At 62.0% G+C, this 54829-nt stretch carries 52 protein-coding genes and 2 tRNA genes (1 of these 54 only partly in view); 28 read left to right on the forward strand and 26 right to left on the reverse strand.

The genetic code is table 11. The annotated features are described in order from the left end of the window. Nucleotides 1-280: 280 nt before the first annotated feature. A complete protein-coding gene (locus JL2886_RS16225; protein WP_065272951.1) occupies nucleotides 281-799 on the forward strand; it encodes a YHS domain-containing (seleno)protein in 519 nt (172 codons plus the stop codon). Between the two features lie 134 nt (nucleotides 800-933). Here the strand turns inward: JL2886_RS16225 and JL2886_RS16230 are convergent, their stop codons facing one another. Then, nucleotides 934-1530, reverse strand: coding sequence for a GcrA family cell cycle regulator (locus tag JL2886_RS16230; RefSeq protein WP_065272952.1), 597 nt, complete (start codon nucleotides 1528-1530; stop codon nucleotides 934-936). A 188-nt stretch (nucleotides 1531-1718) separates the two neighbouring features. Here JL2886_RS16230 and JL2886_RS16235 point away from each other — a divergent pair, with 188 nt between their 5' ends. Continuing rightward, on the forward strand, nucleotides 1719-2537 hold the full coding sequence (locus JL2886_RS16235) for an ABC transporter permease (protein ID WP_065272953.1): 819 nt from the start codon (nucleotides 1719-1721) through the stop codon (nucleotides 2535-2537). 9 nt (nucleotides 2538-2546) lie between these two features. Here the strand turns inward: JL2886_RS16235 and JL2886_RS16240 are convergent, their stop codons facing one another. Further along, complete coding sequence (locus JL2886_RS16240; protein WP_065272954.1) at nucleotides 2547-3434, reverse strand: DMT family transporter; 888 nt, start codon at nucleotides 3432-3434, stop codon at nucleotides 2547-2549. Nucleotides 3435-3796: 362 nt separating this feature from the next. On the opposite strand from JL2886_RS16240, the gene JL2886_RS16245 reads away from it, so the two are divergent. Continuing rightward, a complete protein-coding gene (locus tag JL2886_RS16245; RefSeq protein ID WP_065273768.1) occupies nucleotides 3797-4972 on the forward strand; it encodes an aspartate aminotransferase family protein in 1176 nt (391 codons plus the stop codon). Between the two features lie 72 nt (nucleotides 4973-5044). Then, a complete protein-coding gene (argF, locus tag JL2886_RS16250) occupies nucleotides 5045-5971 on the forward strand; it encodes an ornithine carbamoyltransferase (protein ID WP_065272955.1) in 927 nt (308 codons plus the stop codon). 88 nt (nucleotides 5972-6059) lie between these two features. Here the strand turns inward: argF and JL2886_RS16255 are convergent, their stop codons facing one another. Together JL2886_RS16255 and JL2886_RS16260 are read right to left on the reverse strand one after the other, a co-directional pair. After that, a complete protein-coding gene (locus JL2886_RS16255; protein ID WP_065273769.1) occupies nucleotides 6060-7541 on the reverse strand; it encodes an inorganic phosphate transporter in 1482 nt (493 codons plus the stop codon). Nucleotides 7542-7659: 118 nt separating this feature from the next. Next, entirely contained in the window at nucleotides 7660-8118 is a 459-nt protein-coding gene (locus JL2886_RS16260) for an NUDIX hydrolase (protein ID WP_065272956.1), read from the reverse strand. Nucleotides 8119-8362: 244 nt separating this feature from the next. On the opposite strand from JL2886_RS16260, the gene JL2886_RS16265 reads away from it, so the two are divergent. After that, on the forward strand, nucleotides 8363-9127 hold the full coding sequence (locus tag JL2886_RS16265; protein ID WP_065272957.1) for an SDR family NAD(P)-dependent oxidoreductase: 765 nt from the start codon (nucleotides 8363-8365) through the stop codon (nucleotides 9125-9127). A gap of 134 nt (nucleotides 9128-9261) precedes the next feature. Here the strand turns inward: JL2886_RS16265 and hrpB are convergent, their stop codons facing one another. After that, nucleotides 9262-11742, reverse strand: a complete 2481-nt coding sequence (gene hrpB, locus JL2886_RS16270; RefSeq protein ID WP_065273770.1) for an ATP-dependent helicase HrpB — start codon at nucleotides 11740-11742, stop codon at nucleotides 9262-9264. Nucleotides 11743-11900: 158 nt separating this feature from the next. On the opposite strand from hrpB, the gene meaB reads away from it, so the two are divergent. From meaB to JL2886_RS16290, 4 genes are all read left to right on the forward strand, one after another. Further along, nucleotides 11901-12878, forward strand: a complete 978-nt coding sequence (meaB, locus tag JL2886_RS16275; RefSeq protein ID WP_065272958.1) for a methylmalonyl Co-A mutase-associated GTPase MeaB — start codon at nucleotides 11901-11903, stop codon at nucleotides 12876-12878. A 254-nt stretch (nucleotides 12879-13132) separates the two neighbouring features. Next, nucleotides 13133-13423, forward strand: coding sequence for a 50S ribosomal protein L28 (gene rpmB, locus JL2886_RS16280; protein WP_065272959.1), 291 nt, complete (start codon nucleotides 13133-13135; stop codon nucleotides 13421-13423). Nucleotides 13424-13548: 125 nt separating this feature from the next. Beyond that, nucleotides 13549-13902 carry a hypothetical protein gene (locus tag JL2886_RS19750; protein ID WP_237028387.1) on the forward strand — a complete coding sequence of 118 codons (354 nt, stop codon included), beginning with the start codon at nucleotides 13549-13551 and terminating at the stop codon, nucleotides 13900-13902. Between the two features lie 55 nt (nucleotides 13903-13957). After that, the gene (locus tag JL2886_RS16290) at nucleotides 13958-14434 is read left to right on the forward strand and encodes a copper chaperone PCu(A)C (RefSeq protein ID WP_065272960.1); all 477 of its coding nucleotides are present in this window, start codon (nucleotides 13958-13960) and stop codon (nucleotides 14432-14434) included. Nucleotides 14435-14503: 69 nt separating this feature from the next. Here JL2886_RS16290 and JL2886_RS16295 read toward each other — a convergent pair whose 3' ends face one another. After that, entirely contained in the window at nucleotides 14504-15211 is a 708-nt protein-coding gene (locus JL2886_RS16295) for an NAD-dependent deacylase (RefSeq protein ID WP_065272961.1), read from the reverse strand. A 47-nt stretch (nucleotides 15212-15258) separates the two neighbouring features. Between JL2886_RS16295 and JL2886_RS16300 the strand changes: the two genes are divergently transcribed. Beyond that, on the forward strand, nucleotides 15259-15714 hold the full coding sequence (locus JL2886_RS16300) for a low molecular weight protein-tyrosine-phosphatase (protein WP_065272962.1): 456 nt from the start codon (nucleotides 15259-15261) through the stop codon (nucleotides 15712-15714). 8 nt (nucleotides 15715-15722) lie between these two features. Here the strand turns inward: JL2886_RS16300 and JL2886_RS16305 are convergent, their stop codons facing one another. Then, complete coding sequence (locus JL2886_RS16305; protein ID WP_065272963.1) at nucleotides 15723-16703, reverse strand: LysR family transcriptional regulator; 981 nt, start codon at nucleotides 16701-16703, stop codon at nucleotides 15723-15725. A 206-nt stretch (nucleotides 16704-16909) separates the two neighbouring features. After that, a complete protein-coding gene (locus JL2886_RS16310) occupies nucleotides 16910-17221 on the reverse strand; it encodes a hypothetical protein (RefSeq protein ID WP_065273772.1) in 312 nt (103 codons plus the stop codon). A gap of 390 nt (nucleotides 17222-17611) precedes the next feature. On the opposite strand from JL2886_RS16310, the gene lepA reads away from it, so the two are divergent. Continuing rightward, the gene (gene lepA / locus JL2886_RS16315; protein WP_065272964.1) at nucleotides 17612-19411 is read left to right on the forward strand and encodes a translation elongation factor 4; all 1800 of its coding nucleotides are present in this window, start codon (nucleotides 17612-17614) and stop codon (nucleotides 19409-19411) included. A 490-nt stretch (nucleotides 19412-19901) separates the two neighbouring features. Continuing rightward, a complete protein-coding gene (locus tag JL2886_RS16320) occupies nucleotides 19902-20348 on the forward strand; it encodes an MmcB family DNA repair protein (protein ID WP_065273773.1) in 447 nt (148 codons plus the stop codon). 12 nt (nucleotides 20349-20360) lie between these two features. Here the strand turns inward: JL2886_RS16320 and JL2886_RS16325 are convergent, their stop codons facing one another. Both JL2886_RS16325 and JL2886_RS16330 read right to left on the reverse strand, forming a co-directional pair. Then, the gene (locus JL2886_RS16325; RefSeq protein WP_065272965.1) at nucleotides 20361-21662 is read right to left on the reverse strand and encodes a hypothetical protein; all 1302 of its coding nucleotides are present in this window, start codon (nucleotides 21660-21662) and stop codon (nucleotides 20361-20363) included. A gap of 256 nt (nucleotides 21663-21918) precedes the next feature. Next, entirely contained in the window at nucleotides 21919-22107 is a 189-nt protein-coding gene (locus JL2886_RS16330; protein WP_065272966.1) for a DUF6324 family protein, read from the reverse strand. Between the two features lie 104 nt (nucleotides 22108-22211). On the opposite strand from JL2886_RS16330, the gene JL2886_RS16335 reads away from it, so the two are divergent. Beyond that, nucleotides 22212-22694 carry a GNAT family N-acetyltransferase gene (locus tag JL2886_RS16335; protein ID WP_065272967.1) on the forward strand — a complete coding sequence of 161 codons (483 nt, stop codon included), beginning with the start codon at nucleotides 22212-22214 and terminating at the stop codon, nucleotides 22692-22694. 44 nt (nucleotides 22695-22738) lie between these two features. Continuing rightward, a tRNA-His gene (locus JL2886_RS16340) sits at nucleotides 22739-22815 on the forward strand. A 194-nt stretch (nucleotides 22816-23009) separates the two neighbouring features. Here the strand turns inward: JL2886_RS16340 and JL2886_RS16345 are convergent. Further along, nucleotides 23010-23366: a hypothetical protein gene (locus JL2886_RS16345; protein WP_065272968.1), complete on the reverse strand. Its 357-nt coding sequence runs from the start codon at nucleotides 23364-23366 to the stop codon at nucleotides 23010-23012. A 225-nt stretch (nucleotides 23367-23591) separates the two neighbouring features. Between JL2886_RS16345 and JL2886_RS16350 the strand changes: the two genes are divergently transcribed. Further along, on the forward strand, nucleotides 23592-24125 hold the full coding sequence (locus JL2886_RS16350) for a hypothetical protein (RefSeq protein WP_237028388.1): 534 nt from the start codon (nucleotides 23592-23594) through the stop codon (nucleotides 24123-24125). A 33-nt stretch (nucleotides 24126-24158) separates the two neighbouring features. On the opposite strand, the gene JL2886_RS16355 is transcribed toward JL2886_RS16350, so the two are convergent. Continuing rightward, on the reverse strand, nucleotides 24159-24461 hold the full coding sequence (locus JL2886_RS16355; protein ID WP_065272970.1) for a DUF6476 family protein: 303 nt from the start codon (nucleotides 24459-24461) through the stop codon (nucleotides 24159-24161). Here JL2886_RS16355 and JL2886_RS16360 point away from each other — a divergent pair. Together JL2886_RS16360 and rpoH are read left to right on the forward strand one after the other, a co-directional pair. After that, nucleotides 24460-25494 carry an RluA family pseudouridine synthase gene (locus JL2886_RS16360; protein WP_065272971.1) on the forward strand — a complete coding sequence of 345 codons (1035 nt, stop codon included), beginning with the start codon at nucleotides 24460-24462 and terminating at the stop codon, nucleotides 25492-25494. The two genes, JL2886_RS16355 and JL2886_RS16360, sit on opposite strands and share 2 nt — an antisense overlap. A 167-nt stretch (nucleotides 25495-25661) precedes the next feature. Continuing rightward, the gene (gene rpoH / locus JL2886_RS16365) at nucleotides 25662-26558 is read left to right on the forward strand and encodes an RNA polymerase sigma factor RpoH (protein WP_065272972.1); all 897 of its coding nucleotides are present in this window, start codon (nucleotides 25662-25664) and stop codon (nucleotides 26556-26558) included. A gap of 136 nt (nucleotides 26559-26694) precedes the next feature. On the opposite strand, the gene JL2886_RS16370 is transcribed toward rpoH, so the two are convergent. Together JL2886_RS16370 and JL2886_RS16375 are read right to left on the reverse strand one after the other, a co-directional pair. After that, nucleotides 26695-27285 (reverse strand): hemerythrin domain-containing protein, encoded by a 591-nt coding sequence (locus JL2886_RS16370; protein WP_065272973.1) that lies wholly within the window; start codon nucleotides 27283-27285, stop codon nucleotides 26695-26697. Between the two features lie 594 nt (nucleotides 27286-27879). Further along, a complete protein-coding gene (locus JL2886_RS16375; protein WP_065272974.1) occupies nucleotides 27880-29052 on the reverse strand; it encodes a dipeptidase in 1173 nt (390 codons plus the stop codon). A 158-nt stretch (nucleotides 29053-29210) separates the two neighbouring features. On the opposite strand from JL2886_RS16375, the gene JL2886_RS16380 reads away from it, so the two are divergent. Then, nucleotides 29211-29480 (forward strand): DksA/TraR family C4-type zinc finger protein, encoded by a 270-nt coding sequence (locus tag JL2886_RS16380; protein ID WP_065272975.1) that lies wholly within the window; start codon nucleotides 29211-29213, stop codon nucleotides 29478-29480. Nucleotides 29481-29604: 124 nt separating this feature from the next. Here the strand turns inward: JL2886_RS16380 and JL2886_RS16385 are convergent, their stop codons facing one another. From JL2886_RS16385 to JL2886_RS16395, 3 genes are all read right to left on the reverse strand, one after another. Further along, entirely contained in the window at nucleotides 29605-31425 is a 1821-nt protein-coding gene (locus JL2886_RS16385; protein ID WP_065272976.1) for a M3 family oligoendopeptidase, read from the reverse strand. Between the two features lie 125 nt (nucleotides 31426-31550). Next, on the reverse strand, nucleotides 31551-32525 hold the full coding sequence (locus JL2886_RS16390) for an alpha/beta fold hydrolase (RefSeq protein ID WP_065273774.1): 975 nt from the start codon (nucleotides 32523-32525) through the stop codon (nucleotides 31551-31553). 17 nt (nucleotides 32526-32542) lie between these two features. Further along, complete coding sequence (locus tag JL2886_RS16395) at nucleotides 32543-32833, reverse strand: SCP2 sterol-binding domain-containing protein (RefSeq protein ID WP_065273775.1); 291 nt, start codon at nucleotides 32831-32833, stop codon at nucleotides 32543-32545. A gap of 101 nt (nucleotides 32834-32934) precedes the next feature. On the opposite strand from JL2886_RS16395, the gene JL2886_RS16400 reads away from it, so the two are divergent. From JL2886_RS16400 to JL2886_RS16425, 6 genes are all read left to right on the forward strand, one after another. Then, a complete protein-coding gene (locus tag JL2886_RS16400) occupies nucleotides 32935-33513 on the forward strand; it encodes a tetratricopeptide repeat protein (protein ID WP_065272977.1) in 579 nt (192 codons plus the stop codon). Nucleotides 33514-33539: 26 nt separating this feature from the next. Then, entirely contained in the window at nucleotides 33540-36494 is a 2955-nt protein-coding gene (locus JL2886_RS16405; protein WP_065272978.1) for a helicase-related protein, read from the forward strand. A 7-nt stretch (nucleotides 36495-36501) separates the two neighbouring features. After that, nucleotides 36502-36876, forward strand: a complete 375-nt coding sequence (locus tag JL2886_RS16410; RefSeq protein WP_065272979.1) for an RNA-binding S4 domain-containing protein — start codon at nucleotides 36502-36504, stop codon at nucleotides 36874-36876. 63 nt (nucleotides 36877-36939) lie between these two features. Continuing rightward, on the forward strand, nucleotides 36940-37278 hold the full coding sequence (fdxA, locus tag JL2886_RS16415) for a ferredoxin FdxA (RefSeq protein ID WP_065272980.1): 339 nt from the start codon (nucleotides 36940-36942) through the stop codon (nucleotides 37276-37278). 357 nt (nucleotides 37279-37635) lie between these two features. Further along, nucleotides 37636-38151: a CarD family transcriptional regulator gene (locus tag JL2886_RS16420; RefSeq protein ID WP_065272981.1), complete on the forward strand. Its 516-nt coding sequence runs from the start codon at nucleotides 37636-37638 to the stop codon at nucleotides 38149-38151. Between the two features lie 129 nt (nucleotides 38152-38280). Beyond that, the gene (locus JL2886_RS16425) at nucleotides 38281-39054 is read left to right on the forward strand and encodes an ion channel (protein WP_065272982.1); all 774 of its coding nucleotides are present in this window, start codon (nucleotides 38281-38283) and stop codon (nucleotides 39052-39054) included. Nucleotides 39055-39058: 4 nt separating this feature from the next. Here JL2886_RS16425 and JL2886_RS16430 read toward each other — a convergent pair whose 3' ends face one another. Next, on the reverse strand, nucleotides 39059-39814 hold the full coding sequence (locus JL2886_RS16430; RefSeq protein ID WP_065272983.1) for an adenosylcobinamide-GDP ribazoletransferase: 756 nt from the start codon (nucleotides 39812-39814) through the stop codon (nucleotides 39059-39061). A gap of 101 nt (nucleotides 39815-39915) precedes the next feature. On the opposite strand from JL2886_RS16430, the gene cobT reads away from it, so the two are divergent. Beyond that, nucleotides 39916-40932, forward strand: a complete 1017-nt coding sequence (cobT, locus tag JL2886_RS16435; RefSeq protein WP_065272984.1) for a nicotinate-nucleotide--dimethylbenzimidazole phosphoribosyltransferase — start codon at nucleotides 39916-39918, stop codon at nucleotides 40930-40932. Nucleotides 40933-40962: 30 nt separating this feature from the next. Here the strand turns inward: cobT and JL2886_RS16440 are convergent, their stop codons facing one another. The 3 genes from JL2886_RS16440 to JL2886_RS16450 form a co-directional block, all read right to left on the reverse strand. Then, nucleotides 40963-42843 (reverse strand): monovalent cation:proton antiporter-2 (CPA2) family protein, encoded by a 1881-nt coding sequence (locus tag JL2886_RS16440; RefSeq protein ID WP_065272985.1) that lies wholly within the window; start codon nucleotides 42841-42843, stop codon nucleotides 40963-40965. Between the two features lie 105 nt (nucleotides 42844-42948). Continuing rightward, the gene (locus JL2886_RS16445; RefSeq protein WP_065272986.1) at nucleotides 42949-44169 is read right to left on the reverse strand and encodes a PAS domain-containing protein; all 1221 of its coding nucleotides are present in this window, start codon (nucleotides 44167-44169) and stop codon (nucleotides 42949-42951) included. A 61-nt stretch (nucleotides 44170-44230) separates the two neighbouring features. Then, nucleotides 44231-44686, reverse strand: a complete 456-nt coding sequence (locus JL2886_RS16450; RefSeq protein ID WP_065272987.1) for an Lrp/AsnC family transcriptional regulator — start codon at nucleotides 44684-44686, stop codon at nucleotides 44231-44233. Nucleotides 44687-44830: 144 nt separating this feature from the next. On the opposite strand from JL2886_RS16450, the gene hppD reads away from it, so the two are divergent. Continuing rightward, nucleotides 44831-45931, forward strand: a complete 1101-nt coding sequence (hppD, locus tag JL2886_RS16455; protein WP_065272988.1) for a 4-hydroxyphenylpyruvate dioxygenase — start codon at nucleotides 44831-44833, stop codon at nucleotides 45929-45931. Nucleotides 45932-46166: 235 nt separating this feature from the next. On the opposite strand, the gene JL2886_RS16460 is transcribed toward hppD, so the two are convergent. Then, entirely contained in the window at nucleotides 46167-48938 is a 2772-nt protein-coding gene (locus tag JL2886_RS16460) for a hypothetical protein (RefSeq protein ID WP_237028389.1), read from the reverse strand. A 144-nt stretch (nucleotides 48939-49082) separates the two neighbouring features. Here JL2886_RS16460 and JL2886_RS16465 point away from each other — a divergent pair, with 144 nt between their 5' ends. Continuing rightward, nucleotides 49083-49802: an SIMPL domain-containing protein gene (locus tag JL2886_RS16465; protein ID WP_065272990.1), complete on the forward strand. Its 720-nt coding sequence runs from the start codon at nucleotides 49083-49085 to the stop codon at nucleotides 49800-49802. Nucleotides 49803-49890: 88 nt separating this feature from the next. On the opposite strand, the gene JL2886_RS16470 is transcribed toward JL2886_RS16465, so the two are convergent. The 3 genes from JL2886_RS16470 to JL2886_RS16480 form a co-directional block, all read right to left on the reverse strand. After that, nucleotides 49891-51183: an O-acetylhomoserine aminocarboxypropyltransferase/cysteine synthase family protein gene (locus JL2886_RS16470; RefSeq protein ID WP_065272991.1), complete on the reverse strand. Its 1293-nt coding sequence runs from the start codon at nucleotides 51181-51183 to the stop codon at nucleotides 49891-49893. Nucleotides 51184-51463: 280 nt separating this feature from the next. Continuing rightward, nucleotides 51464-52696, reverse strand: coding sequence for a 50S ribosomal protein L11 methyltransferase (locus JL2886_RS16475; protein WP_420480631.1), 1233 nt, complete (start codon nucleotides 52694-52696; stop codon nucleotides 51464-51466). 708 nt (nucleotides 52697-53404) lie between these two features. Next, a tRNA-Thr gene (locus JL2886_RS16480) sits at nucleotides 53405-53480 on the reverse strand. A 197-nt stretch (nucleotides 53481-53677) separates the two neighbouring features. On the opposite strand from JL2886_RS16480, the gene JL2886_RS16485 reads away from it, so the two are divergent. Further along, a complete protein-coding gene (locus JL2886_RS16485) occupies nucleotides 53678-54553 on the forward strand; it encodes a hypothetical protein (RefSeq protein WP_065272992.1) in 876 nt (291 codons plus the stop codon). A 30-nt stretch (nucleotides 54554-54583) separates the two neighbouring features. On the opposite strand, the gene JL2886_RS16490 is transcribed toward JL2886_RS16485, so the two are convergent. Next, on the reverse strand, nucleotides 54584-54829 hold the 3' portion of the coding sequence (locus tag JL2886_RS16490; RefSeq protein WP_237028390.1) for a hypothetical protein. It continues 192 nt past the right edge of the window; only the last 246 of its 438 coding nucleotides appear in the window; its start codon lies beyond the right edge, outside the window — the gene reads right to left on this strand; its stop codon occupies nucleotides 54584-54586.

Below are 54829 nucleotides of genomic sequence, written 5' to 3' on the forward strand. Positions count from 1 at the left end.
GGGCGGCGCGGGGCGCGGCCCGGTTCGGATTGACGTCTCTGACGTAGGATACTCGTCAAAAATTCCAATGACTGGAAGGTGTGGGTGCGATCTTTTTCGTGCAACCGTGCAGGGGGCGGCCTGCGGTCACGCAGAGACACAGCTGTGTGAGCGCCCCTTCGCAAAGGGTCTGCGCCGGATATTGTAGATGCAGTTTTAGTGGATCGGCAGACCGGTGGAGCAGGACCCCCTGTGACACGTCATGTCCCGGATCGGTGCCGAATGAGGAAAGGATCAAGACATGAAACGTTTTGCACTGGCTGCCATCGCGGCTCTGACGATTGGAAGCTCTGCTTTTGCAGGGGAGCAATATATTGATGGCACCGGTTTTGCGGTCTCTGGCTATGACGTGGTTGCCTATCGCAGCCTCACCCAGGTGCCGGTGGGCGAGGTGCAGCCTGCCGCAGTGCCGGGCCGTGCGGATATCGTGGCCGAGTACAACGGTGCCCGCTTTGCCTTTGCCAGCGAAGAGAACCGCGATATGTTCCTTAAGAACCCGGAATACTACGCGCCGCAGTATGACGGGCACTGCGCCTATGGGGTGTCCAAGGGCGGCAAGGTGCCGGCCAACCCGAACCTGTGGCGGATCGTGGATGACAAGCTGTACCTCAACATCACCAAGAACGTGGTGGGCTTCTGGGAAGAGGACATCCCCGGCAATATCAATATCGCCGAAGGTAACTGGCCGGGTATCGAGCCGGATGAAGCCTCGGAACGGGTTATCCCTAATTTCGAGTCCTCTGCGCCTGAGGGGCACTGAGCAGCAGCGGGGCTGCCCCTTTGCAGGCACCTAGCGAAATTACATGTGACAATAAAAAAGCCCCGCACGGCAACGGCGGGGCTTTTTTGATTGGGGAAAATGGTCCGAACCGCGAGCAGTGGGCCCGGAGCCGATTACCGTTTGCGGTCGCGGCGGGCGCTCATCGGTTGGAAGGCGACGCCGACGTGGGCTTCGCAATAGGGTTTGCCTTGCTGAACGGGCAGACCGCAGAACCAGAAATCCTCGGTCGCGGGGTCGCCCACGGGCCATTTGCAGGTGCGTTCGGTCAGCTCCATCAGCGTCAGCTTCTTGGCCTTCTTTTCGATCTCGTTGACCTTGGCCAGGGCTTCGGGGCTGATTTCATTGGCAGAAGGCTGCGGCGGCAGCGGCTGACCAGCCGGAATGATCTGCTTGCGGGCCGGAATGGCGGCCTTGGTTTCAGGCGCGCTGGCAGCGGCCGCAGGCGGCGGAGTTGCCGGACGGGCCGGTTCCGTCTTTGGCTGTGGCTTTGGCTTTGGCGCCGGTTTGGCAGCGGCAGCAGCTGCCGGTTTTTCCTTGGGCTCGGCGGCTTTTGCGCCACCGGCTGCGCGGTTGGACAGGCCGAGGCGGTGCACCTTGCCAATCACGGCGTTGCGGGTGACCCCGCCCAGCTCCTTGGCGATCTGGCTGGCCGACTGACCTTCGCCCCACATTTTCTTGAGCAATTCGACGCGCTCGTCTGTCCAGGACATATGTTGCCTTTCCAAGCTGAAAGCGGCCCCAGAATCCTGCGGCCGCCATCGAGTTCCGATATAAACGCCTATTTTAATCACTGCGGCCCGAGTTACAAGGCGTCTTGCACCTGCGGATGCAGCAGGTATGCAGATGGGGCACGGGCGGCACGCCGGAGCACGCATAAGACTGGAACGAGGAAAGCACCATGGCAGAGACGGAAACAGAATACCGGGTCGGAATGGGAGAGCGCCGGTTCGGTCGCGTGAACTGGCTGGGGCTGCAGACGCTGGCGATGCGCGAGATCAAGCGCTTCTCGGTGGTCTGGACCCAGACGCTGCTGGCGCCGCTGATGACGGCGGCGCTGTTCCTGATGATCTTCAACATCGCGATCGGTCCGAAGCGTGGCGATGTGATGGGGGTGCCTTTCCTGACCTTCCTGGCGCCGGGGATCATGATGATGACTGTGATCCAGAACGCTTTTGCCAATACCTCTTCCTCGATCGTGATTTCCAAGGTGCAGGGCAATATCGTCGATACGCTGATGCCGCCGTTGTCGGGGCTTGAGATGCTGCTGGGCTACCTTGCTGGGGCCATCGCGCGCGGTGTGGTGGTGGCGCTGGCCATCGGGCTGGGTCTGATGCTGGCGCTTCAGATCGTGCCCGCGCATCCGCTGGTCGCGCTGTTCTTCATCGTGATGGGCGCGGCGTTCCTGGGCGGGCTGGGCATCGTCGCCGGTGTTTTCGCGGACAAGTTCGACCAGATGGCCGCGATCACCAACTTCATCGTGACGCCGCTGGCCTTTCTGTCGGGCACTTTCTATTCGGTCGAGTCGCTGCCGCCGGTGCTGCAGGCGATTTCCCATGCCAACCCGGTGTTCTACCTGATTGATGGCGTGCGCTACGGGGTGATCGGCACCTCCGACAGCTCGCCGCTGCTGGGCGCGACGGTTTGCATTGGCGCCACGGTCGCCATCAGCCTGCTGGCTTGGTCGATGCTGCGCCGGGGTTATCGCCTGAAGGCATAAGGGACGGCCTCAGGCCGGTTTTGCCTGGCGTCCCTCGCGCCAGGCCAGAATGGCGGCGCCTGTCAGGATGACGCAGGCGCCAAGAACGGTTACCCCGTCCGGTACCACGCCAAAGCCGAGGAAGTCGTAACACGCGGCAAAAATCAGCGTGGCATAGCTGAAGGGCGCCACGAAAGAGGCATCCCCGCGCGCCATGCCGTTGATGAAACAGGCCTGCGCGCAGGCCATCAGCGCGCCCAGTGCCGCCAGCGCGCCCCATTGCATCGGCGTCGGCATCTGCCAGACCGGCAGCACAGCCAGACTGGCGATCAGAACACCAATGCCGTTGTTGAACCACAGGATCTGCAAGGGCGCCTCGCGCCCCGACAGTTTCTTGATGAAAATCAGCTCCAGCCCCATCACCGCTGCCGCGCCAAGTGCCAGAAGGGCCGCTGGCTGAAAGCTCTCGGGTGCCGGGCGGAGCAGGATCATCGCGCCGATAAAGGCGATCCCCGCCGCGCCCCAGCGCCAGGGGCCGACGCGCTCGCCCAGAAGGGGGATCGCCAGCAGCATGCAGAACACCGGGTTGAGAAAGGTGATCGCCGTGGCATCGGCCAGCGGGATATAGGCAACAGCGGCAAACATCAGCGTCACACCGCCCCAGCCAAAGGCGGTACGTCCGATATGCAGCCCCCAGTGCGGCCGGGTCAGCCGGGGGCGCACCAGCGCCAACACCGATGAGATCACCACGAAGGCAAAGATAAACCGCCCGTGCGAGATCTGCAGCGGGTGCAGCGCAGGCCCGAGAGCGTCGGTGCCCAGCGATTTCGCCATCAGCGTTGTCGCCGCGATAAAGGCGGTTGCTAATAGGATCAGCGCGGCGGCCAGCATCGGATTTTGCGGTGTCGGAGTTTTCATGCGCAATCGGTGCGCCCGTGCCCGCAGAGATGCAAGGATAAAAAGCGCGGTCAACGGTGAAGTTACCGCGGGGCCCGAAGGCCGAATACTGGCGGCGCCGCCGAATTGTTCAGGCGGGCTGCACAAAAGGGGTTCCTTTTTGCGCAAAGCTCCCTTATGGACCCATTCCATGATCAAACGTGCACATAACTCTGCGCTTCGACGCCGACGCCGGACTGCGTAAACCGCAGCCTCAGTGCCCCTGTGGCGCCTTTGATCCATTGTGCCGCGATGATGGTACAAACCCCCTCCGACTACAGTATTGACCCTCCGGCCCGGCTATGCACAGCTTTGGCCTCAATGTTTCAAAAAGGATGATCCTGATGATCCCGTCCGTTCTGCCGACCTACAATCGTGCTCCGCTTCAGTTCGTCAAAGGCGAAGGCGCCTGGCTGATCGAGGCCGACGGGCGCCGATTCCTAGATCTGGGCGCCGGGATCGCGGTGAATGCGCTGGGCCATGCCCATCCGGCCCTGGTCGAGGCGCTGACCTCCCAGGCGCAGAACCTGTGGCATGTGTCCAACCTTTATCAAATCCCGCAACAGCAGGCGCTGGCGGACAAGCTGGTCGAAACGACCTTTGCCGATACGGTCTTCTTCACCAATTCGGGCACTGAAAGCTGCGAATTGGCGGTGAAGATGGCGCGCAAGTATTTCTACGACAAGGGCCAGCCCGACCGGGTCGAGATCATCACCTTCGAAGGGTCCTTCCACGGCCGGTCCTCTGCGGGTATCGCGGCGGCGGGCTCGGAAAAGATGACCAAGGGCTTTGGTCCGCTGCTGCCGGGCTTTGTGCACTTGCCGTGGAATGATCACGACGCGGTGGCGGCGGCGATCAATGACAAGACCGCTGCGATCCTGATCGAGCCGGTACAGGGGGAGGGCGGTATTCGCCCGCTGCCCGATACCTGCATGAAAGGTCTGCGGGATCTTTGCGACGAACACGGCATTCTGCTGATCCTTGACGAGGTACAATGCGGCGTGGGCCGGACTGGCAAACTCTTTGCCCATGAATGGGCGGGCATTACTCCTGACATCATGATGGTGGCCAAGGGCATCGGCGGTGGCTTCCCGCTGGGTGCGGTGCTGGCGACCGAGGATGCGGCCAGCGGCATGACCGCGGGCACCCATGGCTCCACCTATGGCGGCAACCCGCTGGGCTGCGCGGTGGGCTGCGCGGTGATGGATGCGGTCGCCGATCCGGATTTCCTGGCCGAGGTGAACCGCAAGGCGGGCCTGCTGCGCCAGAAGCTGGAGGGGCTGGTGGCCAGCCATCCCGAGGTCTTCGAAGAGGTGCGCGGATCGGGGCTGATGCTGGGGCTCAAGTGTAAGGCGGTGAACATCGATGTGGTCAACGCGGGCTATGATAACGAGGTCGTCACCGTTCCGGCGGCTGACAATGTGATCCGCCTTCTGCCGCCCCTGAACCTGACCGACGAGGATATCGCCGAGGCGCTTCAGCGTCTTGAGAAGGCGGCCAAACAAGTCGCGGCGGCCTGAGCGGACCCTTCAGATCAATTGCGAAGGCGGGGGATATGCCCCCGGCTTCACCCTGACAAAAAGTGACAAGACATGAACCATTTTCTTGATATCCACAAAACCGATGCAGCAGCCCTGCGGGGCATCATCGATCAGGCCGGCGCGATGAAGCAGGCGCGCTTGGGCCGCCCAAAAGGCGCCCCCGATGACGAACAGCCGCTGGACGGGCGCATGGTGGCGCTGATCTTTGAAAAACCGTCGACCCGGACCCGCGTTTCCTTTGATGTTGGCGTGCGCCAGATGGGCGGGCAAACCATGGTTCTGTCAGGCAACGACATGCAGCTGGGCCATGGTGAGACCATCGCCGACACCGCCCGCGTGCTGTCGCGCTATGTGGATCTGATCATGATCCGGACCTTTGATGAATCGGTGCTGATCGAAATGTCGGAATATGCCGATGTGCCGGTGATCAATGGTCTGACCGACCGCACCCACCCCTGTCAGATCATGGCCGATATCCTGACCTACGAAGAGCACCGCGGCCCGATCAAGGGCAAGAAGGTGGTCTGGACCGGCGACGGCAACAATGTCTGCGCCTCCTTCCTGCATGCGGCGGGACAATTCGGGTTTGACCTGACCTTTACCGGCCCGGCGCAGCTGGACCCCGAGGATGAATTCGTCGGTCTGGCGCGCAAGGCAGGATCGAAGGTCGTGATCGAACGCGACCCGGTCAAGGCCGTGGAAGGCGCCGATCTGGTTGTGGCGGACACCTGGGTTTCCATGCATGACAGCCAGTCCTCGAAAGAGCGGCGCCACAACATGCTGCGCCCCTATCAGGTGAATGACGCGCTGATGGCCCATGCCAAGGACGACGCCCTGTTCATGCACTGCCTGCCGGCCCACCGTGAAGAGGAAGTGACCTCTGCAGTGATGGATGGTCCGCAATCGGTGATCTTTGATGAGGCCGAGAACCGCCTGCACGCACAAAAGGCAGTGATGCGTTGGTGCCTCGGCGTCTGAGCCGTCACCTAGCCTTTGCAATGTAAAACCCCTCGCCGCAGACCAGCGGCGAGGGGTTTTCTTTTTCGAGTTCGTGCCTGGCTGAGGCTTAGCGAATGATCGTCGTCAGCAGCCAAAAGGTAACACCGGACAGCAGTGCCGCGGCGGGCACGGTGATCACCCAGGCGGCTACGATGGTCATGAAATGGCTGCGGCGCACCAGCTTGCGGCGGCGGCGTTCCTCGGGGGCGATGCGCAGTTCCTCTGGACGCTGCAGCGAGAATTTGCGCAACCGGTTCTCGGCGTGCCATTCGCGAAAGAAGCCAACGCCAAAGACCGCGCCGACCGCGATATGGGTCGAGGACACCGGCAGGCCCAGCCAGCTGGCCACGATCACTGTGATCGCCGCCGAAAGCGACACGCAATAGGCGCGCATCGGGTTCAGCTTGGTGATCTGGCTGCCCACCATTCGGATCAGTTTCGGGCCAAACAGGAACAGACCAAAGGAAATACCGAAGGCACCGATCACCATCACCCAGGTCGGGATCGCCACTTTGGCGGCAAAATCCCCGAACTCTGCTGCATGCACGATGGCCGCCAGCGGTCCGACCGCATTGGCCACGTCGTTGGCACCATGGGCAAAGGACAGCAGCGCGGCGGAGATCACCAGCGGGATGCGGAACAGGATTTTCAGCGACTTGTTGCGGTTCTCAAGTCCCACGGACTGGCGCGCGATCAGCGGCTTGGTGATCAGATAGCTTGCCACCGCAAAGCCAAGGCCGATCAAAAGGGCGATTTCCAGATCGATCTTGATAATTCGCTTCAGACCTTTCAGCGCCAGATAGGCGGCAAAGGCGCCGGCCATGATGGCGACAAGGATCGGAACCCAGCGGCGCGCGGCGGCGATCTTGTCCTCCTGATAGATCACCTTGGCCTTGATCACCGCCAGAAACAGCGCCGCGATGACGCCGCCCAGAACCGGCGAGATGACCCAGCTGGCCGCGATCTTGCCCATTGTGGCCCAGTTGACAGCCGACATCCCGGCGGCAGCAATGCCAGCGCCCATGACGCCGCCGACCACCGAATGGGTGGTGGAGACCGGCGCGCCGATCCAGGTGGCCAGATTGACCCAAAGCGCCGAGGACACCAGCGCGGCCATCATCGCCCATATGAACACATCCGCCGTGGCCACGGTGGCGGGATCGATGATGCCCTTTGAGATTGTGGAGACCACATCGCCCCCGGCGAGGAGGGCACCGGCGCTTTCGGCGATGGCAGCGATCAGGATGGCGCCGCCCATGGTGAGGGCGTTGGCACCCACCGCCGGTCCCATGTTGTTGGCAACATCGTTGGCGCCAATGTTGAGCGCCATATAGGCGCCAAAGATCGCAGCGGCGATGACGATGAAATTGCCGGGCGTGCCGCCGAGGAAAACGGCAGCTGCTGCACCAGCCAGCACGATGAAGGCCAGCGAGATGCCGGGGCCGACCAAGGGGCGGGAGACATAGGCGGTTGCCAGCTCCAGCTGAGAGATCCGGTTGAGGTCCCTGTCGAGGGTTTCCCAGTGCTTGCTATCGGGTTTTTCGCTCATGTCGCCGTTCCCCATGCCAAATGCCCAGCCAGACGGCTGTGCCGAAAAGAGTCGGCCACCGGGTAGCGTCGCGTCACCATTGGCGCAAGGCCGGTGTCACGATTCCATCATAAAACTGTTACAATTGTCGCAGGATCGACTGCAAATCTGGTTCCCGGACGAGGTTTGCCGCGTCTTGCGCGGGCATCCAGACACGCTTGCGTTGATCGGATTCCGGGTAGTCATCCTTGATGCGCTGGACCTCGGCGATATAGACCAGCGTTTCCACTGGCTGCCGGGTGCCGTTGTCGCGTTCCTTGACGTAGTGATAGCTGCCCTGCGGGGCAGAGGTGATCCGGGCGTCGGCAACGCCGGCCTCTTCCCATGCCTCTTGCAGGGCGGATTCGGGGCCGTTCTTGCCCTTGATGGGCCAGCCCTTGGGGATGATCCAGCGGCCGGTGCCGCGGCTGGTGATCATCAGCACGTCTTTTCCGGATTTGGTGGTACGATAGCACAGGGCTGCCACCTGAATCCGCTTTGGGCGGAAAATAAGGGGGCGCAATACCTCTTCCCAAGCCTTGGCGAGGAGTGTTGTCATGCCTGAACTGCTTTCGTTTATTGTTATGCTTTTGCCCCGGGCCGGAAACCGGACGGGGAGATCGTAGTAAATTTGGGGTTGACCACAACATATGTCCCAAAGGCGAATTTACAATGGTGTCTTGAGTTCGTCTCTGAATTGTGAACTTTTTCCGCAACAGCCGGGCAGGCGGCAAAGACGCGCCAAGGTTCGACATGGTACCGGCTGCAAGGCCATCAGAGCAAGAAAGCGGGAGGGGACAAGGATGAAAGCTGCATTAGTGACCGGTGGGGCACGCGGGATCGGGCTGGCGACGGCGAAGGGGCTGCTGGCTGAGGGTTGGCAGGTGGCGATCCTGGACCGCGACAGCGAAGCGCTGGAGGCGGCCGGGAAAGAGGTGGCAGGCCTTACCCTGATCAATGCGGATGTTTCGCGCCCCGAGGATGTAGAGCGGGCTGTCGCGGAGATCACGGCAGCCTTCGGGCGGCTCGACGGGTTGGTGAACAACGCGGGCGTCGCCGATTTCGGTCCGATCCGCGAGACTACTTTTGAACGGTGGCGCCGGGTGATGGAGACCAATCTGGATGGTCCCTTCCTGATGACCCAGGCCTTTACCGATCTGCTCGCTGCGGATGGTGGTGGGGCGGTGGTGAATATCACTTCGATTTCGGGCTTGCGCGCCAGCACCCTTCGGGTGGCCTATGGCACCTCCAAGGCGGCGCTGGCGCAGCTGACGCTGCAGCAGGCGGCAGAACTGGGCGAGATCGGGATCCGGGTGAACGCGGTGGCGCCGGGACCGGTGGCGACCAAGCTGGCGATGGCGGTGCACAGCCCCGAGATCATCGCCGCCTATCATGATGCGCTGCCGCTGAACCGGTATGGCAAGGAAGAGGAGATCGCAGCGGCGATCAATTTCCTGCTGTCAGAGAAGGCAAGTTTCATCACCGGTCAGGTTCTGGCCGCAGATGGTGGGTTCGAAGCCACCGGGATCGGCCTGCCTGCGCTGCGCGCCGACGCGGCAAAGGATTGAGCTGGCCGGTGCTCTAGCAGAGGGGGCCTCCCGCCCGCGATCTGCCGCATCAAGATGCGGCCTCCGCCGTTGGGTATGGCAGCGCGCAGGGGCGCGCTGCTCCGGCGCGATGACTTTTTCGCCCAGGGGCCTCGTCAGGATTTGCGCCGGTTGGCCCGCAGGGTTGGGTCGGCAGCGGTCGGATCTTCGGGCCAGGGATGTTTGGGATATTGGGCGCGCATGTCCTTGCGCACGTCCGCATAGGACCCGGCCCAGAACCCCGGCAGATCACGGGTGATCTGGATCGGGCGCTGTGCGGGGGACAGCAGCGTCACCTTCAGCGGCACGCCGCCCACGGCGGGATGGCGGGTCACGCCGAACATCTCTTGCAAGCGCACTGCGATTTCCGGCACTTCTTCCCCGTAGTCGATCGGGATCTTGCGGCCCAGCGGCGTGACGAAATGGCCTGGCGCTTCGCGGTCCAGAAGCTGCGTCTGCTCCCAGCTGAGGGCGGCCCGCAGGGCGGGCAGCAGGTCGAACTGTTTCCAGTCCTGCGCGGTTTTCACCCCGGTCAGCATCGGCAGTAGCCAGTCGGCCAGCGTTGCCATCAGCCCATCTTCGGAGAAATCCGGCAGATCATGCCCATCGGCGCGCAGCAACTCGACCCGCGCCACCAGCCGGGCGGCAGCACCGCTGAGGCGCAAACCCAGATCGCGGACCCCGTCGAGCATGGCTTCGGCGATGGCCTCGGTCGGGACGTCCTTCCAGATGCGATCGTCCAGCACGATACTGCCAAGGCGCTCCTGGCTGCGGGCGACGACGCGGCGGTCGCGTTTGGACCAGGCGCAACTGTCCTGCCAGCGGATCTGATCAGCAAACAGCGCGCGAATATCGGCAAGGGCGATCTGCACCGCCATGCGGATCTTTGCTTCGCGCGGGTTACCATCGGTGTCCAGCGCCACGATGAAGGGCGCGGCGGCCAGCGTGTCCTCGGGCGACAGCACCGCACCCTTGCCCCCTGACAGGACATAGCGCGGCGTATCGCCCTTGCGGCGCTGTCCGATGCGGTCGGGATAGGCGAGCGCGGCCAGCCCGGTTGCCGACAGGTCAGATACCACCGGCGCGTCAGAGCGGGCCTTGCGCTGTTGCTGTTGCAGCCTGCGGGCCTCGGCGCGGATCCGCTCCACCACTGGCAGGGCCAGTTGATAGGGGCGTTTGCGCTGGAACGCCTTGGGATCCTTCAGCGCCTCCAGCCGCAGCATCAGGTCGGACGGGGCGCCGCGCAGGGGATCGCGCTCGGCCAACAATGCGGCCAGTGTTGCCGCAGGGGCGGCCTGATCAGGGCCCGCACGCAGCAGCATATGGCCAAGGCGCGGATGCAGGGGGAGCGCTGACAGCGCCTTGCCATGGGTTGTGATGCGGCCCTGTGCATCCAGCGCGCCCAAGAGGGTCAGAAGGTTACGGGCCTCCTGCAAGGCGCCCTCGGGCGGCGGTGTCAGAAAGGCGAGTTCCTCGGCGGCAGCGCCCCAGAGGGCCAGCTCCAGCGCCAGACTGGCCAGATCTGCGGATGCGATTTCCGCCGGGGGAAAGGCAGCAAGCGCGCCTTCCTCGCCCTTGGTCCAGAGGCGGTAACAGACCCCTTCGGAAACGCGGCCGGCACGGCCCTGTCGCTGGGTTGCTTCGGCGCGGGTAACCTTTTCTGTGACCAGCCGCGACATGCCGGACCCCGGATCGAAGCGGGCGCGGCGGGATTGTCCCATGTCGACCACCACGCGAACCCCATCGATGGTGAGCGAGGTTTCCGCGATCGAGGTCGCCAGCACCACCTTGCGCCCCGATTTCGCGGGCTGGATGGCAGCGCGCTGCTGGGCAAAGGGCAGGGCGCCAAACAGGGGATGCACCGTGCAATTCCCGGGCAGTCGGTTTTCGAGCGCGGCAGCGGCACGGCGGATTTCGCCTTCACCGGGCAGGAACACGAGGATACCGCCGCTGTCCTTGCGGGTTTCTGCCTCGGCGCGGGTAACCAGATCCACCAGCGCATCGGTGCGGCGGGCCTTGGGGCCAAGCGGGGTATCCAGCCAGCGGGTCTCCACCGGGAAACTGCGCCCTTCGGAGGTGATGAGCGGCGCCTCCATCAGGGCGCTGACGGGGGCGGCATCCAGCGTTGCGGACATCGCCAGCAGGATCAGATCGTCGCGCAGGGCGCCCGCGACCTCAAGACAGAGCGCGAGGCCGAGATCGGCATTCAGCGAGCGTTCGTGGAATTCGTCGAAGATCACTGCGCCGACGCCGGGCAGGTCCGGGTCCGATTGCAGCATTCGTGTCAGAATGCCTTCGGTGACGACTTCGATCCGGGTGGACTTGCTGACCTTCGCTTCGCCTCGGATGCGGTAGCCGACGGTCTCTCCGGGGCGTTCGCCCAGGGTTTCGGCCATGCGTTCGGCAGCGGCGCGGGCGGCCAGGCGGCGCGGTTCCAGCATGATGATGCGCCCATCGCAGAGACCGGCCTCGAGCATGGCAAGCGGTACCTTGGTGGTCTTGCCGGCGCCGGGTGGGGCCTGCAGCACGGCGCGACCGCCCGTGCGCAGGGCGGCGATCAGATCGGGCAGGGCGTCATCAATGGGCAGGCGTGTCATGGCAGCCTTATCGCCAAAGACCCGTGCCGGGTCCAGAGGCGCGGCGGCTGCGGCTGAATGCGCCTGCCTCGGCACTGGACAATCCGGGCCTGCCTGCGTCAAGTAGGCGGAACTTTCGGACACAGGCCCGGCAAAGGGCGCGGAACAGGGGCTTTGGCATGGATATTGCGCAGCTGAGTGACAAGGTTTTGCAGGGCGACCGGCGCGCGTTGGCGCGGGCGATTACCCTGGTCGAAAGCGGGCGCGATGATCACCGGGAGCAAGCGTTGGCGCTGCTGGAGCGGCTTGCCAAAGCGGATCGGCAGGCCTTGCGGATCGGCCTGTCGGGCACGCCCGGGGTTGGCAAATCCACCTTTATCGAGGCCTTCGGCATGATGCTGGTCGAACGCGGCCTGCGGGTGGCGGTGCTGGCGGTGGATCCCAGTTCCACCCGTTCGGGTGGTTCCATTCTGGGCGACAAGACCCGGATGGAGCATCTCAGCCGCCAGAAATCTGCGTTCATTCGCCCGTCCCCCAGCCAGACCACGCTGGGCGGGGTCGCCCGCCGCACCCGGGAGGCGGTGTCCCTGTGCGAGGCGGCGGGTTTTGACGTGGTACTGATCGAAACCGTCGGGGTGGGGCAATCCGAAACCGTGGTGGCGCAGATGTCGGATCTGTTCCTGCTCTTGCTGGCCCCGGCGGGCGGTGATGAGTTGCAGGGTGTCAAGCGCGGCATCATGGAAATGGCGGATATGATTCTGGTCAACAAGGCAGACGGCGATCTAAAGCCCGCTGCCACCCGCACCTGTGCCGATTACGCCGGGGCCTTGCGGCTGCTGCGCAAGCGTCCGCAGGACCCCGAAGGATTTCCCAAGGCGATGATGGTTTCGGCGCTGGCACGGGAGGGGCTGGAGGCCGCTTGGGCCGATATCGAGCATCTGTCGGGCTGGCGGCGCGAGACGGGACATTGGGCGCGGACCCGGGCAGATCAGGCGCGTTACTGGTTTGCCGAAGATGTGCGCCAGGCCATGCTGGCAAGGCTGGAAACGCCTTGGGCGCAGGGCCGGATGGCGGAACTGTCGGATGCGGTCGCTGCGGGAGAGCAGACCCCTGCCGCAGCCGCGCGGGACATGCTGAAGGGGCTGGGGCTGGAATAAACCCGCTGGCCAGATGCGGTAGGGGGACCTTTCAGGCCCGGCGCGCGGCCGGGTTTGGTCCGGTTTGGGCGGGGCTGTGCCACTTTCCGGCGGAGTGGGTGATAAAACCCTGCCATATGGCTTGACCCTGTCAGCGATTCCTCCTAAACGCATCCAACCAGTTTTCGGGCGCAGCCAATGGCCGCGCCCTTGTGATTTGGCGGCAGATTCGGAGTTTTGTCCGGCAGGCCGCCCCAGATACGAAGGATGAACCTATGTCGCGCCGTTGCGAACTGACCGGAAAAGGCCCGATGACTGGCAACAATGTCAGCCACGCCAAGAACCGCACTCGTCGTCGGTTTCTGCCGAACCTGAACGATGTCACCCTGCAGTCCGAGACTCTGGGCCGTGGCGTCAAGCTGAAGATTTCCGCCGCAGCCCTGCGCTCGGTTGATCACCGCGGTGGTCTGGACGCATTCCTGGCAAAAGCCAAGGACGAAGAGCTGTCCGCAACCGCTCTGAAAGTGAAAAAAGAGATCGCCAAGGCACAAGCTGCCGAGGCCTGATCCGCTTCAGACCGATCTGATTTAGTAAAGCGCCGCGCTGGATATCCCAGCGCGGCGTTTTGCCGTTCGTGGCGTGACCGAATGCCGCTTGCGGTTGGCGCTGCGCAGGGGCATATCTGCTGCTGATGATGCGACGTTTGCGGATATATATCGGGATCTTCCTGTCCCTTGCTGTGGTGCTGACCGCCCATAGCGCTGCCGCAATGCGTGGGGCACGGGATGCCTCGGGGCAGATCGTGATCTGCACCGGCACCGGCCCGGTGGCGATCTACGTGGACAGCGACGGCCAGCCGGTCCCGGCGCCGCATTATTGTCCCGACTGCGTGATGCATCTCTTGGATGCTGGGCTGCCGGTGCAGCAAGCGCTGCCAATCCCGGCGCGCCCGGTTCTGCAGGACCTGACACCCGATCGCACAGTCCTGATCCCCGTCTCCTGCGGGCAATACGCCTTGGCGCGTGGCCCGCCGATCTCTGCCTGATTTCCAATCCAAACCACCCTGAAAATCAGACAGAATTTGCTACAGGAGACTCAAGATGTCTTTTAAATCCCTCGTTTTCGCCGCCACCAGCGCAGCCGCAGTCACCCTTGCCGGGGCCGCCATGGCGGGCGGTATGATGGTTGAGGACGCCTATGCACGCGTGTCGACCAAGATGTCCGCCAGCGGCGCGGCCTTCATGCAGATCATGAACGATACCGGCGCTGATGACCGGCTGATCGATGCGCGTTCTGACGTGGCAGAGCGGGTCGAACTGCACACCCACCAGGGCGATGCCAACGGTGTCATGAAGATGGTGCACGTGGAAGAAGGCTTTGCCATTCCGGCGGGTGAGGTGCACATGCTGAAGCGGGGCGGCGACCACGTCATGTTTCTGGGGCTGACCCAGACCCTTCATCACGGCGATGTGGTGCCGTTGACGCTGGTCTTTGAAAAAGCCGGTGAAATCAACGTTGAGGTGCCGGTGGATCTGGAGCGCAAGCCCGGTCACGGCGGCATGAAGCATAACAACTGATCAGCGCCAATCGCGCCGAGACATTGCGGCCAGTCCTTTTCCGGGGGCTGGCCGTTTTCTTTGGAAGGCTCAGGCGCGGGCCAGAATGTCGCCGGTCCAGTGGGGCACGATCTCGCTGGCGCGCCCCAGGCGGCTTTCGGCAAAGCTGGATGCGCCGGCCGAGGGCTCAAGATTGAGTTCAACCGTATGGGCGCCCGCCATCTGCGCTTCCTGCACAAAGGCGGCGGCCGGGTAGACCTGACCGGAGGTTCCGATCGACGCAAAGATATCCGCTTCGGCCAGATGGTCGTAGATGGCTTCCATGAAATAGGGCATTTCGCCAAACCAGACGATATCGGGGCGCGTGCGGGGCTGGGCGCAGGCGGGGCAGAGTTCGGTGGGCGACATGCTGGCGGGGGCAGGCCAGCGGTGATCACAGGCTGCGCAGAGGGCGCCGTCAAGCGTGCCGTGCATATGCAGTACCGCCTCTGCGCCGCCCTGTTCGTGCAGCCCGTCTACATTTTGGGTGATGATCACAACCTCTCCGGGCCAGGACCTTTGCAGCTCACCCAGGGCCGTGTGGGCGGCATTCGGGCTGGCATCGGCCGATTGGGCACGGCGGGCATTGTAGAAGGCGTGCACAAGATCGGGATCGCGGGCAAATCCTTCGGGCGTTGCTACATCTTCGATCCGGTGCTTTGCCCAGAGCCCGTCTTCGTCGCGAAAGGTACCGAGCCCGCTTTCGGCGGAAATGCCGGCGCCAGTCAGGATGACGATCTTCTCCGCACTCTTTTCCATCGCCGCAAAGCCTCTTATTGCTGTCTTGCCAAAAGGAGTGTGCCCCGATGACTAAACGCATTTTGTTCGTCTGCCTAGGAAACATTTGCCGCTCGCCCGCAGCTGAAGGGGTGTTCCGCGACCTTTTTAAGCAGGCCGAGACGGATAGCGCGGGCACGGCGGGTTATCACGTGGGAGAGCCGCCCTACGGGCCGATGCAGGCAGCGGCGCGGGCGCGAGGGCTGGATCTGTCGGATTTGCGGGCGCGGCAGTTCGAACCGCAGGATTTTGCGCGTTTTGATCTGATCGTGGCGATGGACGGTGACAACCTGCGCAATATCGAGGCGCAAAGGCCTGCAGACCAGATCACGCCCGTGGTGCTGTTCACCGACTTTGCTGCGGGCAGCAGCGCGGATCATGTGCCCGATCCCTATTATACGCGGGATTTCGACGGCTGCCTCGACCTGATCGAGCAGGCGGCGCGGGGGCTGGTCTCCCATCTGGAGGCAGGGCACGCCCTCTGACGTCGGCCTTAGCTGTCGATGACCTTGAACGCCCCTGCCAGCCAGGGAAGCCGGACCAGCGCCGGATCGATCATCTGTGTCTGGATCAAGTGCCGCATGGTCTTGGCCACGTCGCGGGGGACCTGATCCGCCCAGTCGTTGCCGCTGAACAGGGAAATGGTCCGACCTGCGGCACCAAAGGGCAGGGCGTAGGCTTCGATCTGATCGTGGAACCGCACCGCCCGCATATACCCCAGCGGCGTCGTGATCGCCCAGCCGATCCGGCGCGCTACCATGGCCATCAGGGCAAGGTGCGAACCAATCTCGAACCGGCTTTCAAAGGTAAGGTTTTGGCGGGTCAGATGGGCGTCGATTTGCTGTGAAATCAATTGGTCCCGTGCGTAGCGCAGAAACGGCAGGGTGTTCAGCTCGCTCACGCTGACCTTCGGAAGGCCAGTATCCGAGGAGCCGATGAACCCCTTTGGGGCCACCAGAATAAAGGGATCCTGTACCAGTGGCAGTTCCACCAGCCCTTCGTGCAGGGCGCCGGTGGTGGCGGCTACGGCGATGTGCAGCTCGCGCTCTTCCATGGCGCGGATGATGTCGTGGCTGGAGGCGGTGATCATCTTGAACCGGCATTTGGTCAGGCTCTCGGCAAGGATGGTCACCAGCCGCGGGGTCAGATCATTGTCGAAATCGTCGATCAGACCGATCGACAGTTCGGGCAGGTGGCTGAGATCGACAACCGTCAGCTCGCTTTGCGCCAGTCGCAACTCTGCAAGCACCGCCTCGGTGCGGGCCAGAAATGTACGTCCTGCCGGGGTGACCACCATCGGGCGGCGGCTGTGGTCCACCAGGTCGCAGGACAATGATTTTTCCAGATTCCGCAATTGCTGGCTGACTGCGGGTTGGCTGAGCCCGGTCATTTCCGCAGCCTGCGCCACGGATCCGGTTCTTGCCAGGGCGGCAAAGACTTCCAGCCCTCTTAGGGTAACACCCTTCGTCAACATGAATATGCTCCAAATATGCATCTTCTTTCTCAACGACAGAAAGATGCGGGGTCAAGGGTTGTATTGGAGCGGATTTCCCCTGTGCGGCACTGCAGCATCTGCGCCGGGCCGTGGGCCGCGCAAAATCGGGGGCGCGTCACGGAGGCATGAGAGGGGTGTGACCGTCGTAACGCTGATCTGAATGGACGCCTTTCAGAGGGGCTGTATCAGCCGCAGACGCGCGCGGCGTTGGCGCCAAATTCCTTGTAGCGTTCCCAAAGCTGTTCATCGCCGCGATGGCTGGACTGGCGTACGACCTGCGCCTGATGCGGATCGGCAAACCACTTTGACACCTTGGAGCGCTCCGAACGGGTCAGGCTCTTGTTGGCGACTTTCTGAATGCAACTGCACAGCCCGGCCTTTGCATAGCCGCGTTCGGACTGACGGCAGGCCCTTTCGATGACGCCCGCGTCGACAGAGGGTACGCTGAACGCAGTCGTCAGGGCTGCGGCACAGAGAAAAGAGCTCACAAAACGCATCGTCATGTCCTGTCCAGTGGTCATTCGAGAAAGGCCGCTGGCAGGCGGCTGGCGCGACTATGCCGCAGGTTTGGCTGGCTTTCAATTGGGGTTAATGATCCATAAATCATGCGCGGGATTTTGCCGGGCCCCTGAAACAGTCACGCCCGGACCCGAGACCGGGTCGCGCCTGCCTGCCCCCCCCGACAGGCGCGGCCCTTGGTTAAAGAACGTCGAGGACACGCAAACCAAGTTTCCAGAAGATTATGTGGAATGAGGCGCTATTATGAGAACGTGGGGCAGAAATCATCCTGCATGCTGCCGCTTCTGGCGCGCACCCTTAAAAATATCGCTGGGTGGCGTCACGCGCGCGCTTGACCAAACTCAAAATCCGAACCATATCCCCAGACCATGACAGAGCTCTCAAAGATCCGCAATTTCTCCATCGTCGCCCATATCGACCATGGCAAATCCACCCTCGCTGACCGGCTCATCCAGGAGACCGGGACGGTGGAGTCACGCGATATGAAAGAGCAGCTTCTGGACGCGATGGATATCGAGCGCGAGCGCGGCATCACCATCAAGGCCAACACGGTTCGGATCGACTACAAGGCCGACGATGGCGAGACCTATGTGCTCAACCTCATCGACACCCCCGGTCACGTCGACTTTGCTTATGAGGTCTCCCGCTCCATGCGCGCGGTTGAAGGCTCGCTGCTGGTTGTGGACAGCACCCAAGGGGTCGAGGCGCAGACGCTGGCCAATGTCTATCAGGCGATCGACGCGGATCACGAGATCGTCCCGGTGCTGAACAAGATCGACCTGCCCGCATCTGATTGCGATCGCGTGGCTGAGCAGATCGAGGATGTGATCGGCATCGACGCAAGCGAAGCCATTCAGGTCTCGGCCAAGACCGGGCAGGGCATTCACGAGACGCTGGAGGCGATCGTACAGCATCTGCCCGCACCCGCAGGTACCCGCGATGCGCCGCTCAAAGCCATGCTGGTGGACAGCTGGTACGACGCTTACCTGGGCGTGATCGTGCTGGTGCGTATTATGGACGGCGTCCTGAAGAAAGGCATGCGGGTCAAGTTCATGTCGAACGATACCCTGCACCATGTGGACCGGATCGGCGTCTTCCGCCCTGCCATGCAGGTGGTGGATGAACTCGGCCCGGGTGAGATCGGCTTCCTGACGGCATCAATCAAGCAGGTACGCGACACCCGCGTCGGCGACACCATCACCAATGACCGGAACGGCTGCGAGGTGGCTCTGCCGGGCTTCAAACCGGCGCAGCCGGTGGTGTTCTGCGGTCTCTTCCCGGTGGATAGCGCCGAATTCGAAGACCTGCGCGACGCCATCGACAAGCTGGCTCTCAACGACGCCTCCTTCAGCTTTGAGATGGAGACCTCGGCGGCGCTGGGCTTTGGTTTCCGCTGCGGTTTCCTGGGCCTGTTGCACCTTGAGGTGATCCGCGACCGGATCGAGCGGGAATACAATATCGAGCTGATCACCACGGCGCCGTCGGTGATCTATCACGTCTACATGAAGGACGGCGAGAAGATCGACCTGCACAACCCGGCCGACATGCCCGACATGTCCAAGGTGGATCACATCGAGGAACCGCGGATCAAAGCGACGATCCTTGTGCCGGATGAATACCTCGGCGATGTGCTGAAACTCTGCCAGGACCGCCGCGGCATTCAGGAAGACCTGACCTATGCCGGCACCCGCGCCATGGTGGTCTACGATCTGCCGTTGAACGAGGTGGTCTTTGACTTCTACGACCGGCTGAAATCGGTGACCAAGGGCTATGCCTCCTTCGACTATCACCTGACCGGCTACCGCGAGGACAACCTGGTGAAGATGTCGGTGCTGGTGAATGACGAGCCGGTGGATGCGCTGTCGATGATGGTGCACCGGGACCGCGCCGAGATGCGCGGCCGGGCCATGTGCGAAAAGCTTAAGGATCTGATTCCGCGCCACATGTTCAAGATCCCGATCCAGGCGGCCATCGGCGGCAAGGTAATCGCGCGCGAGACCCTGTCGGCGCTGCGCAAGGACGTGACCGCGAAATGCTATGGCGGCGATGCCTCGCGTAAGCGCAAGCTGCTGGACAAGCAGAAAGCGGGTAAGAAGAAGATGCGCCAGTTCGGCAAGGTCGACATCCCGCAGGAAGCCTTCATCTCGGCATTGAAAATGGATAGCTGAGGCCGTCTGGCGAAAAATTCGTGTAGATCAAGGGCGCCATTCCTTTAGCGGGAGTGGCGCCTTTTTGTTCCTGGGGTAACTGCGCGGTCGGCCGCTGTGGTCTGACGGACGGGGAAATGGGCCGACAGGGCGCCGAATTAACCGGCAGGTACTTGTGACGGCATGCATCCTGCACTGGGCCGGATCAGACCCAAGCAGCGTTCGTAGGTGAGGAAAAGTGGCGGGACCACCAGGCAACCGTGCGGTTTTGATTCCCGAGGACCTGTATGTACAGGTGGGCGCCAGGTAAACGGACCAGGATCCGAACAGAGCCAGCTCCCTCGGAATTGCTTAAGGCCACTGGAATGCTACCTGTCACAAGAAGGGCAGAACCCGCCACGGCCCTAGGTAGTGTGCGGGCGCTGCGGCGGCAAGGGGCAAGTGGTAAGAGTTTTTGCCTTTACCGTCCTCGGGCTTGCATTTTGTTCCCGAATTGTTCACTCCTGATGCCATGGTGGATGAGAATGATCTGGAGCGGTTTCAGCCTGGTCAGCGGCTGGCGCGCGGGGTGGCGCGGTATTTGCGCTCGCTTGGCTTTGTCTCGGTCGAGGAATTCGTGCCCACACGCGGCCTGCGCGTTGATCTGATGGCGCTGGGCCCAAAGGGCGAGATCTGGGTGATCGAATGCAAATCCAGCCGCGCCGATTTCCAGTCAGACAGCAAATGGCAAGGGTATCTCGAGTGGTGTGACCGCTATTTCTGGGCGGTAGACACCGAGTTCCCGGTCGAAATCCTGCCGGATGAGACCGGGCTGATCGTCGCCGATGCCTATTATGGCGAGATTGTGCGTATGGGGCCGGAAGCGAAGCTGCCCGCAGCGCGGCGCAAGAAGATGACGCACAAGCTGGCGATGGACGCCGCACGGCGGCTGCAGGCGGTTCTCGACCCCAGAGTGTAGCAGATGTGATCCTCACATGCGCAGATCGACCGCTTGTTCTTGTTTCAGGATCTTGTCGACCTGACCGCTTGGGAGGGCCAGCGCGACAGTGCCTCCGTTTGCCAGACCTTTGACTGTGACCGAGCTACCATCGCCAAAATTGATGAGCAGGGCATCGTCCTTCTTTACGATTGTGGCGCTGGCGGCTTTTTCGCTGGAGACCATGAGGGCCAGATCTGCACCGTCCGAAAGGGTGACCACGTCATTGCCCTCGGCCGCGCCATCCTGCAGCGCCATGGTAAAGCTGCCTTTTGACAGCAGAACCGTATCGTCGCCTGTCCCGGCGCCAAATGTGACATGCCCCTGCGCTGCCAAGGATAGCGTGTCATCGCCGCTGCCTGTGTGCAGGCGGGCGTACCGCGGGAAGTCCAGCCCGTCCCCGGATTGATCATTCAGCACCACATTGACCACATCATTGCCGTCGCCGGTTCTTACGCCGTCCAGAACAGTGGCGTTAAGGGTCAGAACATCGTCGCCCGATCCGGTATCCAGTCGTGACACGACCCCCGCGCGAATGGCCAGGCTGTCATTGCCATCGCCGGTGTTCACCTGATTGAGGTGGCGGGCCGAGATGCTGAGCGCGTCATCGCCCGTACCGGTATCGAGTCCCGTGATCGTTTCCGCATTCAGAGCGACCGCGTCATTACCGCCACCGGTCGAAATCTTGCGTATCGTCTGTGCTGAGATCGCCAAGGAATCGGCGGCGGAATAATTGGCATAATACGTGGTCATCCGCGCCCCGCCGGATTTGTAAACGACCAACTCGGTGCCTCGGTTTTGCCGGTCGGTATGCACGTCCTCGACCACATCGCCGGTCAGGGCTACGGCGTCCGATCCATCACCGGTTTCGATGCCCTTGATCACCCCGCCAGCGTAGGACACGGCATCGTTGCCAGAGCCGGCGCCGAAGGCGTTTGGAGGGGGCGGGAAGAAGGCGTGAATATCGCCCTCGTCTGTGACCACCAAAAGCATGAGGTGGCTGCTCTGGCTGTTGTCCTGTTGCAGCGTGGCGAGGGCCTTTTGCATTTCTTTGGTTTTTAGCGCGAAGGCAATCGCGCGCGCATTGTCCTCCAAGCGTTTCATGTTGGCCTCCGCTTCCTTGCGCTGCTCTAGGCGTTCGGCGCGCTGCACCTTCTGGCTTTCTTCCAGAAGGGTTTTGGCGCTGGCCCCTTTGGTCCAATCGGTGGCTGTGGTTTCCGCAGTCGCCGCCAAATCCGGTGTGTTCGTGCCAGCATAAAGGCCGGTAAAGCTGTTGATGCCGAAAACGGAGTTCATAATCTGCGCCCCTCTAAATCCAAATGAATGGCCTTTAGGGTCGCGCTGGAGTCTCAAAAAGAAATTAATCGCGCTGAAGGAAGCAGTAACGTTTTTTTGTTTAGTCGCGAGGTTTCATAGCTACTTGGCGTTAAGTGGCTTGCGTAGCAGTAAAGTTTCCACGCTCGGGTGGGAACTCAGGCGCGGTATGTGACGCGCCGCTTCAGTTATCTGGCGGGCGCCTGCACGGACACAGCCGCCCGTCCGGGTGCCAAGGTCAGTCCGACAGGCTGCGGGCTGCCTGAGCGGCGGCGCGGATTTCGTCGGCGATTTCCTCGGCTTCTTCGGGGTCGAAATCCATCGGGATCTCAATATCGCCGGCTTCGATGAAAATGCGCACCATGCCGATATCGGTCGGGCCGATCTGCATGTTCGCTTCGATATCGCGTTCGCTGTTGATGCCCATCGTGACCTCCTGTGGGTGACCTTCTGCGGCGCATAAACGGCCTGAGGCATCCTGCTAGCCCGGAGCCTGTTGAAAGGCAAGCGGGCATCGTGGTCAGATAAGCCATGGAAAAAGTGACTTTGCGCCGATTCGAAGCCGAGGACAGCCCCTGGCTGGTGGAGCGGCACCAGACCCTTTACACGCAGGACGAAGGGTTCGACGACACATTCGGCCCGCTGGTGGCCGAGATCCTGCGGGATTTCTGCGCGGATCATGATCCGGAAAGGGAACGCGGCTGGATCGCAGAAGAAAACGGCCAGCGGCTTGGCTCGATCTTCTGCGTGCGGCTGAGCGATACCACCGCCAAACTGCGCCTGTTCCTGCTGACGCCGGAGGCGCGCGGCAAGGGCATCGGCAAGCGCCTGCTGACCCAATGCATGCAGTTCGCGCGTGATGCGGGCTATCAGGATATGACGCTGTGGACCCATGAAAGCCACGAAGCGGCCTGCGCGCTTTATGCTGCATTCGGGTGGGAACTGGCCGACAGCAAGCCGGTTCATTCCTTCGGACAGGATTTGATCGAACAAAGCTGGAAAACTGTGCTTTAACCCCCTTGCGCTCGGTATGTACCTAGGCTAAATCGCCCCCCAGTGCCGCCTTAGCTCAGTTGGTTAGAGCGCTGGATTGTGGATCCAGAGGTCCCCTGTTCAAGCCAGGGAGGCGGTACCATTCTCTCCCCTTTTCCGCATAACGCATTGATTGCGATCGGTTAGTTCGCATGCATGGGCGCGCCCAAGCACCTGTAGGCGCTACAAGGGCTTGGCGGCAGCAGCTCACCCGCATGCCATGCAGATGAGCGTTGGTCTGATCCATCTGAACCCGTTGCAGCACTGCTGTGGTTCGCCTAGCCGGTACGGGTGCGGTTATTCGCCCGTGGTCGTGGTGGTTGTCGTCGTGGTGGTGCCGGTTTCGTCATCACCGGTCACGACCAGAAGAATCACACTGCTCAGAATCACTCCGGCGGCGGCGGTGGGGCTTAGCCCGGTACCCTGCATCGCTTCGGGCAGCGTTTCGCTAACCGCTTGAGAGTTGGAGGCGCGGCAGGTGACCTTGAGCAGCCCACCCGGCAGGTATTGTGCGGAGACCGGAACCCCTGCACCACATGCGGCGCGGCTCTTTGCTTCGTTGAGGGCTGCGCTTGCGCCCTGGGCTGAAAGTGGCCCGGGAGCGGCAAAAAGAATCAGGGCGGCTAGGGCGGTCAAAGAACGGGGGGAAAACATTGAAGCCTCCGAAAAATCATTACGATACTCCCCTAGCAGCTTACAGACCTATGCCGCGCTTGCAACGACGGCGCGGGAATGGGACAGTTTCAACATGATTTCTGCCGATGGCCCGTTTGCGGGGCCACTGCTGCTCTGGTGGCTGGGGCATGGTGTATTGGTATTCGAGGGTTGAGTGACATGACGCAAAGTTTCCTAAACAGATGTGCGGCGGCGTCCGCAGTGATGGCCCTGACGGCGGGGCCGGTTCTGGCGCAGTCAGCGCCGGTTCTTTACACGGTCATCGTCCCGGCAGGCGAGTTCGGCTCGGCGGCGTTCCTGCGTCAGTTGGTGACGAGCCTCTCCGCCGCCAAGGCCTTTTGCGCTGATATCGACGCCGCGGAATACCGGGTGGATTGTCTCGCGGAGCGTCTGGAAAGCGTTTCAGCGGAAATCCCCGAGGATTCGGATTACGAGGAGGTCCGCCAGGTTCTGCGGGACACAGCGCGGGACATTCACCGTCTGACCCGAAATAACCGGGATTGGAAGCAGGGGAATGCCTATGCGTCGCGCAAGGCGTCGCCCTCGGACCGGACCACGCGTCCGTTGACGCCGGTCAACCCGGCGCGGGCCGCGCAGGTAAACCAGCAGGCCAGCGCCATTTTGGATCAGGCGCAGACGGTCCTATTGCGCAGCGCCGAAGCGGCAGAAGAGCGGCGTTCGCAATATGTGCAGATTGCCGAGGCGCTGGGATCGAACAAGGTGCTGCTGCGTTCCTGATGCAGACCGCCCGCCTTGCTGTGCCGGGGGGGGCTATTTCAGCTCGATTTCCTGCAGGACCGCACTGGTTTCTGGATCCAGAATCAGGATGCGCTGATCCTGGGTCACCACCGCCACCCAGCCGGTGCCAAAGGTGACAGCCTCGGCCGTGACGCCGTCGGGCAGGGTGATGCTTTCGGGAAGCGAGGGCCCGTCTGCAGACAGACGGATGACAAGCAGCGAGATTACCACTACAAGCCCGCCAATCATGACCACGGTCAGCGTGGTCACCAGTCGGCGCAGGAACTTCAGCTGCGGCGGCTCTTCTTGCAATTCGGGTTTGGAAGGATCTGTCATGGAGCGCCGCCGGATAGAATTCGTTATCGCGGAAAATCCGCCTAAACGGCTTGATAAAGCGGTTTCACGTGATGTGCCAGAGGAGGCAACCCTATCGCGGACCCGTCTGGCGCGGCTGATTGACGAGGGCGCGCTGTCCGTTGACGGGCAGGTGGTGCGCGATCCCAAGGCGCGGGTCGAGGCAGGGGCGGTGATTTCAGTCACCGTCGAGGAAGCCAGTGACAGCCATATTGGCCCCGAGGATATCCCGCTAGATGTGGTGTTCGAGGATGACGATCTGATCGTCGTCAACAAACCGGCGGGCATGGTGGTGCATCCGGCGCCGGGCACGCCCTCCGGCACGCTGGTCAACGCGCTAATGCATCATTGCGGCGATAACCTCTCGGGTGTCGGTGGGGTGAAGCGCCCCGGTATCGTGCATCGCATCGACAAGGAAACCTCGGGTCTTCTGGTGGTGGCGAAATCCGATGTTGCGCATCAGGGACTTGCGGCGCAGTTCGAACGTCACACGGTCGAACGCTATTACCGCGCGGTCTGCTATGGTGTGCCCGATGCCAACGATCCCCGGCTACGCGGTGTCAAAGGTGCCAGTTTCGAGACCGGCAACATCCTGAAGCTGACCACCCAGCTGGCTCGCCACAAGACAGACCGACAGCGTCAGGCGGTGCTGTTTCAGGGCGGTCGCCACGCGGTGACGCGGGCGCGTATCGTGGAGCCTTTTGGCAATCCGGCGGTGGCGGCGCTGATAGAATGCTGGTTGGAAACCGGCCGGACCCATCAGATCCGGGTGCATATGGCCCATGCAGGTCATGGGCTGATCGGTGATCCGACCTATGGCGGCAAACGCAAGCTGCCGGTTAAGGCGCTGAGCGAAAAGGCGCTTGTGGCAGTTCAGGCCTTTCCGCGGCAGGCACTGCATGCGGCGGTTCTGGGCTTTACCCATCCGGTCAGCGGCGAAACGGTGCGGTTCGAGGCGCCCTTGCCGCAGGATATGCAGGACCTTCTGGAGGCGCTGCGCGGCGCAAAAGGGTGATCTATGGGCCGCCGATAGGGGCCTGTGATCAAGATTACAGACCGTGATCGCGGGTTCGGTATAAGGTGTGATTATCGGTAGGACTTGAAACGGAAGAACCTCTTCCCCATATTCGTCCTACAACAACGCTGATGTTAAGTCCTTAAACATTGGGAGGGACAGACCGAATGGCGAATTATGCAAACCTGCCTGCACCGACACCGGAAGGTGGCCTGAACCGTTATATGCAGGAAATCCGGAAATTCCCGCTGCTGGAGCCGGAAGAAGAATACATGCTGGCCAAGCGGTGGGTCGAAGAGCAGGACACCAAGGCGGCGCATAAGATGGTCACCTCCCACCTGCGCCTGGCGGCCAAGATCGCCATGGGATACCGCGGTTACGGTCTGCCCCAAGCCGAGGTGATCTCGGAGGCGAACGTCGGTCTGATGCAGGCGGTGAAACGCTTTGATCCTGAAAAAGGTTTCCGTCTGGCGACCTATGCCATGTGGTGGATCCGCGCCTCGATCCAGGAATATATCCTGCGGTCCTGGAGCCTTGTGAAACTGGGCACCACCTCGGGCCAGAAGAAACTGTTCTTCAACCTGCGCAAGGCTAAGGCCCGTATCGGCGCCTTGGAAGAGGGCGATCTGCGTCCGGAAAACGTCAAGAAGATCGCGACCGATCTGGGCGTGACCGAAGCCGAAGTAATCTCGATGAACCGCCGCATGTCCGGTGGCGACGCGTCGCTCAATGCCACTGTCGGCAGCGAGGGCGAGGGTACCATGCAGTGGCAGGACTGGCTGGAAGACGAAGATGCCGACCAGGCGGGCGATTACGAGGCACGGGACGAGCTGGAAGCGCGCCGCGAACTGCTGGCGCAGGCGCTTGATGTGCTGAATGACCGGGAAAAGGATATCCTGACCCAGCGCCGTCTTGCCGACAAACCGGTGACTCTGGAAGAGCTGAGCACCCAGTATGACGTCAGCCGCGAACGTATCCGCCAGATCGAGGTGCGCGCGTTTGAGAAGCTGCAAAACAAGATGCGTGCTTTGGCGTCGGAAAAAGGCATGCTGACCAGCGCCTGAAGACAGGCTGCGAATGAACGGCAAAGAAATGCAAAAGGGTTGCCCTGCGGGCAGCCCTTTTTCTTTCGGTCACGGATTGGGATGCGGGCGAAATAGCATTGGATGCCGACGTTGCTGAGGCGTCTTGGCGGCGCTGTCAGATCGACCCGAGATAATACCCGATAGCCTCTGCCAGTTCAGTTTCCTCATAGCCAAAATGGGAACGCACAACTTCTTCCAGTTTTCTGAATGTCGCGGCGGCCTGAGCGAAGTTTGCATCGCTGGGATTTTCGGCCAGCGTATGCGCTGCACGACCGAGGCGGATGATCAGCTCATGAACCACCTCGTGTTCTGCCTTCAACTTGGCGATGACTTCGCGGAACTTTCCACCGCCCGTAGCCTCGATCCGGGGGAACATGTCAGCGCCTTCGATATCGTGGTGCAACTTGAGCACCTGGCACTCGCGCCCGCAAAGCGATCCGAACGCGCGGAAATTCTCAGCCATGTCGAGTGAAAGCACGATCTGCTTCAGGTGCTCAGGCGGGGTGTTCCTCGCCTCGATCCGGGTCAGGACCGCAGCGATCTGGGCTATCTCCATCAGGTAATGACGATGAATTGCTGCCAGTTGTCGCCCCTGGTGACGGTGTACGTCCGTTGCTTCCGGCACCAGCGGTGCTTTGGGGCGGGCAGACTCGTCGAGGCTGAGTTCATCCAGAGTTTGGGTTGAAAGATCGGTCATGATGGACATGAAAAGCCTTGCTCAGGCTAAGTCAAGGACGTCTGCTTTTTGGTTCAGTGCGGCCGTCAATGTTGCGACGGTGTGGGAGTAGACTGATGCATCTGGGTGCAAAACGCGCAGGCTTTGGACGAGTACATGCCTGTAGCGTCCAAGCATAGGCCGGTCAGCGAAAGGCTGGCGCGGTGGCTGGCAAGCTGAAAGACCTTTTGGGGGCGACCTGATCAACGGCTGGCGAAAGGCTGGCAAGGATGATCGAGCTGCGCTGGCGAAGTGCTGGCGTTGTGTGGCTGGCTGGAAATCAGGGGGCTGGCGATGCTGGCTGTCTGGCTGGGACCCGGTAGGGTGTCCTCGCTGGAGTGCTAGCTTTGCGTGATGCCTTTGATTCTGGCTTGCTGCAGATCTTGAAACCTCGATAGGCAATAGCGAAGGTTGGGTCAAGAAAAATGTGTAAATTCAAATACTTGATTAGTTTTGTCGGGATTTGGCCGCGGGTGCGCTGGCAGGCTGAATCCGCGAGATAGATCTGCAGGCTAGAACGGGAAACGCCGCCCCGGCGAGGGGGCGACGCGATGCAACGTTGTTTTTTTCCGGCGCAGCGGTGGATCAGTCCAGCCGGGCCCGGATCACCCGCAGCATGTTTTCCCCGGCGACCTTGCGGATCTGTTCCGGCGTCAGCCCTGCCTCCAGCATGGCATGGGTGAGGGCGGCAAGTTCCGAGGTGTCGAAGGTGGTCTCGACCGAGCCGTCGAAATCCGACCCCAGCGCGACGTGATCCTCTCCCACGACCTCGATCCCGGCCTTCACCGCGGCGGCGACGCCCGCAGGGCTGTCATCGCAAATCGCATCCTTCCAGTAGCCGATACCGATGACCCCGCCCTTGGCCGCGATTTCCCGCATCAGATCGTCCTGGAAATTCCGTTTGACCGGGCAGGCCTTGTGAATGCCACCATGGGAGACGACCAGCGGAATATCAGTCATCTCGAGAACATCACGCGCCACTTGCGGGCTGGAATGGGCGAGATCAAGGATCAGCCCCCGGTCCACCACGGCTTGTACAACCGAGCGTCCGAAATCGGTCAGTCCGGCATTGCTGGCGCCATGCAGCGACCCGCCGAGCGCGTTGTCGAAAAAGTGCTGCAAGGCCACCAGCCGGTACCCGGCATCCTGCAAGCCCTGCAGGTTGTCGAGGTTTCCTTCCAGCGGATGCGCCCCTTCGATACCAAGGATCCCGCCGACCACGGCCTCGCCCGACAGCTTGCGTTCCAGCAGTGCATCAAGGTCGGCTTCGGATTTGATGATATGCAGTTTGCCGTCCGACTTTTCTTCAAACCCGTGCAGTTTTTCCGCCTGATAGACGGCGCGCTCATAAAGCGAGCCCCAGGTGCGCATGGGCCACATCTGTGCCACTGCCAAGAGGGTAATATTGTCCATCGCGTCGGTTTCATTGTGGTCATAGTTCTGACCAGCGGGGGATTTTGTGACGGCGGTAAAGACCTGCAAGGCAACGTTGCCTTCGATCAGGCGGGGGATATCCACCTGCCCCCTGTTGCCACGCTTGGTGAGGTCGCGTTTCCACAGCAGGGGATCGGCATGCAGATCGCCGATCAGCAGCGTCTTGTGCAGCTCGGCCGCCTCGTCGCTGACGGGGTAGGGATCGTGATCGGCCACTACGTTGCGGCCATTTTCGATATAGCCCGGCACAAAGATCAGTACGCCGATCACCACCACGACCAGCAGGACCACCAGCCGTCCCAGCCATTTTGCAAGTTTTCGCATGAAATACCCTCCCCAAAATCTGCTCAAAGAAACTGCTGGCAGGCTACTGCGGACAGGGCAGGGCGCAAGGAAAACGTCGGGGCAGCCGCCCGGCTTGCCCCGCGCGGTCTGGGCGCCTAGGCTGCGGGTCTTCGCATCAGGACGCGGGAGGGCGTGATATGGCAGGTGGATGGGCGCGCGACGGCGCGGTGAGCGAGCAGATCGACGCCTCGATCAGTGATGAGCTGGCGCGGATGAAGGCGCAGCAACAGCCCGTGGGCGAAAGCCTGACCCATTGCGCGGATTGTGAAGAAGAGATTCCCGAAAAACGCCGTCTGGCCCGCCCGGGTGTGAAGCTGTGCATCGATTGTCAGGAAGAGCGCGACGGAGCGAAAGCGCAGCGCGGCGGCATCAACCGGCGCGGATCCAAGGACAGTCAGCTGAAGTAAGGGAAGAGGGGGCGTTTTGAGGCCCTCATGCCCCTGCGTGGCAGGGGCAGCGCACGACCCGCCCCCACGGGGAGGGCGCTTCTCGCCCACCCCTCGGGTCATGCGCAGGGTTTCGCGCGAAGGATCAATCCTCCATCGCCTCCAGCTCGTCGATCATGCCAGAGATCATCGACAGGCCCTTGTCCCAGAACTTGGGGTCTGAGGCATCAAGGCCGAAGGGCGCCAGAAGCTCCTTGTGGTGCTTTGAGCCGCCCGCTTTCAGCATGTCGAAATACTTCTCCTGGAAGCCCTCGGGGTTTTCCTCGTAGACCGAGTAGAGCGCGTTCACCAGCCCGTCGCCGAATGCATAGGCGTAGACGTAGAAGGGCGAGTGCACGAAATGCGGGATATAGGCCCAGAAGGTCTCGTACCCTTCCATGAAATCAAAGGCTTCGCCCAGGGATTCGGCCTGCACCGACATCCAAAGCGCGTTAATGTCATCGGGCGTCAGCTCTCCGCCGCGGCGCGCCTCGTGCAGTTTGCACTCAAAATCATAAAAGGCGATCTGGCGCACGACCGTGTTGATCATGTCCTCGACCTTGCCCGCCAGCAGCACGCGGCGCTCGTTCTGGTCCTTGGCCTTTTCCAGCATCTTGCGGAAGGTCAGCATCTCGCCGAACACGGACGCGGTTTCCGCCAGGGTCAGCGGGGTGGAGGAGAGCATTTCGCCCTGACCGGCGGCCAGCACCTGATGCACACCATGGCCCAGCTCATGCGCGAGGGTCATCACATCGCGCGGTTTGCCGAGGTAGTTCAGCATGACATAGGGGTGCACATCGGTGACAGTGGGGTGGGCAAAGGCGCCCGGCGCCTTGCCGGGTTTCACGCCCGCGTCAATCCAGCCCTTGTTGAAGAAGGGATCGGCGATTTCGGCCATGCGCGGATCAAAGGCGCCATAGGCCTCCATCACGATGTCGCGGGCCTCGTCCCAGCCGACGGTGCGGGAGACTTCCATCGGCAGCGGCGCGTTGCGGTCCCAGATCTCCATACGGTCAAGACCCAGCCATTTGCGCTTCAGCTCGTAATAGCGGTGCGACAGCTTGGGGTAGGCGGCCACGACGGCTTCGCGCAGGGCCTCGACAACTTCGGGTTCGACATCATTGGCCAGATGGCGGCCCATCTGCGCCGAGGGCATACCGCGCCAGCGGTCGACGATTTCCTTTTCCTTGGCTTGCGTGTTGTGGACGCGGGCAAAGATCTTGATGTTTTCGGCAAAGACCCGCGCCAGTTCGCGTGCCGCGGCTTCGCGTTTGCTGCGGTCTTGGTCGGTCAGGAAGTTAAGCGTGCCTTCGATGTTCATCTCTTCACCGTCTACGGTGAAGGTCAGACCGGCGATGGTTTCGTCAAACAGCTTCTCCCAGGCGTCGCCGACCACGCCCAGATCGTGCAGGAATTTTTCCAACTCATCCGACAGCTGGTACGGCTTCATCGCGCGGATGCGGCGGAAGACGGGTTCATAACGGGCGAGATCCGCATTGGCGGCAAACAGCGCCTTCAGCTTGTCATCTTCGATACGGTTGATCTCCAGCGTGAAGAAGACCAGCGGCGTGGTGAAGACGGTGACCTTTTCCTGGCAATCCGACAGGAATTTGGCGCGGTCTGCATCGGTGGTCAGCTGGTAATAACGCAGTCCCGCATAGGACATCAGGCGCCCGGCGATGGCGTTGATTTTCTCGTTGCGCAGAACGCAGTCCAGCAGACCCGCCGCATCAAGATCGGCCAGCTTGCCTTCGTAATCGGCGGCAAAGGCGCTGCATTCCTGCTCCAGCCAATCCAGATCGCGTGCCAGTTCGGGGGCGTCATCAGCGGTGTAAAGATCGGTCAGATCCCATTCGGGCAGATTGCCGAAGGCGTCAGAGCCTCCACCGGCATTGGCGTCACGAACGGGGAAAGGCAGTTGAAACATGGGGCCTCCTTGAAGCGTCATGTGAAAAGATGAGGCACAGCCGCGCCGTGCCATTCGATTGACATCTAAGCAGCGGCGCGGGGGATCACAAGCGATCAGCGGCGCCGCCCATCAGCCGGGGGCGTTCAGCCCCGGTATTGGTCAAAGAGGGCGCACATGCGGTCAAAGGTGTGCTGGCGGATGGCTGGACCTTCCATCACCACCTCGTGCTGGGCGCCCTGAACCAGATCCAGCTCGCCGCCGGGCCAGCGCTGCATGCGGTCCTTGATGGCGTCAGTATTTACGATCTGCTCGTCGCTGCCGAGGAAGGTGATGCAGGGTAGCGCCGGAGAGGGGCGCTGGGCCAGGGCGGCGCATTCCTGCAGTCCTTCGCTCAGCCAATGTACGGTTGGCCCGCCCAGTGTCAGATCCGGCTGGGCCTCCAGCTGTTCCTGCATGAACCGGTACATATCCGCGTCATTGGTCAGAGTGTTGCCTTCGTAGGGGGCGGATTGCACGTAATGCCCCTTGGTCGTGGTGGGCGCGCGCATTGCGCTGAAACCCAGATGTGGCGCCAAAGCGCCTAAGATGCGTGCGACGGGGCGCATGGCGGCGGGGATCTGGATCCCCCACATTGGCCCGGTGAAGGCGCAGGCCTTGACCGGCAACCCTTCGATCAGGGCACGCAGCCCGATGGCGCCGCCCATGGAGTGAGCCAGCAGGAACCAGGGCTTCGGCAGGTCAAGCTGCTGCGCCAGTTGCACCACGGCGGCGACGTCCTGCTGAAAGTCGGGGAAATGCTGAACATGGCCAAGACGCCGGTCGTCCAGCATCCGGTCGGCCAGCCCCTGTCCGCGCCAATCCACGGCCAGCGTCGCAAAGCCGCGCCGACCCAGGTCGATGGCTGCAGGGCCGTATTTTTCGATATATTCGGTGCGTCCGGGAAAGATCAGCACCGTGCCCTTGATCGCCTCGCGCGGCAGACCGTCGGGCAGCCAATGGCCCACGCGGATGCGCAGGCCATCTTTGGTGGTCACCCAATGGGCTTCTCCCCCTTCCGGACCATCGGCGATATCGCGAAAATACGGGGCAGGGGTCAGATCCATAGGGCGGGTCTCCATCATTCAGGTCGGTGTGGTCAGGCGAGGGCCGAGGCCAGTTTCATCGCAGTGCCCATGTCGCCGTCAACGCTCAGCTTGCCGGTCATGAAGGCGCTGGTGGGGTTAAGTTCACCGGACAGGATCGCCTCAAAGGTTTCGGCATCGGCGGACATGGTGACATCGGTTTCTTCGTCGCTGATCCGTGCACCGTCGCTGTCCAGCACGATCGCGCCCATGTCTTCGATCTGGAACTTGGCGCTGCCGTCAAAACCGGCGGCATCTAGTTTTTCATTCAGGGCTGCGGCGGCTTGTGTCAGGGTGTCGCTCATCGGGTCTTCCTCGCTCATTTGCAGGGGCATCGCACTTTTATGTGAAGCTTTCGTCTACGGCACTGGAAAATGCGATGCACGGGGTTACACTGAGGGTCATCATGGTTGCAAATGTTCCGAACCTCAAAGCTATCGTGGCGGCAACGGCGCTGACAGTCACGTTTTCCCTGCCTTCGGCGGTTCTGGCACAGGTCGGAACCGGTGCCCCGGATGAGGCGACGCTACTGGCAGAGCTGTCGGTGGCGGATCCCACCGATGCCGCTGCCATCGATCGTGAGCTGCAGGCGCTGTGGCGCAAAAGCGGCTCGCCTGCGATGGATCTGCTGCTGACGCGCGGCGTCCGGGCGCTGGAGCGGGGCGACACGCAAGAGGCAATCGAGCATCTGACCGCGCTGACCGATCACGCGCCGGGATTCGCGCGTGGCTGGTATGAGCGGGCGCGCGCCTATTTCGTCATCGGCCTTTATGGTCCCTCGGTGGCGGATCTGGAGCATGCCCTGGCGCTGAACCCCAATAATTACGACGCGATCTACGCGCTGGGCACCATCTTTGAACAGTTCCGCGACCCCCAGAATGCCTATGCCGCCTATTTGCGCGCCAAGGCTATACATCCGACGCATCAGGAAGTAACCAAGGCGCTCGACCGATTGGCGCCCTTGGTCGAGGGCAAGGAACTCTAGGCCCCGACCGGGGCAGGGGCGGTGCTATGGCAAACGCATCACGGGTGACGGCGGTCCTGGGACCGACCAACACCGGCAAAACCCATTACGCAATCGACAGGATGCTGGGGTATCGGACGGGGATCATGGGATTCCCGCTGCGGCTGCTTGCGCGCGAGGTCTATGACAAGATCGTCGCGGCGCGCGGCCCGTCGGTGGTGGCGCTGCTGACCGGTGAAGAGCTGATCGTGCCGCCACGCGCGCAATACTGGATTTGCACCGTTGAGGCGATGCCAGAGGGGATGGGGTGTGACTTCCTCGCCATCGACGAAATCCAGCTTTGCGCCGATCCGGAACGAGGCCATGTCTTTACCGACCGGCTGCTGCGGGCGCGGGGCACCCATGAGACGCTGTTTCTGGGTGCCGATACCATGCGCGGGCCGATTCAAGCGCTGGTGCCGGGTGTGGAATTCGTGCGCCGGGAACGGATGTCCGATCTGGTTTATGCCGGATCGAAGAAAATCAGCCGGATGCCGCCGCGCACCGCTATTGTCGGCTTCTCGGTCGATAACGTTTATGCCATCGCCGAACTGATCCGCCGCCAGAAGGGGGGCGCCGCGGTGGTGATGGGGGCGCTCAGCCCGCGCACCCGTAACGCGCAGGTGGCGCTCTATCAGAATGGTGAGGTCGACTATCTGGTGGCCACCGATGCCATCGGCATGGGGCTGAACCTTGATATCGACCATGTCGCCTTTGCCTCGACATCAAAATTCGATGGCCGCCGCATGCGGCCGCTGGCAGCAAACGAGCTGGCCCAGATCGCAGGCCGCGCCGGGCGCGGCATGAGCCACGGTTCCTTCGGGGTGACCGGCGATGCCCGCCCGCTGGATGAAGGCACGGCGCAGGCGATCATGGAGCACCGTTTCACGCCGCTGAAAAAGCTGAACTGGCGCTCCTCCGCGCTGCAATTCGGTACTGTCGAGGCGTTGATCCGCTCGCTAGAGGCGGCACCGCAGGATGAATTCCTGATGAAGGCGCGCGAGGCCGATGACCTTGGCGCGCTGAAAGCATTGTCGCAGGATCCCGATATTTTGGCCCGGACCACCAATGCGCCTTCCGTGCGGCTGTTGTGGGATGTCTGCCGGATTCCCGATTTCCGTGGTATAAGCCATGCCGAACATGCGTCGCTGTTGCGGGGGATCTTCAATCACCTGCATGGCGGCGGCGTCGTGCCCGACGATTGGCTGGCCCGACAGATCAAGCGGATCGACCGGACGGACGGAAATATCGATGCCTTGTCCAAACGGTTGGCATTTATCCGCACATGGACCTATGTGGCACAAAGGAAAGGCTGGCTGCGTGACGAAATCCATTGGCGGAATGAGACTCGCGCTGTAGAAGACAGGTTGTCGGACGCATTGCACGAACGTCTGACTGAAAAATTTGTGGACCGGCGCACATCCGTGCTCTTGCGCCGGCTCAAGCAGAAGGAGGCCCTTTTGGCCGAAGTGAATGACAAGGGTGAAGTGACCGTCGAAGGCGAATTCGTCGGACGGCTCGAAGGGTTCCGGTTCTCGCCTGACAAGGGCGCAGAAGGTGCTGAAGCGAAGGCGTTGAAATCCGCGTCTTTGCAGGCGCTCGCTCCGCATTTTCATCTGCGGGCAGACCGGTTCTACAATGCGCCCGATACCGAAATTGATTTTACCGAACAGGGTGGCCTCATGTGGGGCGACAGCGCCATCGGCAAATTGGTCGCCGGTGCCGATCCGCTGACCCCTGGCGTGCAGGTCTTTGTAGACGATGCAGCCGGGACCGAGGTTGCGCAAAAGGTCGAACGCCGCCTGCAGCATTTCATCTCCCGCAAGGTCCAGTCGCTGTTTGAACCGCTGCTGAACCTGCAAAAGGACGAGGAACTGAACGGGCTGGCCCGTGGTTTCGCCTTTCGCATGGTCGAGGCGCTGGGCCTGCTGCCCCGCCACACCGTCGCGCAGGAGGTCAAGGATCTGGACCAGGACGCCCGTGGCGCGCTGCGCAAGCACGGTGTGCGGTTCGGTCAGTTCACCATCTTCATGCCGCTGCTGCTGAAACCGGCGCCGACGCGTCTGCGTCTGGTGCTGTGGTCGCTGGCAAACGGGCTTCAGGACTTCCCCGAGGCACCGCCTCCGGGTCTGGTGACCGTGCCCGCGCTGAAAGACGCACCGCAGGGCTATGACACCATGTCCGGCTACCGCGAAGCGGGTGAGCGGATGATCCGCATCGATATGCTGGAACGGCTGGCCGACATGCTGCGCGCCGAAGACAGCCGCGGTGGTTTCGAAGCCAAGCCCGACATGCTGTCGATCACCGGCATGACGCTGGAGCAATTCGCGGACCTGATGCAGGGCCTTGGCTATCGCGCCGAAAAGGGCGAACGCGAAAAGGTCAAACCGGCGGATGCAGTTGTCGCTGAAACCGGCACGCCCGCGGCAGGTCAGCCTGTCATGGATGCCGCGGCGGAGGCGGAAAATACCCCGGCCGCTGCGCCTGCGGGTGAGGGCGCTGCGCCTGCCGCAGATGTGGTGCCTGAAGCCGCCGCCATTGCCGACGAAGGTGTGGCGCCGATTGCTGAAACCGGTTCGGATGCTGCAGCGGAAGAACCCGTGCCTGAGGTCGCCGAGAATGAAACCCCGGTGGGCGAAGCGGCAGATACCTCTGTCGAGGCGCCTGAAGTCGAGGTCTTCTATACTTTCACTTGGGGCGGTCGTGCCCGTCAGGGCGGCAACCGCGGTCAGCGCCGTGGCCAGCAAGGCCAGGACACCCGTGGCAATGCCGGTGGCGGCAAGGGCAAACCCCGCGGTGCCAAAGGCGGCGCTGGTGGCGGCAAACCCGGTGGCAAGAAAGGCGGACGTCCTCAGCAGCAGGGCGGTAAGACCTATTCGGCCCGCCCGCCGAAGAAGGAAAAGAAGATCGATCCCGACAACCCCTTCGCCGCGGCGCTGATGGGGCTGAAACAGGGCGACTGATCCGGCCATGCAGGAGGGCGCGGCAAAGATCCGTATCGATAAATGGCTGTGGCATGCGCGGTTTTTCAAAACCCGCAGTCTGGCCGCGAAACAGGTCAGCGCCGGTCACGTCCGCCTAAATGCCGACAAGATCTCGAAACCGGCTCAGAACGTCACCCCGGGTGACGTTCTGACCTTTCCGCAGGGGCGGCAGATTCGGGTTGTCCGTGTCGAAGCCATCGGCGAACGGCGCGGACCGGCGCCTGAAGCACAAACCCTGTATTTCGACATGACCGAAAAACAGGAAAGCGTTCCGGCCAATCCGCGCTTTGAGGGAAAGGGCCGCCCTGATAAGAAATCTCGCAGGGCGCTTGATCTTACCCGCAGGGGCGACATCCATTGACATCTTGAAGATGGCGCCGCTCTGGATTAGCTAGACGCCAAACAGAAAACGGGACCTGGCACTATGACCTATGTCGTTACGGAAAACTGCATCGCCTGCAAATACACCGATTGTGTTGAGGTCTGCCCTGTAGACTGTTTCTACGAAGGCGAGAACACGCTAGTCATCCACCCGGATGAATGCATTGACTGCGGTGTCTGTGAACCAGAATGCCCCGCCGACGCGATCCGCCCGGATACCGAGCCGGACATGGACAAATGGGTTGAGTTCAACCGCAAGTATTCCGAGATGTGGCCGGTGATCGTCTCCAAGAAAGACCCGATGCCCGGCGCAGAAGACCGCGACGGTGAAGAGGGCAAGATGGAGAAATACTTCTCCGAAGCTCCTGGCGAGGGTGGCTGAGCAGCCAAGCTCTGCCAGTTGATCCTCTGGTTTTCACGCGATTCGCGGGCTTTTGCCTCATTTGGGTGTGGCAGAGTGTGAAACGCATGGATCAGGTCCGAATCGCCTATAACACGCAGGTGTTTGCCCGGCGTTGTAAGGGTGACTTCCGAATACCCCGATTTTGTGGTATTATCTCTCTCCGAGATGAACAGAACACGAGATGTTGCCCGACTGTTTGAATGCCTATTCACACTCTACGGGCATATTTTCTGCGACTATCGCGTGGCGCGCGGATCACTGCAAGTGACCCGGTGACCACTCTTTGTCGTTGTCGTGCCGGAACATGCATCCGGCTTATTGCGAGGAAAGACCTGTATGACAAAATCGAAGAAGCTCGAATTCCGCCCCAATGAGTATGTGGTTTACCCGGCGCATGGTGTCGGCCAGATCATCTCGATCGAGGAGCAGGAAGTGGCCGGCTTTGCGCTGGAGCTTTTCGTAATCACCTTTGAAAAGGACAAGATGACCCTGCGGGTGCCGACCAACAAGGCGGTCGAAGTGGGCATGCGCTCGCTCAGCTCTCCCGATGTGATCAACCAGGCCATGAAGACCCTCAAGGGCAAGGCCAAGGTCAAGCGGGCCATGTGGTCCCGCCGCGCGCAGGAATACGAACAGAAGATCAACTCCGGCGATCTGATCGCCATCGCCGAAGTGGTCCGCGACCTGCACCGCACCGACGATCAGCGCGAGCAAAGCTATTCCGAGCGTCAGCTGTACGAGGCGGCGCTGGAGCGTCTGACCCGCGAAGTGGCTGCCGTTGCCGATGGTGACGAAATCTCGGCTGCCAAACAGGTGGATGAGGTTCTGACCTCACGCGCTGCTGCGGCCTGAGGCTGCCGGAAACAGCCGGACACCGAAAGACACATGCAAAAACAAAGGGCCGCGCCGGGTTGCGCGGCCCTTTGTTTTTCCGGATGTTCTGTTGAGCCAGGATTGGGGCAGAGCAGGGGCACAGCGGGCATGCAGAACCTGAAGAAACGCATCAACACCCTTTACGAGGGCGCCTCGCCCGGTGCGGTGCGGTTCCGCTATGGCATCATTATCTTTGATGGGCTGTCGATCCTGTTCTTCATTGCCACGGCGCATGTCGATCATGGCCCGATGTTGATCGCGATCAGCCAGCTGCTCGGCGTTATCATCGGGCTGGATCTGGCGGCGCGGCTGTGGATCGCCCGTAACCGCAAGGCCTTCCTGTGGCAGATCTATACGCTGGCCGATGTGACGGTGATCGTGACCCTGCTGCTGGATCCGTTGTTCTCCGGCAGCCTGGCTTTTTTGCGGATCCTGCGGGCGCTGCGGCTTATCCATTCCTACCATCTGCTCCGCGACCTGCGCCGCGACAGCGAATTCTTCCGCCGTAACGAGGATGCGCTTCTGGCCGGGATCAACCTCTTCGTTTTCATCTTTGCCACCGCCATGGCGGTGCTGATCTTCTTTATCGATGAGACCCAGACCCAGTCGCCCTATGTGGATGCGCTCTATTTCACCGTTGCGACGCTGACCACCACCGGGTTTGGCGATATCACCATGGCCTCTCCGGCGGGCAAGATGTTTTCGGTTTTTGTCATGGTGGTGGGGGTGGCGCTGTTCGTGCGGCTGGCGCAGGCGATCTTTCAGCCGCAGAAGGTGCGTTATACCTGTCCTACCTGTGGCCTGACGCGGCACGATATCGACGCGGTCCATTGCAAGCATTGCGGCGAACAGCTGAAGATCCTGACCACTGGCGTCGAGTGACTCCTCAGAGCGCCAGCAAGACCAGCAGGCCGGTAAGCTCACACAGTTGCTGGGTCGCGCCCAGAATATCGCCGGTCTGACCGCCGATCTTGGCCCGCGACAGCGCGCCAAGACCTGCCGTGACCAGCGCCATGATCACGGCCACGGCCAAGAGCTGCGACAAGGCGATGAATGGCAGCGCCTGACCCAGTGCCAGAACCCCGCCCAGCAAAACGGGCAGGGCGCGGGGGCGCCCGACGCAGCGGGACAGGCCATCGGCGCGCGCATGGGGCAGGGCGTACATCAGAACCGGCATGGCAGCCCGGCTGAGCATGGCCAGCGCCAGCAGCGGCCAGGGGCCTGCGGTCTCCAAAAGGGCGGCCATCGCCACCCAGCGCAGCCCCAGCCCGAGGATCAGCGCCAGCACCCCATAGGTGCCGATCTGGCTGTCCTTCATGATCTCCAGCCGACGCGCCTGCTCGAACCCGCCCCACAGCCCATCGGCGGTGTCGGCTAGGCCATCCTCGTGCATGGCGCCGGTGAGCAGGATCTGCATTGCCAGCGCTAGCCCGGCGGCAACCAACGGCGGCAGGCCAAGCGTGAGGGCCAGGCTGGCCGCAATCGTGGCGGGCAAGGCGACGGTGACGCCCGCCAGCGGAAAGGCCCAGACCGCTGCCGATTGCCGTTTGAACGTCTCTGCCGACAGGTGCGGCAGGGGCAGGCGGGTCAGCAGAACCAGCGCCAGGGGAATGTCGGCTGCGCGGATGTCGGTTTTTCGCATTTGCGGGCCTCTTGCGGGACTTGCAGCGGGGGGGCGAGCGGTTAAACAGGTGCCCAACCGCTTTACCCGCGTACCGTAACCCTATGCAACGAGGCTGATCCATGCTGCCCCAGATATCTTCTCTTGATGACTTTCGTGCCCAGCTTGGTGCGGCACCGGCAGCAGATGCCTCCGCAACGCAGGGCGCCGAAGCGCGCAATGGGCAGCTGACCAAACCACCCGGGGCACTGGGTCGGCTGGAGGACCTTGCGATCTGGTATGCGGGCTGGCGCGGCAGCGACCGACCGGCCATAACCGCGCCGCAGGTGATCGTCTTTGCCGGTAATCACGGCGTGACGGCGCAGGGTGTGTCTGCCTTTCCGGCCGAGGTGACCGCCCAGATGGTTCTGAATTTCGAACATGGCGGGGCGGCGATCAATCAGCTCGCAGAATTCGCCGGCGCGCGCATGGATGTGCATGCGCTGGACCTTGACCGGCCAACGCAGGATTTCACCAAGGCCCCCGCGATGAGCGAGGCTGAGCTGCTCAGCGCCTTGCAGGCGGGTTGGGAGGCGGTGGACCCCACGGCGGATCTGCTGGTGGTGGGCGAAATGGGCATCGGCAACACCACCGCCGCGGCGGCCCTGTCCTGCGCGTTGTTCGGCGGCGCTGCAGCCGGCTGGACCGGGCGTGGCACCGGCGTCGATGATGCCGGGCTGGCCAACAAGAGCCGGGTGGTGGCCGAGGGCGTCGCCCTGCATGGTCCCCAGATCAAGGATGGTCTGGATGCGCTGGCATGTCTTGGCGGGCGTGAGATTGCCGCCATGGCCGGTGCCATCGCGGCGGCCCGGATGCTGCGCATTCCGGTGATCCTGGATGGCTATATCTGCTGTTCCGCAGCGGCCTGCCTGCTGAAAACGCATGAGGGCGCGCTCGATCACGCGGTGGCGGGTCACAAGGGTGCAGAGGCGGCGCATGTGATGCTGCTGGACAAGCTCGGCAAGGAGCCGCTGCTTACCTTGGGACTGCGCCTTGGCGAAGGCTCTGGTGCGGCTCTGGCGATTCAGATCCTGAAGGGCGCAATCGCCTGCCACAGCGGCATGGCGACCTTTGCCGAGGCGGGCGTTACCGACGGCTAATGGCCCATCAGCCGGGCGATCTGGCCGCGATCAGGAGGACTTTTGGTCCTTCTGCTCGGCCAGTTCCAAGAGGGCCGTCTCCAGATCCTTTTCCAACTCGCGCGCGCGGGCGATATAGGCCTTGTTTTCACTGGCCGGAGTGCCGGGCACCCAGTGCTTTGCCAGCTCGCGGATGGTCAGGCGATCATGGGCATAGAAGGTCTGTTCGGCCTGCGCGGCCTCATATTCGCTGAGGCCAATCCGCTCCAGCACGTAACGCCCGGCACGCAGGGAGCTATCGAACATTTCCCGCACGATGTCATTGGCACCGGCCTGATACAGATCGAAAACGTGATGCCGGTCATAGGCCCGGGCGATGATGTGGATATCGGGGTAGTTGCGCCGCACATAGTCCACCAGTTTCACGGTGTTCTCCGGATCATCCAGCGCCACCACAAGGATCTTGGCCTTCGCAATGCCGGCGGCCTTCAGTAGCTCGGGCCGGGTTGGATCGCCAAGAAAGCTTTTGACGCCGAAACGGCGCATCAGTTGAACGGCTTCCATGTCGTTGTCGAGCAGCACCGTCTTGAAGCCGCTGGCGCGGACCAGCCGGTTGACGATTTGGCCAAATCGGCCGATGCCGGCAATGATCACGGGGCCTTCCTCGTCGATTTCATCCGGGGCATGCTCCACCCGCGCCTCGCCCAACCGTTTGGACAACAGGTCATAGGCAATGAACAGCAGCGGCGTGATCAGCATCGACAGGGCGATGATCAGCAACAGTTTTTCCGACAGGGCGGGTGGGATAACGTTGAGCTGCCGGGAAAAGGCAAGCAGCACGAAGCCGAATTCACCTGCCTGCGCCAGCCCCAGTGTGAACAGCCAATGCGCCCGGCGGCGCAGGCCGAAGGCGCGGCCGACGAAATAAAGCACCAGCCCCTTGGCGACGATCACCAGCAGCGCGAGGCCGATCAGATCGCCGGGGCTGGCGAGGAACAGGCGGTAGTTGATCCCGGCGCCGACGGTGATGAAGAACAACCCCAGAAGCAGCCCTTTGAAAGGGTTTAGGTCGCTTTCCAGCTCGTGCCGGAACTCGGAGTTGGCCAGAACCACACCGGCCAGAAAGGCACCAAGCGCCGGGGACAGGCCGACCAGCGTCATCAGGAAGGAGATCCCGACAACGATCAGCAGCGCCAGCGCGGTATACATTTCCCGCAGGTTGGAGGCATGAATAAAGCGGAACAGCGGGCGGGTCAGATAGATCCCGGCCAGGATGATAAAGGCAACAGCGGCAATGGTGATCAGAGTCACGGCCCAGCCGGGCATGCCTTCAACCAGAGACAGCGAGCCATGCCCACCGTTGTGACCGGCCTCGGCGGCGCGCTGGATCGACCCGTCGGAGCCGATTTGCGGGCCACCGGTGGTCGCCAGCAGCGGCAGGAAAGCAAGGATCGGAATGACGGCGATATCCTGCGTCAGCAGCACCGAGAAGCTGGCCCGTCCGCCGCCGGTCTGCATCAGGCCCTTTTCTGACAGGGTCTGCAGCACGATCGCGGTTGAGGAAAGCGATAGCGCGAGGCCGATTGCAAGGCTCACCTGCCAAGGCTCCCCGGCGGCCATGGCAGCGCCCATCAGGGCCAGGGTACTGAACAGGACTTGCAAACCGCCAAGACCCAATAGCTTGTGCCGCATGGCCCAGAGTGCCCGCGGCTCAAGCTCCAGGCCGATCAGGAACAGCATCATCACGACGCCAAATTCGGCAAAATGCTGCAGGTCCTGGGTTTCAGAGCCGACAAAGCCGAAGACTGGTCCGATTAGGATGCCGGCTGCAAGGTATCCCAGCACCGAACCGAGCCCCAAGCGCGCTGCGATTGGGACCGCGATGACGGCGGCGGCGAGGTAAATCGAGGCTTGGTAGAGAAACGCGTCCATGCCGAAGGTATGGCAAGCGACAGCCGCCTTGGCAACGGGTTAGGGCAGCTTGGGGATGTAGGCCGGGCCTATTGCGCCTGTTCCGCGACAGGCCCGGGCATGGTGTTATTTCTCGTGGATGCGGATGTCGCCGGACAGTTTCTCGATCCGCTCCAGCCGCTCGGAAATCCGGCGCTGGAAGACGCCAAGCTGGTCGATGATGTCCGACAAGGTTTCGCCCGATTCCGGGAGGCGTGCGCTTTCGATCTTACACAGCACCCGGGTCGAGCTGAGGCCAAGGAACTGGCGGTGCATGACCTGGCAGGCGTGCATGATTCTGTCTGCTTCGCGGTTGACGTCTTCCTGGCCGACGCGTTTGCGGTCCAGCTGGTCATTCACGATCTGCTTCAGAACGGCGCGTTCATGCGCCATATCGATCTCGCCCAGGGCGCGGCGTTCCATGCTCAGCTGTTGGTCGCACTCCTGCAGCATGCGGGTGATGCATTGCACCATCAGGCTGGTGTTGACGGTGGATTTGATGGTGGCAAAGGTGCTGTTTTCGCCCATCACATGGGCGGCGAACCAATCGGACATCTCGCGCGACATGGAACCGTAGTTCTGGGACAGGACGGTGACTGGACCGCCAGCCGGTTCGATACGCGATGCAATGACCCGCAGATTGTGGGGGATCGTGTGCATAGCGTCGAAATCCTTGACCAGACCTTCGGTCTGATCAACAAGGACCTGGGCGTTGTCGAGCATTCGGGCAAGCGCCAGCAGCGTTTCGTCCACCGGGTTCCCGAGGGCCGCATCGCGGGCCTTGAATTCCTCGCACAGAGCATGGGCTGCGAATTGATCGTAGTCTTCAAACCCTTTGCTGCGCACCCATTCCATCATGATTTCGGCGCTTTCGTCGGGGGAGAGGCCTTCCTGCTCTTCCGCCAGGCGCATCGTCTCGTAGATGGTCTGCACCTCCTCAAAGACCGGGCTGGTCGGCTTGATCCGGGCGGAGAGATAGCCATCCTTGTGGGGCACCACGACGGCGAAGACCCAATAGTACAGGCCGTCCTTGGCCAGGTTCTTGACATAAGCGCCGATGGTTTTGTCGGCCTTGATGGTGTCCCAGAACAGCTTGAACACGCCACGTGGCATATCCGGGTGGCGGATCACCTTGTGCGGTGCGCCGATCAGTTCAGGCCAATCGTAATCGGCAACCCGCCGGAAAATATAGTTTCCGGCCTCAATAACTCCGCGCTTATCGGTGCGAGAGAAAAACACTTCGTTCAATTTGAACGGGGCTTCTCCGCTGGACGGGCGGGTTTCAATACGGCGGTCGACAAATGACATTAGGTGTTCCCAGCTTTAGGCATGCGCAATGCATCTTTAGCGTGAGAATCTTCCCGTATCGTTAAGTCGGCAGGGGCGCATCGCGTTTTAACTGCGCCATTACGATCTGGCTTTGCACCCGCGCAACGGCTGGGTGTGTCAGCAGAACATCGTGGATCAGCGTGTTCAGCGCCTCAAGGTCGCGGCAATAGACCCTCAGCAGGTAGTCGGCCTCGCCGGTCATGGTCCAGGCTGAAGTGATTTCGGCTCGGGTGCTGACCAGCCGGGCAAAGCTGGCCGATTGTTCAGGGCCATGGCTGCCCAGATGCACCTGTACAAATCCTTGCACCGCCAGCCCCAGTTTCGCCGCATCCAGCCGCGCCGCGTAACCCTGGATATACCCTTCGGCCTCCAGCCTTTGCCGCCGCCGTCCGGCCTGACTGGGTGACAGGTTCAAAAGCTCCCCCAGCTCCTGCGCCGTGAGGTGGGCGTTCTTCTGCAACGCGGCCAGAAGGCGGGTGTCGGTAGAATCGAGCATATGCGTGGTATTCCCGAAAAGACTGGAAAGTATGCGGTAAGTGCGCATGAAATCCTATCAGGAGGCCAATTAATGCGCAAACACTGCGTATCGAACGCGCTATCTTTATAGCAGAATTGAAACGCGCAATCAGGAGGAGCACCCATGGGTCCGTTCCCGCACAATGCCCCGAAATCCGTCATCAGCGAAGAGAACCCCGCAGGCACCGATGGTTTTGAATTCGTCGAATTCGCCAGTCCGGAGCCGCAGGAGCTGCGCGACCTTTTCACCAAGATGGGCTACGAGCTGGTGGGCCGCCACAAGACCAAGCCGGGTGTCGAGCTGTGGCAGCAGGGCGATATCACCTATATCCTGAACGCTGAAAAGGGCAGCTTTGCCGAGAAGTTCGTCGAAGAGCACGGCCCCTGCGCCCCTTCGATGGGCTGGCGTGTTGTGGATGCGCAAAAGGCATTTGATCACGCTGTTGCCAAGGGCGCCGAGCCTTATGAAGGCGATGACAAGACCATGAATGTGCCCGCGATCAAGGGCATCGGCGGCTCGCTGATCTACTTCATCGACCAGTACTATGAGACCTCGCCCTACAACGAGGAATTCGAGTGGCTGAAACAATCCAAGCCGCGCGGCGTGGGGTTCTATTACCTCGATCACCTGACCCACAATGTCTACAAGGGCAACATGGACAAGTGGTTCAAGTTCTACGGCGAGTTGTTCAACTTCAAGGAAATCCGCTTTTTCGACATCGAAGGCAAATTCACCGGTCTTCTGAGCCGCGCGCTGACCTCGCCCTGTGGCCGTATCCGCATCCCGATCAACGAGGATCGTGGCGAGACCGGCCAGATCGTCGCCTACCTGAAAAAGTACAAGGGCGAAGGCATCCAGCACATCGCCGTGGGTACCGAGAACATCTACGACTCCACCGACGAGATTTCCGAGCGTGGCATCAACTTCATGCCCGCCCCGCCGGAAACCTACTATGACCTCAGCCATGACCGCGTCGTGGGCCACGAAGAACCGATCGAGCGCATGAAGAAACACGGTATCCTGATCGACGGCGAAGGCGTCGTGGATGGCGGTGAGACCAAGATCCTGCTGCAGATCTTCTCCAAGACTGTGATCGGCCCGATCTTCTTCGAATTCATCCAGCGCAAAGGCGACGATGGCTTTGGCGAGGGCAACTTCAAGGCGCTGTTTGAATCCATCGAGCAGGAGCAGATCAACAACGGTGAAATCCAGGCCGCCGAGTAATCCGGCGCGGATCCGGGGCTGCCTTTGGCGGTCTCGCGGTCTGGTCTGATTGTGTAAAGAGTGATTGGACCGGCTCCTGTTTGGGAGCCGGTTTTTTCATGTCGGTAGCGCATGTGAATGTGCGGTAGAGGACATGATGCCAGGTGGTCAGCGCAACACTTGCTCTTGCATGCCTTCGTGAGGAGTTTGTGGGGGGCAGGGAGGAACGGCGGAAAGAACCGGCTGCAGGTCAGTATTACTCGGGCATTTCCAGCGTGTGGTTGCGGCCGCTTTTCTGGTATTGCAGCCGAGCATCGCCGATGGCGACGACACGGCCACCATCCAAACGGTCGCCGACTTGGACCTTGCGATAGCGGCCACTCGGCAGGCGCACCAGTGCGCGACGGTCGGCAGAGGTGCCATAGACGCCGATCAGGTTCAGGCGGCGCAGGTTGATCGCATTGGTGATGGTGGCCTGCCGCGACACCGAGGCCGAGCTGGGCAGGCGCGGGGTAACGGTGGCAGGCACGGCTGCGGCGGTGGCCACGGCTGTTGTGCTGCGCTGAGCTCGGTCAACAATGTTGGAGAAATTCGTCGGCCGCGCCCGCGGGGTGACAGAGGTGGCAACAGCCAGCGCGGTGGCGGGCTGGCTTTCCTGTTCTTCGGTCTTCAGTGAGGCCGGGCGGATGCGCGGGCGCAGGCTGGCCAGTTCGGCGCGGCTGCGCCCGCCCAGCTGTGCCCGTTCCACCTGTTCGGTGAGGTCGGCAGGCCGGGCACGCGGGCGCAGTTGCGACAGGGCTTCAAGCCGGGCCGCTTCGGCCTCTGCGGCTGCTGCCGCCTCGGCCACGGCGGGGTCGATACGTTCCGGTGTAGGCGGTGGCACGACCGGCGGGCGGCCCAGGAAAACCATCACGCCGTCAGGGTTCACGGTGCCTTCGGGCGTGGCTTCGACGAGCCCGCGCCGGTCCAGCGCGATGGCACTGCCTGCGGCAGCGGGAGAGCTGACGACATCCGGGGCGTCATCGGTGCTCGCATCCGGTTGCGGTGGCAGGGCGACGGCGTCCTGCGACAGGTCGGTATCGTCGATCGAGGCCACATAGATACCGTCCAGATCCACCACCGCCGGGACCTGCGCGATTTCGGGCACCGCCTGCCAGATGCCGGTGGCGGCATATTGCGCGGCCTGCTCCAAGGCGCGGTCTTCGGCGCTGAGAGCTTCAGGTTCTGTTTCGGTCGCGGTGTCATCCAGCACACCATCGGCGATGGCTTCGGGGTCAAGCCGTGCGGTCTCGATATCGGCTTGATTCTGCGCGTCTGCAGTACCGGGGGTGTCCTCGGTGTCGGGAAGGAAGGTCACACCCGGGTCCGGCTGGTCCGGCAGGGCGCTGACCTGCGGCGCAATGGGCCGGTCTTCGGTGTCTGCCGTCATTAGATCTGCAGGTGTGGTTTCAGCAGGTTCCGCGGAGGCCAGCGGCACAGAAGGTGCTTCGTCCGGGATCTCTGGCACTGTGGTTTCTGCCGGAGTTGCATCGCCTGGCTGCGGTGCCTCTGGTTCCGCTGCCGGTTCCGGCTTGCTGCCCCGCAGGGGGGTATCCTCGGCAGCGGGCTGATCCGAGAACCGGCCAAACAATCCGCCCGGGGACACAAAGGCGAGCGCGGCGACGGTCACCATGAAAACCACCAAGAGGACCGTCAGGACCAGTCCCATGTTGCGCGGTTTTGCCGGGGCGCGGCTTGGTGCCGGTTTTCCGGATCCGGCTTTCTTTCCCAGCAGGCGGGCCAGCAACCCCGGAACTGCGCTCTCGCTTTTGCCGCTTTGCGGCTGGCCTGGCGGTGGCGTGATCGGGGTTGCGGGCGCCGCGCTGGCAGAGTCGGGCTGTTTCTTAGAGACCGGAGCGGCAGGCCCCTCGGGGGTACCGGTTTTCTGCGGTCCCTGACCCCCTTTCTGAGCGGTGATCTTGTGATCGGCCACCGGCGTCGGTGCTGCGCGGGTGGCGCCAGCGAGGGCAGGGGCCGCAGCGCCGCTGTCTGCCTTCCGGCGCCGGGTGCTGAAACCCATGGCCGGTCCCTGATCTTCGCCGGGTTCTTCCTCTGCTGCGCCCTCGGCGCCAGCCTTCGCAGAGATTTCGATCCGCGGGGACTTATCCCCGGCAGTCTTGTCCTCAGGGCGTAGAGGCTGGGCCTCGGTCTTGCCATCATCGGGCGTTTCCGCCTGCGTATCAGCAACGGAAACAGCGTCTTTGTCGGCGCCTTGGTCAGGGACACCCGGTTTTGCGGCTGGATTTTCCTCAGCGGTCTCCGGGGCCGGTTCCTGAGATTCATCCGGCGCGCCTGCTGCAGGCGCTGCTTCGTCGGCGAGAACTGGGGTCGCCTCGGCGGGGGCCTCGGTTTCTTTTCCGGCAGGCTCGCTAATCTTCTTGGCCTGCGGCGCGCTCTTTTCGGCGGCTTTGGGCGCCCGCGGCATGACCGGCCCGATGTCGACAACCGCGATGCCATCCGGCTCAATCGGGGCGTCTCCGATCGCGGTGGAGGCGCCAAAGAACGGCTCCCCGAGAAAATCCATGTCGCCGGGTACGGCTACGAAACTGGCCGGGATGAACCCGTGTTCCAGCGCGAAGCCTTCGGCCTCTTCCAGGGTTTCGCGGGCGACGGCTGCCACATGGGTCAGCGGCCCGTCTTCGGAGATATCAAAGGACAGATCCGCCACAGCGTAGGGCGTGGCGCCTTCTAGCGCCTTTTTCGCCATCTCGCGCCGGGTGGGAGCGTCGGCAGTACCGGTTTCAACGGTCAGATAACGGATCTGATCGTTCGGAATCACCACCTTGCAACAGGTGGAGCCGCCCTCCGCCAGCGCCTCCCCGGCTATGCGCAGATCGGCCAATGCCCGAGGCAGATCCGGGTGGCTCAGCGGCACCTTGCCAATATTGCGCCAGCCGCCGGCGGCGCGGCGCAGAAAGGCAATGCCTTCCGAAGACAGAGAGAGAGCAAACCCCGGTTTCATAGTGCGGTCAAACCATCCAAATTCCATGTGCCCGGACCGCTAAGTGCCCGTCTGGCCTTGCGGGCAGACCTTAAAGCAGGAGTTCGCCGAGGAAAAGGAAAAGACGGGAAGAGCCCTTGTCTGTGGCAAGGAAACGCTCCCATCTTGGGGCACAACACAGGAGACGCTGAGATGAAGACGAAGGCGATACTTGCATCATTGATGATCTGGACCTGCTCCACCGGGGCGGTGCTGGCGGAGGCAGCGGGCCCGCGCCAGATCGTGGTCACCGGAGAGGCACACACCGAGGTTGCGCCGGACCGGGCCACCATCACTTTGGGCGTCACCGCCGAGGCGGAAGAGGCGGCTATAGCCATGCGTCAGGTGTCGGAGGACATGACGGCGGTGATTGCCGGGCTGCGTGAGGCGGGCATTGCCGCAGAGGACATGCAGACCCAATCGATTTCGATTGATCCGGTCTGGAGTGCCCGGCGCACATCCGATGGCCGGGAACAGCGCGAGATCACCGGGTTTGTTGCCAGCAATACGCTGGCGGTCCGGGTGCGGGAGCTGGATAATCTGGGACCGGTTCTGGACCGGGTACTGGCCGCCGGAGCCAATAATTTCAGAGGCTTGAGCTTTGGCGTTGCGGATTCCGCGGCGGTCATTGACCAGATCCGGGGCGATGCGGTGCGCGATGCCATCCGCAAGGCGCGGCAACTGGCCGAGGCGGCTGAGATGGAGCTGGGGCCGGTACGCTCGATCACAGAACATGGCGGCAGTGGCGGTCCGCGTCCGATGAAGATGATGGAAATGGCCCGCTCATCGTCGATGCCGGTCGAGGCCGGAAGCCTTGGTTTTGAACACAGCGTCTCGGTGGTCTTTGACCTGCGGGTGCCGGGTTTGGAATAACATTGGTAGCGTACAAAGTACGTGCCAGACATGAAAAGGCCGGGCGATTTGCCCGGCCTTTGTTGTGTTTGCAAACTGCGGCGCGGGATCAACCGCAGGCTTTGGTCAGGGCCTGATCCAGATCAGCGATCAGATCATCGGGATCTTCGATGCCGATGGAAATGCGCACTACGTTGGGGCCTGCACCGGCCGCTTCCTGCTGCTCGGGTGTCAGCTGGCGGTGGGTGGTCGAGGCCGAGTGGATGATCAGCGAGCGGGTGTCGCCGAGATTGGCCACATGGCTGAAGATATCCAGCGCATCAACCAGCTTGATACAGGCCTCATAGCCGCCTTTCACTGCGAAGGTGAACAAGCCGCTGGTGCCCTTGGGGTAGCAGGCCAGCGCCCGTTCGTAATAGGGCGAAGAGGGCAGGCCGGCATAGGTTACGTAATCAACGCGATCATCCTGCTCCAGCCAGCTGGCAACCTTGATGGCATTGTCACAATGGCGCTGCATGCGCAGGGACAGGGTTTCGATGCCCATCAGCGTGTAATGCGCCGCCTGCGGGTTCATCGTCATGCCCAGATCGCGCAGCCCGATGGCGATGCCGTGGAAGGTGAAGGCGAGCGAGCCGAAGGTCTCGTGGAACTTCAGCCCGTGATAGGCCGGTTCCGGTGCCGACAGGGACGGGAACTTGTCCGAGGCGGACCAGTCGAAATTGCCGGAATCGATCACCGCGCCGCCGGTGACTGTGCCGTTGCCGGTGAGGTATTTGGTAGTGGAATGCACCACCAGCGCGGCACCCTGGGCAATCGGGTTGCACAGGTATGGCGTGGCGGTGGTGTTGTCGACGATCAGCGGCACCCCCGCAGCATCGGCCACATCGGCCAGGGCGCGGATGTCGGTGACATAGCCGCCCGGGTTGGCGATGGATTCGCAGAACACCGCGCGGGTGTTCTCATCAATGGCATCTCGCACGGCGTCCAGATCGTCGGTGTCGACGAAGGTCGCCGACCAGCCAAAGCGTTTGATTGTCTGGCTGAACTGGGTGACGGTTCCGCCATAAAGCCGGGTCGAGGCAACCACGTTGCAGCCCGGCGCCATCAGCGGGAACAGGGCCAGGATTTGCGCCGCATGGCCGGAAGAGCAGCAAACCGCGCCGACGCCGCCTTCAAGCGTCGCCAGACGTTCTTGCAGCACCGCAACCGTTGGATTGGTCAGGCGCGAATAGATATAACCGACTTCTTGCAGGTTGAACAAAGCGGCCGCATGGTCCGCGTCGCGAAAGACGTAAGAGGTGGTCTGGTAAATCGGGGTCTGGCGGGCGCCAGTGGCCGGATCGGGTCGTGCACCGGCATGAATTTGCAATGTATCAAAGCCGTAGCTGGGGGCATCGGTCATATGTCTCTCTCCCTGAAATCGTGACTTGCCACAGGTGTAGGGCAGCACGGGCGCCCACACAACGCAAACCGGTGAAATCGGGACAGGCTACCTGCAACCCGCGCAGGTCGTGGGAAATTATTCCTGGCCTGTGAGTTATTCCTAGCCTGTGCCGGGGAGGCCGTCGTGAGAAGGGGATGGCGCCTCTGACATTGGCTCCAAAACACATGCGGCCCAAGTGAATGCAGCGCCGGGCGGGGGGCGCGGCGCTGCATGGGGGCATTCTTCGTGAGAAGCGGGCCTAGTGGAAAGAGGGGCCCTGATGCTCGATACCTGTGGGAGGGGTCTGCCCCCAGATCGGGGCGGCATCGGCGGCAAGAGCGGCATCCGCCTGCGGTGCGGGGCGCAGGTTCCAGGCCGGGTGCATCCAGACAGCAGCCTGATCGGCTACTTTTGTGCGCAGCTCGTCCTCATGGACCGACAGGCTCAGCTGTGCGGAATCGTGCTGGGCGGTCACGGCAAACTGCAGCCCCGGCCAGGCCTTGGCGGGCTGATCCAGCAGATAGGCCGTTCGGCCCCAATGGCCGTCAGAGGCCAGTCCGTTGTCCACCTGGATTCCCGGAGCCAGCTCCATCTCGAAGCTGACAAGCACGGCCTGCAGGGTGCCTGCCTCCGTGCAGGTCAGATCCGCCGTGGTGCGGGCCGGTTTGAGGCTGGGCCGGGTGAAATCGAAGTGGAACAGCTCCGTCGTTGGCCCCAGCGGGCGCAGGTTGCAGGCCGCGAAATCGTTCGGGGTGATCTGCGCAACGCGGGCAAAGTGGTGAAAGGCACTGAGATCAAAGCCTTCCGCCCGTTGCGGGCGCCACAGATCAAGCAACTGATCGCTTTCCACGGCTTGCGCCACCAGGGTACCGCGTTCCGGGATGGCGCGCGCCTCGGGCTTGGCCAGAGCGCCCATGGCATGGGTCAGTGTTGCCAGCGCGCCTTCCCCCAGAAGGACCGTGTCGACGATTTCCGAAATCACCACATCTGCCGCTTCTGGCATGTCCTCACCAATGACGATCTCATGCGACCATTTCGGGATCACGGTGATGCGGTCAGAGAGACCATTGTCAGCGATGACGCGAGTTGCGGCCTCGGCGATCAGCGGCTGCTGTTCGCAGGTGTAGACGTGTTTCGCCCCGGCGCGCGCGGCCAGCATCGCCGTTAGACCGGCGCCGCAGCCGATGTCCAGCACCACATCGCCCGGTTTTACCTTCGCTGCGATCGCCTTGGCATAGGCGCTGTTGCGGGCCGTATCCGCCAGCATCGGGAAATGCCAGCGCGGCACGAACATCTGGTGCAGCCGTTCCTGGAAAATCTGCGCCTCGTGGTTCCGGGGATCAAGCGCAAGGGCCTGGGACAGCATCTGCGACGTCCTGCGGCCCCCATCGGTCAGAGGCATGGATTTTGCGAGCTCTACAAGTTTCTCTGCGCCGTGCGCAGCCTGAGAGGTGTTGTCCTGAGGCGAATGCGGCATCTGATTTTCGGCCAACTTTTAGATTTCCTTATTTGAGGCAAATGCGATTAATCCCATATTGCGCAGACGCGTCTAACAAAGGGTAAAGCTGAACTAACGAAGCTGTGAATGCTTCATTGACTGCTGCCACGTACCTCGGCGCTCAGACCGGCCTGATCGGGATGGGGCGTCCATTTGATCGCGGTCCGGCGCCGAGATGTTTTTGCTCTGAATGCTGTGCGGGACAGGGGAGAGCACAGCGCGTGATCGGTCCACCCATAGCCCCTCTGCGATGCCCATGCTGCCGAGCCGACAAGGAGAACGATCCGTTCACGGCTGACCTTTGAGACGCAGATACGTCAACATCGCCTCCGACAGCGTCAGAACATCATACGTGACAGAGGCGTCTGCCGACGAGAGAGGAGCTTGCGGGGTCAGACTATGCCGAAGAAAGTGGTTGCTTGGGAGTTCCGCATCCTGAGTGCGGAGGCGATACCAGAATTCGTGGAGTTTGCAGGCAGCCCTGTTTGCCCGCGAGAGAGCGATGACGCGGGACCTGGTCCGCAGGGACTAGGAGATTTTTCCCGAAGAGTAGTGCTGTCGGAGGTCCACCGGCATACGGGGGTAAGTAGTAGATACCTTCCTTCACGAAGACATAGCTGTGCGAAATGGTCTCCAATTTGTTCTACGCCTCGCCTTGATCAGGCCAAAAGCTAACGTAAAACGATATCTTAGATGAAGGAGTGGTGCCCCCACACGGACTCGAACCGCGGACCTACTGATTACAAATCAGTTGCTCTACCAGCTGAGCTATAGGGGCGCTGCCGGGGAATTAGCGATATTGGGCGCAGCCTGCAAGATGGAAAACGCAAGCAATGTGCAATTCCTGCGTCTGGTTTGTGCAGGCCACTGGCCGCGCGGGCCTGCAGGGCATAGGGGCGCCTCGTTTGACCTTTGAACGCAGGCGGAGTAAGCCTTTAACCCGTTAAATCATCGCACAAGCAAGGCCCCGATTTCATGCAGGTCATCCTCCACGTGGGTGCACATGGCACCGAAGAAGACCGGTTGCTGAAGACACTTTTGAACAACAAGGAGGCGGCGGCGAAACGCGGTGTCGCTATTCCCGGTCCCGGCAAGTACCGTTACCTGCTGAAGGATTGCATGGGGGCGCTTCTGACTGGAACTCCGGCGCCGGACTCTGGCGAGGTCCTTTGGGATTCGATCCTGGAGCAGGAACATGCAGACCGGGTGATCCTGTCCAACCCGCATTTCTTCGGCTCGCAGCGGCAGGCGCTTGAGGGGCATAACTTCTACCCTGAAGCGGAAATGCGTATGGGGGCGCTTGCGCGGCTGTTCCCGGAAGATCAGCTGGAAATCCATATGGGGCTGCGCGATCCCGGCAGCCTGTTGCCGACCCTTCTGGCGGATGCCAGTCCGCAGCGTGTCGATCAGGTTCTGCAAAGCAGCGACCCGGTGGCCCTGCGCTGGTCGAACCTGCTGCTGCGCCTGCGTACCGCGGTGCCGGATGTGCCGATAACCGTCTGGTGTTACGAGGATATGCCGCTGAACTGGGCGCAGATCCTGCGGCAGATGATGGGCTTTAATTCGGAAGAGCGGATTTCGGGAGGTATGGATCTGCTGTCCTCGATCATGTCCACCGAAGGCATGAAACGGCTGCGCGCCTATCTGCATGAACACCGGGACATGACCGAGGCGCATAAACAGCGGGTGATCGCCGCCTTCCTGGGCAAATATGCCATCGACGAGGCGATTGAAGAGGAAATCGATCTGCCGGGCTGGACCGAGGATCTGATGGACACCCTGTCATACCTCTATGAGGAAGATCTGGAACAGATCGCACAGATCCCCGGCGTGACCCTGCTGTCGGCCTGATCCGGGGCCATTGGCCCGGGGCCCGTCTGCTCAGGGGCTGGCCGGTTGCCCTTGCCGGTTCACGGTCTGGGTCTCGACCGTCATATCATCATAGGTAAGCTCGATCGTGATCGTCTCGACGCTGCCTGGGGCAAAGGCGCGGTAGGGCAGGCCGTCTTCCTCATGAATGGCGTTCGGGGCGGCCTGATCCAGATGGCAGGTCGGCAGAGGCCAGATTTCCGGGCCGCCATCGTTGATCGATAGCCGGATCCGTGCCAGCCCGCAGCGCCAGGACCA

Origin of the sequence: Phaeobacter gallaeciensis, assembly GCF_001678945.1 — a bacterium.
GTDB classification, from domain to species: Bacteria; Pseudomonadota; Alphaproteobacteria; order Rhodobacterales; family Rhodobacteraceae; genus Phycobacter; species Phycobacter gallaeciensis_A.

What these genes read in the sequence shown, in the direction of transcription:
- JL2886_RS16225 (WP_065272951.1), top strand. Translation starts at nt 281, where the DNA reads ATGAAACGTTTTGCACTGGCTGCCATCGCGGCTCTGACGATTGGAAGC.
- JL2886_RS16230 (WP_065272952.1), bottom strand. Translation starts at nt 1,530, where the DNA reads ATGTCCTGGACAGACGAGCGCGTCGAATTGCTCAAGAAAATGTGGGGC.
- JL2886_RS16235 (WP_065272953.1), top strand. Translation starts at nt 1,719, where the DNA reads ATGGCAGAGACGGAAACAGAATACCGGGTCGGAATGGGAGAGCGCCGG.
- JL2886_RS16240 (WP_065272954.1), bottom strand. Translation starts at nt 3,434, where the DNA reads ATGAAAACTCCGACACCGCAAAATCCGATGCTGGCCGCCGCGCTGATC.
- JL2886_RS16245 (WP_065273768.1), top strand. Translation starts at nt 3,797, where the DNA reads ATGATCCCGTCCGTTCTGCCGACCTACAATCGTGCTCCGCTTCAGTTC.
- argF (WP_065272955.1), top strand. Translation starts at nt 5,045, where the DNA reads ATGAACCATTTTCTTGATATCCACAAAACCGATGCAGCAGCCCTGCGG.
- JL2886_RS16255 (WP_065273769.1), bottom strand. Translation starts at nt 7,541, where the DNA reads ATGAGCGAAAAACCCGATAGCAAGCACTGGGAAACCCTCGACAGGGAC.
- JL2886_RS16260 (WP_065272956.1), bottom strand. Translation starts at nt 8,118, where the DNA reads ATGACAACACTCCTCGCCAAGGCTTGGGAAGAGGTATTGCGCCCCCTT.
- JL2886_RS16265 (WP_065272957.1), top strand. Translation starts at nt 8,363, where the DNA reads ATGAAAGCTGCATTAGTGACCGGTGGGGCACGCGGGATCGGGCTGGCG.
- hrpB (WP_065273770.1), bottom strand. Translation starts at nt 11,742, where the DNA reads ATGACACGCCTGCCCATTGATGACGCCCTGCCCGATCTGATCGCCGCC.
- meaB (WP_065272958.1), top strand. Translation starts at nt 11,901, where the DNA reads ATGGATATTGCGCAGCTGAGTGACAAGGTTTTGCAGGGCGACCGGCGC.
- rpmB (WP_065272959.1), top strand. Translation starts at nt 13,133, where the DNA reads ATGTCGCGCCGTTGCGAACTGACCGGAAAAGGCCCGATGACTGGCAAC.
- JL2886_RS19750 (WP_237028387.1), top strand. Translation starts at nt 13,549, where the DNA reads ATGATGCGACGTTTGCGGATATATATCGGGATCTTCCTGTCCCTTGCT.
- JL2886_RS16290 (WP_065272960.1), top strand. Translation starts at nt 13,958, where the DNA reads ATGTCTTTTAAATCCCTCGTTTTCGCCGCCACCAGCGCAGCCGCAGTC.
- JL2886_RS16295 (WP_065272961.1), bottom strand. Translation starts at nt 15,211, where the DNA reads ATGGAAAAGAGTGCGGAGAAGATCGTCATCCTGACTGGCGCCGGCATT.
- JL2886_RS16300 (WP_065272962.1), top strand. Translation starts at nt 15,259, where the DNA reads ATGACTAAACGCATTTTGTTCGTCTGCCTAGGAAACATTTGCCGCTCG.
- JL2886_RS16305 (WP_065272963.1), bottom strand. Translation starts at nt 16,703, where the DNA reads ATGTTGACGAAGGGTGTTACCCTAAGAGGGCTGGAAGTCTTTGCCGCC.
- JL2886_RS16310 (WP_065273772.1), bottom strand. Translation starts at nt 17,221, where the DNA reads ATGCGTTTTGTGAGCTCTTTTCTCTGTGCCGCAGCCCTGACGACTGCG.
- lepA (WP_065272964.1), top strand. Translation starts at nt 17,612, where the DNA reads ATGACAGAGCTCTCAAAGATCCGCAATTTCTCCATCGTCGCCCATATC.
- JL2886_RS16320 (WP_065273773.1), top strand. Translation starts at nt 19,902, where the DNA reads ATGGTGGATGAGAATGATCTGGAGCGGTTTCAGCCTGGTCAGCGGCTG.
- JL2886_RS16325 (WP_065272965.1), bottom strand. Translation starts at nt 21,662, where the DNA reads ATGAACTCCGTTTTCGGCATCAACAGCTTTACCGGCCTTTATGCTGGC.
- JL2886_RS16330 (WP_065272966.1), bottom strand. Translation starts at nt 22,107, where the DNA reads ATGGGCATCAACAGCGAACGCGATATCGAAGCGAACATGCAGATCGGC.
- JL2886_RS16335 (WP_065272967.1), top strand. Translation starts at nt 22,212, where the DNA reads ATGGAAAAAGTGACTTTGCGCCGATTCGAAGCCGAGGACAGCCCCTGG.
- JL2886_RS16345 (WP_065272968.1), bottom strand. Translation starts at nt 23,366, where the DNA reads ATGTTTTCCCCCCGTTCTTTGACCGCCCTAGCCGCCCTGATTCTTTTT.
- JL2886_RS16350 (WP_237028388.1), top strand. Translation starts at nt 23,592, where the DNA reads ATGGCCCTGACGGCGGGGCCGGTTCTGGCGCAGTCAGCGCCGGTTCTT.
- JL2886_RS16360 (WP_065272971.1), top strand. Translation starts at nt 24,460, where the DNA reads ATGGAGCGCCGCCGGATAGAATTCGTTATCGCGGAAAATCCGCCTAAA.
- JL2886_RS16355 (WP_065272970.1), bottom strand. Translation starts at nt 24,461, where the DNA reads ATGACAGATCCTTCCAAACCCGAATTGCAAGAAGAGCCGCCGCAGCTG.
- rpoH (WP_065272972.1), top strand. Translation starts at nt 25,662, where the DNA reads ATGGCGAATTATGCAAACCTGCCTGCACCGACACCGGAAGGTGGCCTG.
- JL2886_RS16370 (WP_065272973.1), bottom strand. Translation starts at nt 27,285, where the DNA reads ATGTCCATCATGACCGATCTTTCAACCCAAACTCTGGATGAACTCAGC.
- JL2886_RS16375 (WP_065272974.1), bottom strand. Translation starts at nt 29,052, where the DNA reads ATGCGAAAACTTGCAAAATGGCTGGGACGGCTGGTGGTCCTGCTGGTC.
- JL2886_RS16380 (WP_065272975.1), top strand. Translation starts at nt 29,211, where the DNA reads ATGGCAGGTGGATGGGCGCGCGACGGCGCGGTGAGCGAGCAGATCGAC.
- JL2886_RS16385 (WP_065272976.1), bottom strand. Translation starts at nt 31,425, where the DNA reads ATGTTTCAACTGCCTTTCCCCGTTCGTGACGCCAATGCCGGTGGAGGC.
- JL2886_RS16390 (WP_065273774.1), bottom strand. Translation starts at nt 32,525, where the DNA reads ATGGAGACCCGCCCTATGGATCTGACCCCTGCCCCGTATTTTCGCGAT.
- JL2886_RS16395 (WP_065273775.1), bottom strand. Translation starts at nt 32,833, where the DNA reads ATGAGCGACACCCTGACACAAGCCGCCGCAGCCCTGAATGAAAAACTA.
- JL2886_RS16400 (WP_065272977.1), top strand. Translation starts at nt 32,935, where the DNA reads ATGGTTGCAAATGTTCCGAACCTCAAAGCTATCGTGGCGGCAACGGCG.
- JL2886_RS16405 (WP_065272978.1), top strand. Translation starts at nt 33,540, where the DNA reads ATGGCAAACGCATCACGGGTGACGGCGGTCCTGGGACCGACCAACACC.
- JL2886_RS16410 (WP_065272979.1), top strand. Translation starts at nt 36,502, where the DNA reads ATGCAGGAGGGCGCGGCAAAGATCCGTATCGATAAATGGCTGTGGCAT.
- fdxA (WP_065272980.1), top strand. Translation starts at nt 36,940, where the DNA reads ATGACCTATGTCGTTACGGAAAACTGCATCGCCTGCAAATACACCGAT.
- JL2886_RS16420 (WP_065272981.1), top strand. Translation starts at nt 37,636, where the DNA reads ATGACAAAATCGAAGAAGCTCGAATTCCGCCCCAATGAGTATGTGGTT.
- JL2886_RS16425 (WP_065272982.1), top strand. Translation starts at nt 38,281, where the DNA reads ATGCAGAACCTGAAGAAACGCATCAACACCCTTTACGAGGGCGCCTCG.
- JL2886_RS16430 (WP_065272983.1), bottom strand. Translation starts at nt 39,814, where the DNA reads ATGCGAAAAACCGACATCCGCGCAGCCGACATTCCCCTGGCGCTGGTT.
- cobT (WP_065272984.1), top strand. Translation starts at nt 39,916, where the DNA reads ATGCTGCCCCAGATATCTTCTCTTGATGACTTTCGTGCCCAGCTTGGT.
- JL2886_RS16440 (WP_065272985.1), bottom strand. Translation starts at nt 42,843, where the DNA reads ATGGACGCGTTTCTCTACCAAGCCTCGATTTACCTCGCCGCCGCCGTC.
- JL2886_RS16445 (WP_065272986.1), bottom strand. Translation starts at nt 44,169, where the DNA reads ATGTCATTTGTCGACCGCCGTATTGAAACCCGCCCGTCCAGCGGAGAA.
- JL2886_RS16450 (WP_065272987.1), bottom strand. Translation starts at nt 44,686, where the DNA reads ATGCTCGATTCTACCGACACCCGCCTTCTGGCCGCGTTGCAGAAGAAC.
- hppD (WP_065272988.1), top strand. Translation starts at nt 44,831, where the DNA reads ATGGGTCCGTTCCCGCACAATGCCCCGAAATCCGTCATCAGCGAAGAG.
- JL2886_RS16460 (WP_237028389.1), bottom strand. Translation starts at nt 48,938, where the DNA reads ATGGAATTTGGATGGTTTGACCGCACTATGAAACCGGGGTTTGCTCTC.
- JL2886_RS16465 (WP_065272990.1), top strand. Translation starts at nt 49,083, where the DNA reads ATGAAGACGAAGGCGATACTTGCATCATTGATGATCTGGACCTGCTCC.
- JL2886_RS16470 (WP_065272991.1), bottom strand. Translation starts at nt 51,183, where the DNA reads ATGACCGATGCCCCCAGCTACGGCTTTGATACATTGCAAATTCATGCC.
- JL2886_RS16485 (WP_065272992.1), top strand. Translation starts at nt 53,678, where the DNA reads ATGCAGGTCATCCTCCACGTGGGTGCACATGGCACCGAAGAAGACCGG.